Below are 57,671 nucleotides of genomic sequence, written 5' to 3' on the forward strand. Positions count from 1 at the left end.
GTGACGTTGCCGCCCTTGTCGATCCGCAGGAAGAAGAAGGGCACGCCCTGCGCCCCCTCGCGTTGCAGGGTAGTTGCACGGTGGCAGGCCTGCTCGAAGCTGACGCCGAAGCGGGTGGCGATGTGGTCGAGGTCGTATTTCGTCGCCCGCGCCTCGGCCAGGAAGGCGGCATAGGGCATCAGCACGGCGGCGGCGAAATAGTTCGCCAGCTCGACCCGCAGCCGCGCCACCCCGCGCGGATCGGCGATGCCCGAGCGGCCGACCAGCAGGTCCAGAAGCTCGCGCTGTTCGAGAAGGCCGCACATGTGGACCAGCTGGAAGGTGCGGTTGGTGTGGTCCAGCGCCTCGGACAGCAGGATCTCGCGCCGGGCCTCGTCGTACTGGCGCAGCGTGCCGGGCAGGTCCTCGACCCGTGCCAGCCTGACCGAGATGCCAAGCCCCTCGCGCAGGCGATGCTTCAGCGAGGTGTAGATCTCGTCGCGCTCGACCGGGGCGGGCCAGAAACGTTCGGCGGCCTCCTCCAACTCGCGGAAATGGTTGCGGTGGCGGCGGAAGACGGTGTGGACGGCGGCCTCGGGGCTGGCGGCGATGGTGCCGCCGTCGCCCTCGTTCCGGGCGAGAAGCTGGTCGTTCGCTGCCTGCCAGGACCGATGGAGACGCAGGAAGGCCGCCGCGAGATCGGGCGCATGGACCAGCGCCGCGCGCAGTTGCGGCAGGTCGGGGCGGGTGTCGAAGATCGGGTCCAGAAGGGCCGCGCGCAGGTCGGCAAGCTGGCTGGCGCCGTCCTCGTCCATGATCTCGCGCCAGTCGACGCCATAGGATTCGAAGAGGCGCAGCAGAACCTGGACCGAGACCGATCTTTCGTTGTTTTCCAGCAGGTTGACGTATGAGGCGCTGATCCCCAGCTTGCGCGCCATGCCGCCCTGGGTCTCACCGCGCTCCAGCCGCAAGCGGCGGAGATGGGGGCCGATGAAGGTTTTCCGCATACCGTCGCACACATCCCGCTTTTGTATGATTTACAATATTACAAAATTGTCAGGTTGTAAATTCTCGCGTTCACAGCGAAACCCGCTTTGACTTTCAAGAACTTCGCCAAGGTGACAGCTTTCCTTCAACCGAGGGAGGACGCTATGCGCACAGGTATCAACACGCTTTTCATTCCAGGCCCGACCAATGTGCCCGAGGTCGTGCGGCGCGCGATGAACGTGCCGATGGAGGACCAGCGCGGGCCGGAATTCGGCGCCTTCGTCCTGGGGATCCTGGCCGATCTGAAGAAGGTCTACCAGACCGAGACCGGGCGCGTGATCCTGTATCCGGGCTCCGGCACCGGCGCCTGGGAGGCGGCGATCACCAACACGCTGAACCCCGGCGACAAGGTGCTGATGGCGCGGCACGGGCATTTCTCGACCCTCTGGGCCGAGATGGCCACCAAGCTGGGGCTGGATGTGGAGCTGGTCGACCTCGCCTGGGGCGCCGCGACCCCGGTGAACGAGTTCGCCCGCCGCCTGGCCGCCGACCGTCAGGGCAAGATCAAGGCGGTTTTCGTCACCCATAACGAGACCGCGACCGGCGTGACCAGCGATGTGGCCGCGGTGCGCAAGGTGCTGGACGACAGCTTCCATGACGCGCTGCTCTTCGTCGACGGCGTGTCCTCGATCGGCTCGGTCGAGTTCAAGATGGATGCCTGGGGCGTCGACCTTGCGGTGACCGGCAGCCAGAAGGGGCTGATGTGCCCGGCGGGATTCGGCGTGCTGGCGGTGTCGCAGAAGGCGCTGGCGGCCTCGGCCCAGGCGACCTCGAAGCGGGCGTTCTTCGACCTGAAGGACTATGACATGCTCGCCGACACCGGCTATTTCCCCTACACCCCTCCGGCGCAACTTCTGCACGGGATGCGCGCGGCGCTGGACCGGATCCTGGCCGAGGGGCTGGAGAACGTCTTTGCCCGCCATGCGCGCCTGGCCGAGGGCATCCGCCGCGGCGTCGCGGCCTGGGGGCTGGAAACCTGCGCCGAGCATCAATCGATCGCCTCGAACACCGTCACCGCGATCCGCGTGCCGGAAGGCGTGGACGCGCGCGACGTGATCCGCATCGGCTTCGAACGCTACAACACCTCGTTCGGCTCGGGCCTGGCGCGGCTGGGGGGCAAGGTCTTCCGCATCGGCCACCTCGGCGACCTGAACGAGGCGATGTGCCTGACCGCGCTCTCGGTCGCCGAGATGGCGCTGGCCGAGGCGGGCGCGGCGGTGGAGTTCGGATCGGGCGTCGCGGCGGCGCAGGCCTGGTACGCACAAGGGCGAGCGGTTCGCACGAACCGGATCGCGGCAGAATAAAAGGGAAGGAAATCAACAAAATGAGCCACACTCTTCACCCGCTGCGCCGGCAGCGGCTTCAAAGGTCCGAACTTGCGGTTCCCTCGTCGAACCCGACGATGATCGAAAAGGCCGCCGAGAGCGCCGCCGATTACGTCTTCCTGGATCTGGAGGATGCGGTCGCGCCCCCGGAAAAGGAACAGGCCCGCAAGAACTGCATCCAGGCGCTGAACGACATCGACTGGGCGGCCAAGGGCAAGACGGTCAGCGTGCGGATCAACGGCCTCGACACGCATTACATGTACCGCGACGTGGTCGATGTGATGGAGCAGGCGGGCGACAAGCTTCACACGATCCTGGTGCCCAAGGTGGGCGTGCCGGCCGATCTCTACATGGTCGAGGCGATGGTCAACCAGATCGAGATGGCCAGGGGCTACCGCTCGAAGGTGATGCTGGAGGCGCTGATCGAGACGGCGCTCGGCATGGCCAATGTCGAGGCGATCGCCCAGTCGGCGACGCTGCCCGGCAGCAGGCTCGAGGCGATGCACTTCGGGGTGGCGGATTTCGCGGCCTCGATGCGGGCGCGGACGGTGAACATCGGCGGGCTGAACCCGGATTATCCCGGCGACCAGTGGCACGCGGCCATCGCCCGGATGACGACGGCCTGCCGCGCCTACGGGCTCCGCGCCATCGACGGCCCGTTCGGCGATTTCTCGGACCCCGAGGGCTACAAGGCCGGCGCCCGCCGCGCCGCCGCCCTGGGCTGCGAGGGGAAATGGGCGATCCATCCCAGCCAGGTCGACCTCGCGAACGAGGTCTTCAGCCCGACCGAGGCCGAGGTGACCAAGGCGCGCCGGATCATCGCCGAACTGAAGGCCGCCGAGGCGGCTGGCAAGGGCGCCGCAAGCCTGGACGGCAAGATGATCGACGCCGCCAGCGAGCGGATGGCGAAGAACGTCCTGGTGATCGCCGAGGCCATCGCCGCTGAATAGCGTGGTGGGCAATTTGCCCACCCCACAAAGGCTTACGGGAGAAAGCTCATGGACATTCACGAATATCAGGCCAAGGAAATCCTTGCCAGCTTCGGCGTGCCGGTTCCGCGCGGCGGGCTGGCCTACAGCCCCGAACAGGCGGGCTACCGCGCCCGCGAGCTGGGCGGCAATGCCTGGGTGGTCAAGGCGCAGGTCCACTCCGGCGGCCGGGGCGCTGCGGGCGGGGTCAAGCTGTGCCGCGACGAGCATGAGGTGGCGAGCTTCGCCTCCAGCCTGTTCGGCCGGCAACTCGTCACCAAGCAGACCGATGCCAACGGCAAGGGCGTCTACCGGCTGTGGATCGAGGCCGCCTCGGACATTGCGCAGGAGATCTACCTGGGCTTCGTCCTGGACCGGAAGTCCGAGCGCATCATGATCGTCGCCTCGGCCCAGGGCGGGATGGAGATCGAGGATCTGGCCGAGACCGATCCCGAAAGCCTGCGCCGGATGACGATCGACCCGGCCGTCGGCCTGACCGAGTTCCAGGCCCGCGAGCTTGCCTTCCAGCTGGGCCTGAAGGGCGGGCAGATCGCGCAGATGGTCTCGATCCTGCGGGCCTGTTACCGCGCCTATCGCGACCTCGACGCAGTCATGGTCGAGATCAACCCGCTGGTCATCACCGGCTCGGGCGACCTGGTGGCGCTGGATGCAAAAATGTCCTTCGACACCAATGCCTTGTTCCGCCGTCCTCAGGTGGCCGAACTGCGCGACCGCAGCCAGGAAGACCCGCGTGAATCGACTGCTGGCGACCATGGCCTGTCCTATGTCGGCCTGACCGGCGACATCGGCTGCATCATCAACGGCGCCGGCCTGGCCATGGCGACGATGGACATGATCAAGCTTGCGGGCGGCGAGCCGGCGAACTTCCTGGACATCGGCGGCGGCGCCTCGCCCGAGCGCGTGGTCAAGGCCTTCCAGACCGTTCTGGCCGACCGCAACGTGGGCGTGGTCCTGGTCAACATCTTCGCCGGCATCAACCGCTGCGACTGGGTGGCCGAGGGCGTGGTCACCGCCTATCGCCAGCTTGGCCTGACGATCCCGGTCGTCGTGCGCCTTGCCGGCACCAATGTCGAGGAAGGGCGGCGGATCATTGACCAGTCCGGCCTGCCGCTGATCTCGGCCGACACCCTTGCCGAGGCGGCCGCCGCGGCCGTCGCGTCCCGCCCCCGCCAAGCCGCCTGAAGGAGGAAACCATGGCCATTCTCATCACCGAAAAGACCAAGGTCATCGTCCAGGGCATGACCGGCCGCATCGGCGCCTTCCACACCGCCGACATGATCAAGCACGGCACCAATGTCGTGGGCGGCGTGACGCCGGGGCGCGGCGGCGACAGCCACATGGACCGGCCGCTCTTCAACACCGTCCGCGAAGCCGTCGAGGCGACCGGCGCCGAGGCGAGCCTGGTCTTCGTCCCGCCGCCCTTCGCGGCCGATGCGATCATGGAGGCGGCCGACGCCGGAATCCGCACCGCGGTCTGCGTCACCGACGGCATCCCGAGCCAGGACATGATGCGGGTCAAGCGCTTCCTGCGCCGCTATCCCGAGATGCGGAAGATGCGGCTGATCGGCCCGAACTGCGCCGGCGTCATCTCGCCTGGCAAGGGCTTCATGGGGATCATGCCGCCGCATATCTACATGCCGGGCCGGGTCGGGATCGTCGGACGCTCGGGCACGCTGGGATACGAGGCGGCGAGCCAGCTGAAATCGCTGGGGATCGGCGTCTCGACCAGCGTCGGCATCGGCGGCGATCCGATCAACGGCTCCAGCTTCAAGGACATCCTGCATCTCTTTGAAAACGATCCGGAAACCGATGCCGTGATGATGATCGGCGAGATCGGTGGCCCGCAAGAGGCCGAGGCCGCAGCCTATGCGCAGGAGTACATGAAGAAGCCGGTCGTCGCCTATATCGCCGGTCTTTCGGCGCCGAAGGGGCGCAAGATGGGCCATGCGGGCGCGATCATCTCGGCCTTCGGGGAATCGGCGCAGGAGAAGGTCGACATCCTCACCGCCGCCGGGATCACCGTCGCCCCGAACCCCAGCGCCATGGGCGAGACGATGGCGCGCGTGCTTTCCGTGCAGAAGGCCGCGTAAGGAACGCAGGGCAAGCCCCGGATCCCGCGCAAGGATCCGGGGTCAGCCGATGCAGCGGGCCAGCGCACAGAAGGCTTCAAGGCCGATTTCCTCGGCCCTCGCGGTGGGTGGAATGCCCACCGCTTCCAGTTTCGCCTCGATCCCCGGTCCCAGCGCCTTGAGACTGGAGCGCAACATCTTGCGGCGCTGGTTGAAGGCCATGGCGGTAATGCGCTGCAACACCGCGAAATCGCAGGGAAAACGTGGGGCGGGCAGGGCGGTCAGCTGCACCACGGCGGAATGGACCTTGGGCGCAGGCGTGAAGGCTTCGGGCGGCAGCGTCATCACGATCCGCGCATCACAGCGCCATTGGGCCAGCAGCGCCAGCCGCCCGTAATGCCCGGTGCGCGGCCTGGCAACGATCCGCTCCGCGACCTCCTTCTGGAACATCAGCGTCAGCGAGGACCAGATCGGCGGCCAGGCGGGGGGCGAAAGCCAGCGGATCAGCAGTTCCGTCCCGACATTGTAGGGCAGGTTGGCCACGATCTTGACCGGAGGCGCCAGATGCGCGGCCAGATCCAGCTCCAGCGCATCGCCATGCAGCACCTCCAGCCGCCCCGGATAGGCCGCCGCGATCTCCTCCAGCGCGGGCAGGGCGCGGGCGTCCTTCTCCACCGCCACCACCCGGCGCGCGCCCTCGGCCAGGAGGCCCCGGGTCAGGCCGCCGGGGCCGGGGCCGACCTCCAGCACGTCGCAGCCCGTCAGGTCCCCCGCCGACCGGGCGATCTTGGCGGTCAGGTTGAGGTCCAGCAGGAAGTTCTGCCCAAGCTGCTTCTTCGCCACCAGCTCATGCGCCCGGATCACCTCGCGCAGGGGTGGCAGGCCGTCGATCGTTCCCATCTGTCCTGCCCCGGTCCTTCCTTTTGGCCGAAATACTCCACGGGGGTCCGGGGGTGTGAAACCCCCGGTCCGACGCCTAAATCCCGCGCGCCGCCGCCATCTCTCGCGCCATCCGCAGTGCCGCGATCAGGCTGGAGGGGTCCGCCACCCCGCGCCCGGCGATGTCGAAGGCGGTGCCATGATCCGGCGAGGTTCGGACGAAGGGCAGGCCCAGCGTGACGTTCACCCCGCCCGCGAAGTCGATGGTCTTGATCGGGATCAGCGCCTGGTCGTGATAGGCGCAGACCGCCACGTCGTAGCCCGCCCGCGCGGCGGCATGGAACATCGTGTCGGCGGGCAGGGGGCCGCGGATGGCCATGCCCTCGACGGCAAGCCGCGCCACCAGCGGGGCCATCCAGTCCAGCTCCTCCCGCCCCATCGCGCCGCCTTCGCCGGCATGGGGGTTCAGCCCGGCCACCGCGATCCGCGGCCGGGCAAGGCCGAAGTCCCGGACCAGGCCCGCGCCGGTGATCCGGATCGTCTCCTCCAGCAGCGCGGGGGTCAGGCTGCGCGGCACCTCGGCCAGCGGGATGTGGATCGTCGCCGGGACCACGCGCAGGCCGGGACAGGCCAGCATCATCACCACCCGTTCCACTCCCGCCAGATGGGCCAGGAATTCGGTATGGCCGGGGAAGGCGAAGCCCGCACCGTCCTTCAGCGCCTTCTTGTGGATCGGCGCGGTGCAGATCGCCCCGGCCTTGCCCGCCTGCACCAGCCGCACCGCGCGTTCGATCGCCGCGACCACAGCCCTGGCGTTGGCCGGGTCCGGTTGGCCGGGCGGCGCAGCGGCGGGAAAATCGTGGCGCAGGACGGCGAGCGGGCCGTCAGCAGGAGCCTCGCCCTCCCTCAACTCGCGCCAGTCCGTACCGGCGGGCAGGTGGCGGGGGTCGCCAAGCCAGAGGAACCTCTCGCCTCGGGCCCAGGCCTTCGCGGCGATCTCCGGGCCGATGCCGGAGGGATCGCCGCAGGTCAGGACGGTGGGCGCGCTCACGGTTCGCGGATGAAGGCGGCGGCGCGCAGTTCTTCCAGATAGCCCTCGGCCAGGCCTTCCAGCTTCTGGTTCGTCACCGCCTCGCGGACCCGGTCGCGGCTGATCGGTTCCTCGCGGGTGACCTCGCGGCTGCACAGCATGATCAGGCGGCGATAGCCATTCCGGGCCAGCGCGACCGAGCTTTCGCCGGGATCGAGGCGGGCAAGCTCCAGCCCGACATCGCCCGGAACCTCGCTGGCGGGCTCTTTGGTGATCGTCAGCCGGTCCGCCGGCAGGCCCTTGGCAAGGGCGTTCAGGTCGTTGCACTCGTCCGAATTGGCGCGGATGCGGGCCACTTCCTCGGCGCTGTCCGGGATCAGGAAATCCGCCCATTCCACGGTGACGGCGACCGGCTCGGCGCTCTGGTCGACCGCGACCTCGCGCAGCTGGAACAGCACCACCGCGCCGGGGACCGCGACCGGGTCCGAAACCTCGCCCGGACCAAGCGCCAGCACCGCCGCGCCGATCGCGCCGGGCAGGTTGGCGAGCGGCATCCAGTCCAGCCGCCCACCGTTCGCCGCCGTGGGCGAGGCGGAGTGTTGCCGCGCGGCAGCCGCGAAGGCGCCCTCGCCGGTGATCGTGTCCGAAAGCCGGTTCGCCAGCGCCATCGCGTCGGCCTCGCTGCCCGGCTGGGCGGGGATCACCAGTTCCGAGACCAGGACCCGCAGCGCCTTGCGCCGGGTCTCGGTCTCGAGTGCGCGGTCGATGTCGTTCTCGCTGACCGGGACACGGCCGGCAAAGCGGGCGCGCACCGCCTTGCGCCAGAGCAGGCCCGAGCTCACGAAGTCGCGGAAGGTCTCGGCCGAGAGGCCGGCCTTGGCCAGTTCGCCGACCAGCGCCTCGGCGGTCAGGTTGGCGCGCGAGGCGAATTCCTCCATCCCCTGGCGGACTTCCTCCTCGGAGACGGTCAGGTCCAGACGCTCGGCCTCGGTCTGGCGCAGACGATCCTCGATCAGGGCCTTCAGCGCCTCGTCCTCGGGATTGCCGGGGGCGCGCAGGAGTTGCAGGAACATGGCCCGCTGCGAGATCTCGTATTCGGTGATCACGCGGTCGTTTACATAAAGCCGGGGCGCGAAAAGGTCTTGCGCCAGAGCGGGGCCAGCCAGGGCCACCGTGCAGGCAAGCGCCACCGCCTGCCGTTTCAGAACCGAAAATGCCATCGCCTCAGCCGTTCTTCCTGTTCCCTCGCGGGTCTCTGCCCGCCGCCCTGCCGTTCCGGTCACTTCCGGCACGTCCGCGCCGGTCCCCCGGTCACGCCGCTGCCGAACCCGACCAGATCCAGCGACAGGGAGAAATCCGTCGTCGGCGACACACTAGTGGATGACGTGAAGCGACGCGAGAGGGAAACGTCGAAGCGCACGCACTCGTTCAGGAACTCCAGCCCCATGCCGGCCACGGTGCCCTGGTCGGCGACGAAGTCGTAGCGGCCGGAAAGCTTGGCGGTCCAGTTCGGGTTCAGCTTGCGGCGCGCGTCGAAGGTGATTTCCTGCGTGGGATCGGGGCGGTTCTCGGTCGTGTCGGCCACCGCCCAGATCAGCGACGAGGCAAGCGCCGTCTTCTCGCCGCTGTAGGCAACCCGCGCCTCGCCCTTGGTGAGGTCGAAGTCGTCGTCGAAGACGGTGCGCGCGGTCAGGGCGATCCCGTCGGCGAGGTCGAAGTTGACGGCCGCCAGCCAGTCCGAACGGCGCCCGTCCAGGCCCGAACCCGGACCGAACTGGCCCAGATCGGCCTCGCGGAAGACGCGGCCCAGGGTCACGCCCATCGACCAGCCTGCGGGGTCGTGCCGGGTCCAGCTGATCCCGAGGTTGGCGCGCGGCCCGCGTTCCACCGCATCCGCGCCGGGAAAGCGGTCCAGCGCGAAAAGACTGCCCTCGTCGAATTCGACCAGCACCGAATCCTCGTTCGGCAGGCTTTCCGCGTCCGAGGAGGCCCAGATGAACTGCGCCACCGGCTCGATCACATGGGTGGCACCCGAGGCACCGGCCTTGACCCAGGGCCAGCGAAACTCCACCCCGGCGTTGCCATGGGTGCGGGTGGTGCCCCCGTAGAGGTTGTCCTGCGCGATCGAGTAGCTGTCGGCCGAAGCCTCGCCCAGGATGGTGGCCTCGATCCCGAGGGGCAGGATGAAGCTTTTCCGCCAGTCGATCCGGGCCGAGATCCGGCCCAGGTCGCGGCCGTCGGCGATGTCGTCGCTGTCCGACCCGTCCAGGGGATCGGTCGAACTGCGCCAGTGGTTGTGGGTCTGCAGCCGCAGGCCGCCCTCGCCGCCCAGCGCCCCCAGCGAGAAGCGGCGATGGAAGGTCAGGTCCGCCACCAGCGAGGGGATCGTGGTGTTGTCCTCGTCGTCGCGCAGCGTCTGGAAGCTGATGATCCGGGCCGAGATATGTTCGTTCCGGCGGGTGCGGCTGGCCTCGATCCGGCTGTCGAGCCGGTCGGTGTCGCTGATGCCGTAGTCCAGAAGATAGGCCGGGTCGGTGACGGTCTGGCCCTTGATCGTCAGGCCGAAGTTCAACGGCAGGCGGAACGCGCCGTCCACGAAGAGATAGCCGCGCGGGTCGCCCGGGATCAGCTGGTCGCTGGTGATCGCGCCGTTCAGCTCGATCCAGCCGGTGGAGAAGGCCTGACGGTAGCGCAACTCCAGCGTCTGGCTGTCGCGGGCGGTGATGTAGGGCGTCAGGGTCAGGTCCGACGCGGGGTTCAGCGCGATGAAATACGGCAGCTTGATCCCGGTCCCGAGGTCCGAGGTGGTGCGGATCGACGGCATCAGGAAGCCGGTCGCGCGGTCGAGGCTGGGGTCGGGCATCCGCAGTCGGGGAATGTAGAAGACCGGCACTCCGGCCAGGCGGAACTGGGCGTTGTCGAAATAGATCTGCCGGGCGATCTCGTCATGCGTGACGCGGCGGGCGCGGATCTCCCACAGGGGCGTCGGATCGCCGGCGCAGACCTTGCAGGACGAGGCCGCCACCGTATCAAGCTGCGTATAGCGGCCGGAGACGCGGGTCATGGTATTGGCCGCCAGCTGCAGCTGCCGGTTCAGCACCAGCCGCGCGCTGGTCAGGATGCCTTCGGCCATGTCCGCGGCAAGATCGGCCTGCGAGGCCAGGATGATCACCTCGCCCGAGTCCTCGGTCAGGACGATGGGGCCGGTGATCTCCAGCCGGTCGGTCGCCTGGTCGAAGGTGATGCGCGCGGCCTTCAGGCGGCGGCCCTGGTAGAAGACCTCGACATTGCCGGAGGCGATCAGCCGGGTGTCGCCGGTGATCTGGAGGCTGTCCGAGACCAGCGTCGCCCGGTCCTGCGCGCGGGCGGGCAGGGCGATGGCCAGGGCCAGGCAGAGGGCCAGCAGGATGCGCGCCATGTCAGCCGTCCTCCAGGTGCAGAAGCAGGCCGAGCGAGAGCATCACCGCCGCGACCGGGGGGCTCCAGGCGGCGAGCGTGATCGGAATCTGGCCGCTGTCGCCCAGGGCCTGCGCGAAGTTGCGCAAGAAGAAGATGCCGAAGCCCGCCAGCATCGCCATCAGGACCATCCGGCCGGTGCCGCCGAAGCGGACATGGCGCATGGTGAAGCCGGCGGCGACCAGGACCATCGCCGCCATCAGGAGCGGCTGGGCCAGCTCCATCTGGAACCACAGCCGGTAGGACCGGGCCGAGAAGCCCGCACCCTCCAGATCGGCGATATAGCCCGGCAAGTCCCAGAAGGCGATGGCCGAGGGGGTGCCGAAACTGTCGCGGATCCGCTCGGCCGTCAGGTCCGAGGGCAGGACGACCGGCCCTTCGTCGCGGCTGGCCGCAAGCTCGGGATTGGGCTGGGTGAGGTCCCATGTCTTGGCCCCCGAAAGCTCCCAGGCGCCCTCGGTCAGCCGCGCGCTCTCGGATTCGATCCGGCGGGCGGGCAGGCCTGCCGCGTCGAACGAAAGGAAGGTCACGCCGAACAGCTGGGTTCCGTCCGGGTTGGCGCGGGCGGCCTGGATCACCGTCTGCCCGTCCTCGCCCCCCTGCCGCAGCCAGAGCCCGGAATCCGAGACCGACAGCACCGAGTCGCCGCCTCGCGACAGCGCCGCCCGGCGCTGGTCATAGGCCTTGGAGGTGGCGGCGACGAGCGGGTTGAACAGCGCCACCACCAGCGCCCCAAGCAGGATCGAGACCACCAGCGGCGTGACCAGAAAGCGCAGGCCCGAGCGCCCCGCCGCCCGCACCACCACCAGCTCGGACGACCGCGCCAGGCCCAGGAACATCGCGATCGCGGCCATGATCATGATCAGGGGCAGGATCCGGTACAGCGTCTCGGGGACGTTCAGCAGCGACAGCAGCGCCGCCTGGCCAAGCCCGACCCCGGCGTCCGAGAAGCGGCGCAACTGCTCGATCATGTCGATCAGCATCAGGATGCCGAAGAAGATCAGGAAGACCCGCCCGACCATGCCCGCGAAGCGCCGCGCGATATATAGGCTCAGCGTCATGCCGGGGCTCCCCGCCGCAACCGGCGCGGCTGCTGGCCCCACCACAGCAGCCCCCAGGCCAGCGCCATCCCGCCAAGCGGCGCCGCGTAAAGCGCCGGCCATACCGCCGCGGATTGCAGCGCAAGGCTGCCCGCCCAGGTCCAGGCGAGCTGCAGCCCGATGATCAACCCCACCGCCAGCGCCATCTGCCGCCAGAGCCCGAAGCGCGAGAACCCGCCGAGCATCAGCGCGGCAAAGCCCAGAAGCGGCGCGGCGATGGCCAGAAGCGGTCCGGCAAGGCGGGAATGGCCCTCCTCCAGCATCTCGGCCGGGGTCACGTTTACCGACTGCGCCAGCTCGGGGTCCGCCGCCAGAAGGGTCGGGGTCGAGAGCGTGTCGGTCGCGATCTTGCCCACCGCATCCAGGTTGACCAGTCCGGCAAGGTCCAGCGTGAAATCGGCGAAGCGCGTGACCGACAGCCGCCCGCTCGCCCGGTCCAGCGTCTGGGTCGCGCCTTCGACCATCACCAGCTTCGACGCCGCCTCGCCCCGGACGAGAAAGGCCTTGCGCGCGGTATGGACCACCCGCTCGCCACGCGCGCGCTCGTCCGAGAGAAACAGGTCCAGGAGTTCGCCGGTCGGGGTGATCTCGCGGATGTAGAGCGCCAGTCCCGCGCCGGGATGCATGAACTGGCCCGCGTTCAGGAAGCGGGCGGTGACGTTCTGCGAGATCTCGGCGCTGCGGTCCGAGAGCAGGCGCTGGCTGGCGGGCACCAGCACGTTGGTCAGGACCAGCTGCATCGCCATGACGCAGAATCCGAAATAGAGCACCGGCCGCGCCAGCCGGAAGGCGGAAAAGCCGGTGGCCTGCATCACCACAAGCTCGCTTTCCTGCATCAGCCGGTTGACGGCATAGACCGTCGCGGCAAAGGCCGCCACCGGCAGCACCAGGCGCACGGCATTGGGCAGGGTCAGAAGCGAGAACTCGAGGAACACCAGCGCCGACTGGCCATCGCCGATCAGCTGGTCGAACAGGCCCACCGCCCGGTTGACCCAGTAGACGGCCACCAGAACCAGCGCGAAGAAGCCGAACAGCTGAAGCAGCTGCGACAGCAGGTATCTGTCGAATCTGGACACGCGTCCGCCGGCCCCCACAAGATCTTGCGATGACCCTAACGGAATTCGCGGACGGCGAAAACTGCTATCTGGCCAATCGCCCGGCCCGGATGTAGCGTCCCGGCGAAGGCTTGCCCAGTGCGGCAAACCACCCGAGAACGCGAGAGAACGATGCCCCAGCCCCTGCCGATCCAGTTTCTTGCCGCCGATCTTGACGCCCTGGCCACCACGTCCGGCCGCATCGCCGTGCTGGCCGAACCCGGCCAGCCGCCCTCGGCCGCCTTCCGCAAGCTCGACCGGCTGACGCGCGGGGCGCTGGCGCGGGCCGCCGCCTCCGATGCCTTCGGCAAGCTGAAGCCGGGCGAGGCGATGGAACTGGCCTGGCCCGCGGGCCTGCAGGCCGAGGCGGTGCAGATCCTGCGCCTGCCGAAGCGCGCCGATGTGGCTCAGGCCCGCAAGGCGGGTGCGACGGTCGGGCGGTCGCATGGCGCGTCCCCGACGCTGGTCCTGGCCGAAGGCCATTCCCGTGCGGCCGAGATCGCCTTCGGTCTCGCGCTGCGGGCCTATGATTTCGACACCCACAAGACCGGCGAGAAGAAGGCGAGGGGCGCGGTGACCGTCGCCGTCGCCAACCCCGAAGCCGTGGCCCGCGCCGCCGCGCCGATGGCGGCGGTGGCCGAGGGCGTGTTCTTTACCCGCGACCTGGTGAATGAACCGGCGAACGTGCTGACCACCTCAGACTTCGCCGCCCGCCTGGCCGGGATGCAGGAGCTTGGCCTGCAGGTCGAGATCCTGGAGGAGGAGGAGCTGCGCCGCCTGGGCATGGGCGCGCTGCTCGGCGTGGGGCAGGGGTCGGAAAGCCCCTCGAAGGTCGTGGTGATGCAGTGGCAGGGCGGCGGGGACGAGGCCCCCTTCGCGCTGATCGGCAAGGGCGTGGTCTTCGACACCGGCGGCATCTCGATCAAGCCCGCCGCCGGGATGGAGGACATGACCATGGACATGGGCGGCGCGGGCACCGTAGCCGGGGTCATGCGGACGCTGGCGCTGCGCAAGGCCAGGGCCAATGTCGTGGGGCTGGTCGGTCTGGTCGAGAACATGCCCGACGGCCGCGCCCAGCGCCCCGGCGACGTGGTGAAGTCGATGAAGGGCGACACGATCGAGGTCATCAACACCGACGCCGAGGGGCGGCTGGTGCTGGCCGATGTGCTCTGGTACGCACAGGACCGCTTCAAGCCGACCGGCATGATCAACCTCGCCACGCTGACCGGCGCGATCATCATCGCGCTGGGGCATGAGAACACCGGCGTCTTCTCCAACGACGACGCCCTCTGCAACGCCTTCCTCGCCGCCGCCAAGGCGGAGGGCGAGGGCGCCTGGCGGATGCCGATGGGCGAGGCCTATGACCAGAAGCTGAAGTCCCGCGTGGCCGACATGATGAACGTCGGCGGCCGCGACGGCGGCGCGATCACCGCCGCGCAGTTCCTGGCCCGCTTCGTCAAGCCGGAGGTCCCCTGGTGCCACCTCGACATCGCGGGGACCGCGCTTCTGAAGGCGGACACCACCCTGGCGCCGAAAGGGGCGACCGGCTGGGGCGTCATGGCGCTGGACCGGCTGATCCGCGACAGGTTCGAGAAGTGATGCTCCTCCCTCGCTTCGCGTCGGTCCTCGCGGGCGGGCGCAACCGGCGAAGAGCGGTCAAAGACAAGCGATGAGCGGACCCGGAAGGCCACGGACATGGGCACGGTGATGTTCTACCATCTGACCCGTTCGACCCCCGCCGATACCCTGGCGGTGAACGCGGCCAGGGCGCTCGGGCAGGGTTGGCGGGTGATGGTGCGCGGTACCGACCGCGAGGCGCTCGACCGGCTGGACGCCGCGCTCTGGCTGAAGGGGGGCGACGGCAGCTTCCTGCCGCACGGGCTGGAGGGCGGGCCGCAGGATGCCGACCAGCCGGTGCTTCTGGGGCTCGGCCCGCCGGTGAACGGGGCGCGGGTGCTGGCGCTGGTCGACGGGGCGGAAGCAACCGACGCCGAGATCGCGGCGATGGAGCGGGTCTGGATCCTGTTCGACGGCAACGACCAGCTCCGGCTGCAGGCCGCGCGGCAGCAATGGCGCGCGGTCACCGGCGCCGGTCATGCCGCGCAATACTGGTCCGAGGACTCGGGGCGCTGGGAGAAGAAATCCGAAAGCCCGGCCCGCCCGTCCTGACCGGCCGCCTTCTTCTTTGACAGCAGGAGCCGCCGGTGGCACCACGGCCAAAGCGGTTTGAATTCCCGCCCCCGCCCGCCCCCCCGTTGAAAGTGACCATATCTTGACCAAAGCCCTGCTTGACCCCCGCCCGGCGCAGCCTAGCCTTGGCGGGCCGGACAAGACCGTGAGCCAAGCGTGACCCCGAACCTTCTGCAGGCCGATGTCCTGCGCCATCTGACCTTCACCCAGGGCAAGGACGCCCCCCATGCCAGCCTGCAGGACTGGCGGCTGGCGCTCAGCCATGCGATCCGCGACCGCATCGTGGTCCCCTGGTTCGCCGCGACCCGGCGCACCTGGGCCGACGACCGCAAGCGCGTCTGCTATCTGTCGATGGAATACCTGATCGGCCGGGTGCTCGAGGATGCGATGATCAACCTCGGCCTCTACGACGTCGCGGTCGAGGCGATGGCGGGGCTCGGGCTCGACCTGCGCGCGCTGATCGACGACGAGCCCGACGCGGCGCTGGGGAACGGCGGGCTGGGGCGGCTTGCCGCCTGTTTCATGGAATCGATGGCGACGCTGGGCTGCCCGGCCTATGGCTATGGCATCCGCTACGAGAACGGCCTCTTCCGCCAGCATTTCGAGCATGGCCGCCAGGTCGAGACCGCCGAGGACTGGCTGGCCCATGTCGATCCCTGGGAATTCACCCGCCCGGAAAGCGCCTATACCGTGGGCTTCAAGGGCCAGGTCGAGATCCGCGACGGCCGCGAGGTCTGGTTTCCCGAGGAAACGGTGACGGCCGAGGCGCATGACACCCCGGTCGTCGGCTGGCAGGGGAAATGGGCCAATACGCTGCGGCTCTGGGCGGCGAAGGGGACGGCGGATTTCGACCTCGCGCGGTTCAACCGGGGCGACTATGCCGCCGCAGCCGAGCCCGAGACCCTGGCCCGCACGCTGAGCCGGGTGCTTTATCCCGACGACACCACGCATCAGGGCAAGGAGTTGCGCCTGAAGCAGGAATTCTTCCTGACCTCGGCCGCGCTGCAGGACATCCTGCGCCGCTACCTTGCCAATCACGGCGACCTCGGCGCCCTGCCGGCCCATGTCGCAATCCAGATGAACGACACCCATCCCGCGATCGCGGGGCCAGAGCTGATCCGGCTTCTGTCGGATGTCCACGGCCTGCCCTTCGACAGGGCACTGGAGATCGCGCGGGGGTGCCTCGGCTTCACCAACCACACGCTCCTGCCCGAGGCGCTGGAGAAATGGACGATGTCCACCTTCGGCACGATCCTGCCGCGCCATCTGCAGATCGTCGAGCGGATCGACAGCTGGCACCGCCGCAACTGGCCGGGCCGGCCGCATTATCTGGGCATCCTGAAGCACGGCGAGGTGCGGATGGGCGAGCTCGCCTTCATCATGAGCCACAAGGTCAATGGCGTCTCGGCGCTGCATTCGCAGTTGGTCAAGACCACGCTCTTTCCCGAACTGGATGCGATGCATCCGGGCCGGATCGTCAACCAGACCAACGGCGTGACGCCCCGGCGCTGGCTGCGGATGGCGAACCGCCCGCTTGCCGGGCTGATCACCCGCACCCTCGGCGAGGGCTGGGAGGCGGACCTCGACCGCCTGCGCGGGCTGGAGCCGCATGTCGAGGACGCGGGTTTCCGCGCCGACTTTGCCGCGGCCAAGCACGAGAACAAGGTCGCGCTGGCGAACTGGATCGGGCGCGAGACCGGCCTGGCGCTGGACCCGCACGCGATCTTCGACGTCCAGATCAAGCGCATCCACGAATACAAGCGCCAGCTTCTGAACATCCTGCAGACCGTCGCCCACTGGCACGCGATCCGCGCCAACCCCGAGGCCGGCTGGGTCCCGCGCGTGAAGATCTTCGGCGGCAAGGCGGCTCCCGGATATGCGGTCGCCAAGGAAATCATCCGCCTGATCAATGACGTGGCCGAGGTCCTTAACGCGGATCCGGTGACGAACGGGCTGCTGCGGGTGATCTACCCGCCGAACTACAACGTCACCATGGCCGAGAGGCTGATTCCCGCCGCCGACCTTTCGGAACAGATCTCGACCGCGGGGAAAGAGGCCTCGGGCACCGGCAACATGAAGTTCATGATGAACGGCGCGGTGACCATCGGCACGCTGGACGGCGCGAATGTCGAGATCCTGCACGAGGTCGGGGCCGGGAACTTCTTCCTGTTCGGCCTGACCGCCGACGAGGTCGCCCGCCGGCGCGAGGATCCCGAACATGCCCGCAAGGCGATCCAGGCGAGCCAGCCCTTGCTGGACGTGCTGCAGATGATCGCCGAGGGCCGCTTCTCTCCCGCCGAGCCGGAGCGGTACCATGGGCTGGTCCACCGCGTCTGGCACCACGACTATTTCCTCGTCGCCTCGGATTTCGCGGCCTATCACGCGATGCAGGCCGAGGTGGATCGCGCCTATGCCGATCCGGCGCGCTGGTGGAAGATGGCGGCATTGAACACGGCCCGCAGCGGTTTCTTCTCCTCGGACCGAACGATCCGTGGCTACATGGACGAGATCTGGCAGACGACATCCGCGCTCTGAGGCGCTTGCAGGAGGGGGGCATGGCCGGAACGACACTGGAGCGGGGCGCAGCCGAGGCGATCGCCGGAGGACGGCACGGCGATCCCTTCGCGGTGCTCGGGCCGCACAAGGTGGCGAAGGGCTGGGAGGTCCGAGCCTTCGTGCCGGGGGCGGAGCGGCTCTGGCTCCTGACCGGACATTCAACCGCCGAGGCCGCGCCCTATCCCGGCGTTCCGGGGCTTTTCACCCAGCCGATGCCCTGGCGGGACAGCTACAGGTTCCGCGCGGAAGGCCATGGCAACACATGGGAATTCGACGATCCCTATCGCTTCGGCCCGGTGCTGGGCGAGATGGACGAACATTTCCTGGGCGAAGGCACGCACCGCCGCCTCTGGCAGGCGCTCGGCGCGCATCCGATGACGCATGAGGGCGCGGCCGGCGTCCATTTCGCGGTCTGGGCCCCGAATGCGGAACGGGTCTCGGTGGTGGGCGACTTCAACCTCTGGGACGGGCGCCGCAATCCGATGCGCCGGCGGGGTGCGACGGGGGTGTGGGAGATCTTCCTGCCCGGCCTGCACCAGGGCACGGTCTACAAGTACGAGATCCGGGGGCAGGACGGGACGGTCTTGCCGCTCAAGGCCGATCCGGTTGGCTTCGGCTCTGAACATCCGCCCGCAAATGCAAGCGTCGTAAGGGAAATCCGGGGCGATTGGCAGGACGCGGACTGGATGGCTGCGCGGGCCGCGAGACAGGCCATCGACGCGCCGATCTCGGTCTATGAGGTGCATCTCGGGTCATGGCGGCGCGCGCCCGGCAACCGGATGCTGAGCTATCTGGAACTGGCCGGGCAGCTGGTGGACTACGCCGCCGACATGGGCTTCACCCATATCGAATGCCTGCCGATCAGCGAATATCCGTTCGACGGGTCCTGGGGTTACCAGCCGGTCGGCCTCTTCGCCCCCACGATCCGCCACGGCACGCCCGAGGAGCTTCGCGCCTTCGTCGATGCCGCCCACCGCCGCGGGCTGGGGGTCATCCTCGACTGGGTGCCCGCGCATTTTCCGACCGATGCGCATGGTCTTGGCCGCTTCGACGGCAGCGCGCTTTACGAACACGAGGACCCGCGCGAGGGGTTCCATCAGGACTGGAACACCCTGATCTACAATTACGGCCGGGTGGAGGTGAAGAACTACCTGGTCTCCAACGCCCTCTACTGGCTGGAGGAATATCACATCGACGGCCTTCGCGTGGATGCCGTCGCCTCGATGCTCTACCGCGACTACAGCCGCGAGCCGGGCGAATGGGTCCCGAACCGGGATGGCGGGCGCGAGAATTACGAGGCGATCGAGGTCCTGCGGCAGATGAACGCCACCGCCTATGGCGAATGTCCCGGCATCATGACCGTGGCCGAGGAATCCACCGCATTTCCCGGCGTCTCGCGGCCGGTGGACTGGGGCGGCCTCGGCTTCGGGTTCAAGTGGAACATGGGCTGGATGAACGACACGCTCGGCTACATGCAGAAGGACCCGCTCTATCGCCGCTACCACCATGGCCAGATGACCTTCGGCCTGGTCTATGCCTGGTCGGAAAACTACATCCTGCCGATCAGCCATGACGAGGTGGTGCATGGCAAGGGATCCATGCTGGCCAAGATGCCGGGCACACCTTGGGAAAAATTCGCCAACCTGCGCGCCTTTTATGGTTTCATGTGGGCGCATCCGGGCAAGAAGCTTCTGTTCATGGGCCAGGAATTCGCGCAAGGGGCCGAGTGGAACCACCAGCACAGCCTGGACTGGCACCAGCTTGCCCTGGCCGAGCATCGCGGCGTGCAGGCGCTGGTGCGCGACCTGAACCGGCTCTACCGCGAGATCCCGGCGCTGCATGTGAACGACTGCCGGCCCGAGGGCTTCGACTGGCTCGAAGGCCATGATGCCGAGGCCGGGGTCTTCGCCTGGGTCCGGCGGGGCCGGGCAGGGGACAGGCCGGTGGTCGCCGTGGTCAACATGACGCCGGTCCAGCGCAGCTACCGGCTGGGCCTGCCCGAACCGGGCCACTGGCGCGAGATCCTGAACACCGATGCCGCGGCCTATGGCGGCGGCAACCGCGGCAACCTTGGCGGAATCGACACCGAGCGGGTGCCATGGCACGGCCGGACCCAGTCGGCCCAGCTGGTGCTGCCGCCGCTGTCCGCGATCTATCTGCAGCAGGATTGACGATTGCCGGGCAAGCCGCCCGAGGGGAGGACGAGAATGCACCCAAGACCGAACCAGCGCCTTTCATCCCAGGCCATGGCCTTCGTCCTGGCCGGGGGGCGTGGCAGCCGCCTGAAGGAGTTGACCGACCGGCGCGCGAAACCGGCGGTCTATTTCGGCGGCAAGACCCGGATCATCGACTTCGCGCTGTCGAACGCGCTGAACTCGGGCATCCGCAAGATGGCGATCGCGACGCAGTACAAGGCCCATTCCCTCATCCGCCATGTCCAGCGCGGCTGGGGCTTCTTCCGGGCCGAGCGGAACGAATACCTGGACATCCTCCCCGCCTCGCAGCGGATGGACGAGGTCAACTGGTACCGCGGCACCGCCGATGCCGTGGCGCAGAACATCGACATCATCGACAGCTACGGGGTGAAATACGTCGTCATCCTGGCCGGCGACCACATCTACAAGATGGATTACGAGGTGATGCTGCGCCAGCATGTCGAGGCCGGGGCGGATGTGACCATCGGCTGCCTGACCGTGCCGCGCGCCGAGGCCACGGCCTTCGGGGTGATGCATGTCGACAAGGCGATGCGGATCACCGATTTCCTGGAAAAGCCGAAGGACCCGCCCGCGATTCCCGGCGACCCCGACCATTCGCTCGCCAGCATGGGGATCTACGTCTTCGACTGGGCCTTCCTGCGCGACCTGTTGCGGCGGGACATGGGGGACGACGATTCCAGCCACGATTTCGGCTTCGACCTGATCCCCCGCATCGTGCGGGAGGGAAAGGCCGTCGCGCACCGCTTTGCCGACAGCTGCGTGACCTCGGGCCTCGAGACCGAGCCCTACTGGCGCGACGTCGGCACGATCGACGCCTTCTGGCAGGCGAATATCGACCTGACCGACTTCGTGCCGAAGCTGGACATCTACGACCGGAGCTGGCCGATCTGGACCTATGCCGAGATCGTGCCGCCGGCGAAGTTCATCCATGACGAGGACGGCAGGCGCGGGATGGCAGTCTCGTCGCTGGTCGCGGGCGACTGCATCGTCTCGGGGTCCGAGGTGCGCAATTCGCTGCTGTTCACCGGGGTCCGGACGCACAGCTTCTCCAGCCTCGAACATGTGGTGGCGCTGCCGCAGGTCACCGTCAACCGCAAGGCTCAGTTGAAGAATTGCGTCATCGACCGGGGCGTGACGATCCCCGAGGGGCTGGTCATCGGCGAGGATCCGGCAGAGGATGCGAGGTGGTTCCGCCGCTCGGACGGGGGGATCGTGCTGATCACGCAGGACATGCTTGACGCCAGGGCGCGGGCATTGTCCTGACGGCGCGCGGGGTGGACGGCGCCGGGGGACTTCGCGCCCCCCGGACCCCCTGCGGGATGTTTGGGCCAGGATGAAACGGGGGCTGGTGAATGGGCGGGCGGGTGCTTTCGGTGGCGTCGGAATGTGTGCCGCTGGTCAAGACCGGCGGGCTGGCCGATGTGGTGGGCGCGCTGCCGGAGGCGCTTGCGGCCAAAGGCTGGGAGATGCGGGTGCTCCTGCCCGCCTATCGCAGCCTGCGGGCAGAGGCCGAGGGCTGGCCGGTGGTCTGGGAGGAGGGCGATCTCTGGGGCGGGCAGGGACGGGTCCTCGCCGGCGAGGTGGGGGGGAAGTCGGTCCTCCTCCTCGATGCGCCGCATCTTTATGACCGCGAGGGCGGGCCCTATGCCGGGCCGCAGGGCGAGTTTCCCGACAATGCGATCCGCTTCGCCGCGCTGAGCTGGATCGCCGCCCGCATCGCGCGCGAGGGGCTGGCGGGCTGGAAGCCCGACATGCTGCACGCCCATGACTGGCAGGCGGGGCTGGCCCCGGCCTATCTCGCCTACTACGGCGCGGGTGGAGTGAAGTCGGTCATGACCATCCACAACATCGCCTTCCAGGGCTGGGCGCCGGGCCACATGCTGGGGATCCTGCGCCTGCCCGCCCATGCCTTCCACCCCGAGGCGCTGGAATACTACGGCGGCATCTCCAGCCTGAAGGCCGGGCTGATGACCGCCGACTGGATCACCACCGTCTCGCCCAGCTATGCGGCCGAGTTGATGCGGCCCGAGTTCGGCATGGGGCTGGAAGGGGTGATGGCGGCGCGCGGGCGGGTGGTCTCGGGCATCCTGAACGGGGTGGACACGACGATCTGGAACCCCGCGCGCGAGGAGCCGGGCTTCGGCCCGAAGACCATGGCCGGCAAGGCCGCCGCCCGCGCGCGGCTGTGCCAGGAATTCGGGCTGGAGGTTCCCGGCCCGCTGGCCATCGTCATCAGCCGGCTGACCGACCAGAAGGGCATCGACCTTCTTCCCGCGGTGATCCCCGATTTCATACTCGGCGGCGGCGGGCTGATCGTCCTCGGCTCGGGCGAGCCGGGGATGGAGGCGGCGATGCGCAACCTTGCCGCGCGCTTTCCCGGACGGGTCGCCGTCCGCATCGGCTATGACGAGGCGCTGAGCCACCGCCTGTTCTCGGGCGCCGACGCCGTCCTCGTCCCCAGCCGGTTCGAGCCCTGCGGCCTGACCCAGATGTATGGCCTGCGCTATGGCACGCTGCCGGTGGTTTCGCTGGTGGGGGGGCTGGCGGATACGGTGATCGGGGCCAGCCCGGCGACGCTGGCGGCCGGGGCGGCGACGGGGGTGACCTTCCACCCGGTCGATGCCATGGCCTTCGGCCAGGCGCTGGAGCGGCTGCAGGCGCTGTACCGCCAGCCGAAGCTCTGGGCGAAGCTGCGCGCCAATGCCATGGCGCATCCCGTCGGCTGGGAGGCGAGCGCGGCCGCCTATGCCGGGCTTTACGAAAGGCTGGCCGGGTGACGCCGCAGACCGCCCCGCCGCCCGCCTGGCTGTCCGGCCATGCGCTCGGCCCCGGTCGCCCTTGGCCGATGGGGGCCAGCCTCACCGGCGACGGGGTGAACTTCGCGGTCTTTTCCGCCAATGCCGAGCGGATCGAGCTTTGCCTCTTTACCCATGACGGCCGCAAGGAGCTGTGCCGCCTGCCGATCGTCGAGCGGGAAGGGGACATCTGGCACATCCATGTCGGCGGGCTGACCCCCGGCGCGGTCTATGGCTTTCGCGCCCATGGCCCCTATGCGCCGGAACAGGGCCACCGCTTCAACCCGCACAAGCTGCTGCTGGACCCTTACGCCCGCGCGCTGGAAGGGCGGCTGAAATGGTCCGACGCGCTGATGGGCTACCGGATCGGCAGCCCGCGCGGCGACCTCAGCTATGACAGCCGCGACAGCGCCTTCGCCGTGCCGAAGGCGGTGGTGGTGGACCCGTCCTTCAGCTGGGGCAACGACCAGCCCCCGCGCATCCCGCGCACCGATACGGTGATCTACGAGGCGCATGTCAAGTCGATGACCGAGCTGCACCCGGGCGTCGACAGGGGCCTGCGCGGCACCTATCTGGGCCTCGCCTCCGATCCGGTGATCGAGCATCTGCACCGCCTCGGCGTCACCGCGATCGAGCTGCTGCCGGTCCATGCCTTCGTCGACGACCGCTTCCTGGTCGCGCGGGGCCTTCGCAACCACTGGGGCTACAACACCCTGGGATTCTTCGCCCCCGAGCCCCGCTACATGTCGAAAGGCGCGCTGTGGGAGTTCCAGACCATGGTCCGCCGCTTTCACGCCGCGGGGATCGAGGTGATCCTGGATGTCGTCTACAACCACAGCGCCGAGGGCGACGAATGGGGGCCGACGCTCTCGTTCCGGGGCCTCGACAACGCGAGCTACTACCGGCTTGGCGACGGCGGGCGGCATTATGTCAACGACACCGGCACCGGCAACACGCTGAACCTGACCCATCCCATGGTCCTGCGCATGGTGATGGATTCCTTGCGCTACTGGGTCGAGGAGGTCCATGTCGACGGCTTCCGCTTCGATCTCGCCACCGTCCTGGGGCGCGAGGCGCAGGGTTTCGACCCGAACGGCGGCTTCTTCGACGCGATCCGGCAGGACCCGGTCCTTTCCCGGGTCAAGCTGATCGCCGAGCCCTGGGACATCGGTCCGGGCGGCTATCAGCTGGGGGCCTATCCGCATCCGTTCCACGAATGGAACGACCGCTTCCGCGACGGGGTGCGCCGCTTCTGGAAGGGGGATGCCGGCCTCACGCCTGACCTCTCGGCCCGGATCCTCGGCAGCGCCGAGCGTTTCGACCATTCCGGCCGCGCCGCCTCGTCCTCGGTCAATTTCGTGACCAGCCATGACGGCTTCACGCTCGAGGATCTGGTCAGCTACACGGTCCGGCGCAATTTCGCCAATGGCGAGGAGAACCGCGACGGCCACCACGAGAGCCATTCGGACAACCTCGGCGTCGAGGGACCGACGAAGGATCCCAGGGTGCTGGCCGCCCGCGCCCTGCGCAAGCGCAACCTCTTGGCCACGCTGATGTTTTCGCAAGGGGTGCCGATGCTCCTGGCGGGCGACGAGATCGGCCACAGCCAGGGCGGCAACAACAACGCCTACGCCCAGGACAACGAGACCAGCTGGCTCGACTGGGCCCGCGCCGACCAGGCGCTGACGGATTTCGTCGCCCGCCTTGTCGCCCTGCGCCGCGCCCTGCCGATCCTGCGCCAGCGCCGCTTCCTGCATGCCCGCAAGCGCCAGTGCGACGGCCTGCCGGATGTGATCTGGCACCACCCCGATGGCCGCGCGCCGCAGTCCGGGGACTGGCACGATCCCGCCTTCCGCTGCCTCTGCGTCGAACTGCGGATGCAGGCCGAAGGGGGCGACCCGAAACCGGATGCCGTCTTCGCCGTTTTCAACACGGGGACCGCCGCCGCGCTGCGGCTGCCCCGGACCGTCCCGGCCTGGGAGCTTCTGCTCGACACCACCCGGCCGGAATTCCTGCCCGACGGCACCGCCTCGACGCTGCGCGAGGTGCCGGCCCAGTCCGTCCTGCTCTTCCGGTCGCTGACCGGCACATCGAAGGGAGACCCGCCATGAGCCAGATCACCACGGTGCCGACCGCCCCGATCCAGGGGCAGAAGCCGGGGACCAGCGGGCTGCGCAAGAAGACGGCGGTCTTCATGGGGCGGCACTATCTGGAGAATTTCGTCCAGTCTATCTTCGACGTGGTGGAGTGCCAGGGCAAGACCTTCGTCCTGGGCGGCGACGGGCGCTATTTCAACGACCGCGCGGCGCAGGTGATCCTGCGGATGGCGGCGGCGAACGGGGCGGCGCGGATGATCGTGGGGCAGGGGGCGATCCTGTCGACTCCCGCCGCCAGCCACCTGATCCGGCTGAACCGGACCGATGGCGGGATCATCATGTCGGCCTCGCACAACCCCGGCGGCCCGGACGAGGATTTCGGGGTCAAGTTCAACATGCCGAACGGCGGCCCCGCGCCCGAGGCGGTGACCGAGGCGATGTATCGCCGGACGCTGGAACTGGCCGAATACCGGGTGCTCGAGGCGCAGGACGTCGACCTCTCGCGCCCCGGCCGGCACCGGCTGGGCGGGATGGTGGTCGATGTGGTCGACCCGGTGGCCGATTACGCCGCGCTCATGGAAGGGCTGTTCGACTTCGCCGCGATCCGGGCGCTGTTCGCGGGCGGTTTCCGGATGCGGATGGATTCCATGTGCGCCGTGACCGGCCCCTATGCGGTGGAGATCATGGAGAACCGGCTGGGGGCGGCGAAGGGGACCTGCGTGAACGCGACCCCGCTGCCGGATTTCGGCGGGATGCATCCCGATCCGAACCCGACCTGGGCCCGCGCCCTGATGGAGGAGATGTTCTCCCCCGACGCCCCCGATTTCGGCGCGGCCTCGGACGGCGACGGGGACCGGAACATGGTGGTCGGGCGCGGGATCTATGTCTCGCCCTCCGACAGCCTGGCGGTGCTGGCCGCGAACGTGCATCTGGCGCCGGGCTATGCCGGGGGGCTGAAGGGGGTGGCGCGGTCGATGCCGACCTCGGCCGCCGCCGACCGGGTGGCGGCGGCGCTGGGGATCCCGGCCTATGAGACGCCGACGGGGTGGAAGTTCTTCGGCAACCTCCTTGACGCGGGGAAGGCGACGATCTGCGGCGAGGAGAGCTTCGGGACCGGCTCGGACCATGTCCGCGAGAAGGACGGACTCTGGGCGGTGCTCATGTGGTTGAACATCCTGGCCGCGCGGGGGCAGCCGGTGGCAGCGATCCTGCGCGAGCATTGGCAGCGGTTCGGCCGGAACTACTACAGCCGCCACGATTTCGAGGCGATCGAGCCCGCGCGGGCCGAGGCGCTGATGGCGGCCTTGCGCGCCTCGCTTCCCGGCCTGCCGGGGCGGGTGGTGGAGGGGCTGGAGATCGCGGAGGCCGACGACTTCGCCTATACCGACCCGGTGGACGGCAGCGTGAGCGAGCGGCAGGGGGTCCGGGTCATGTTCCGGGACGGCAGCCGAATCGTGTACCGGCTGTCCGGCACCGGGACCGAAGGCGCGACGCTGCGGGTCTATCTGGAACGCTACGCCCCCGGTCCGGAGGGGCTGGCTCTGGACCCGCAGGAGGCGCTGGCCCCGGTGATCCGGGCGGCACACGGGCTGGCGGGGATCGCGGCCCATACCGGACGGGAAAACCCGGATGTGGTGACCTGAGAAGCAGGGCTGCCACGCGTGGACAGGTTTCGAACCCCAGCAATATCAATGGCCTGGACGTCGCCATTAACGATCTGGCAAGGATCGGGATGGCCAGCGATCCCGCCCGCGCGAGGGCTGCCCTGGTGTGGTTGCGCGGTGCGCGATCCGGCGGCACTCCGCCGAGCGGAAGCGGCCGGATGGCGTTTTCCGCAGCGCTGGGGTCGATGTCGACGCGGTCATCATCGAAGAGCAGTCGAGAGATGAGACTTTCCGGCCCCGACGAAATGCACCGATTGATGTCGGATTTCGGTGCGCCGCTACTGGCGGCTGACGAAAAAGGCCAGGATGCCGTCTGTGAGGGCCGGCCCCCGCGTCATTCACCAAATATCGCCTGTTCCAATAGTTCCGCGTTGCGAGGCGCGCTGGTATATTTCCCTGTTGCAACCGAAAAGAAAGTCCCATTCTGCCGGACCGGCTGCTCATCCCGGCGATGAAAGCCGCTGTCAGGTCTGTCAATGTCGCGCAGCCCATCGGCAAGAATGATTCCTGCCTTGATCAGCACGGCGTCGGGACGTCCCATGCCCGGAATGATACGGGAAAACCCCTCCAGATTGTCCCGCCAGATCCGCTCCATGGTTTTGCTTTGGATATTCCCGTCGCAAACCTCTCGCCATTCGCGGGGAATCGCCTGTGATGCGGCCATCCCTTTCAGACTGGCCGGGTACCATGACAGGAAGGCATAATCCCGCCCCGGATGCGTGACGATGCTGCCAAAGGCGCCATGAACGATCAGAAACGACCCCAGCCTGTCGATCATCGGATTGCGCCGGACCAGAAGGCTGTATTTCAGACGCTGGCTTTCAGAAGGGAAATCGTCGATTCCGGCCTGACGATCCAACCGGGCGCGATCTTCCCAAAGGCAATTCACCACCATTGACGCCTTCAGATCATGCGACGCCCCCGCCTCGTCTTTGCAGGCGATGGCCCAACGACCGCCGGATTCGTCCTTGACCCCGCTGACGCAGATGCCAAGGCCAAGCGTGATCCGAGGCTCGGCCCTGATCGCAGCCGTCAATATCCGGTGCAGGGCGGGTTGATCGACACAGGCTTCGACCGTTTCGAAATTCGCCATGATGTCTGCAGGCGACACATCGGCGGGAATTGCGGCGCGGCGGGCGACATGGGTCGGCCTTTGACCCAGATAGGAAAGGCGATCATCGCGCAACCCCTCGAGAACCGCCCGTTCGACCTGATGGAAATGGTCTTCCAACTGGTCGGCCGACAGATGCGACTCATGATGCACGAGATAACGCGAGCATGTGGAAGATAGCGACGCCCAATCCGGCCTTTGCCTCGAAAGCCGTTCAACAACCGGGGCAAAGTGCAGCGCATCGGCGGCCATCCGGGCGCTGGTCGAAAAACTGCGATCCATCGCATAGATCAGCCCAAGATGGACCCTGCCTTCATAATTCAGGCTTGCCCCGGTCATCATTTCGCGGCGGCGGTCAATCAGGGTGACCTTATGCCCCCTTTGGGCCAGCATCAGCGCCGCCAAGACTCCCTGCACCCCGGCCCCAAGAACAACCGCGCTCACATTTTTCCCCACATATGCCCCGGCAAGGGGTGGCTGCGCAACGCCTCTGCCTTGGCATCCGGGGCCGGTTGATAGCGGAACCGGGCCGCCTGGGGCCGGAGTGCCGCAACCGCATTGGCCGCGTTCAAAGCAAGGTCACGGCTTGCGTATTCGATCAGTTCGCCCGAAGGCAAAAGCGCCTTGGCATAATCGGTCATCAAATCCGCAACATCGGTAAATGCCTTTGGGCTTTTGACCCAGCTGCGGTGGGTGCTTTCCGGGTAATATCGCTTGGTCAGAACAACCGCCGGCACATACCGGAAAGCCCCCGCCAGGCCAAGCGCAAAAAGCCAAGCCCGTTCGGAATGCATCAATCCGGGTGTGGCGCGAAACCTGAGCGCGTTCTGCTTGGCAAGCGCCGACCGGACCAGCCCCTTGAATGATCCCGGAAATCGCCCTGTCCAGAACATTGGCAGAATATCTTCCAACACCCAGCGTGACGTGCTGCTACCTTCGGCCAGATTCAATTCGTCACGGTCGGCTATCCGCTGGCCATCAAGTCCGATTGCGATGGTCTGACCAAAGGCGACAGCCGCGCCGGGGTCCTGCATCAGCACGGCAACAAGGGCCTCGACTCCGGCCTTGTCGATGGAATCGTCGTGGGGTAATATTCGCAGAAATCGCCCCTGCGCCGCCGAGATCAAGCCCGCGATGTTTTCGACCCAATTCGCATTGTCATCGGAGAGAAGCACCCTGACATTCGCCCTGTTTGCAAACATCCGTAGAAGGCGCTTACAATAGTCCTTGTCCCCGTTTCGGTCCGACAGGATGATTTCATCCCGGGGATCGACCAAGGCTTCGATATTCGCAACGATGACGTCATGAAACCGGGCGGATTTATAAAGCGGGATTAAGTGGCTTACACGCATTTCCAAGGCCCCATAGTTCGCCTCTCTATTCGGCGCGTCTTCGTCGAGGATGGCGCGTCGTATCCGCGGGATTCTTCGTAGCCGTTTATGCAGTCTGCCTGATCACGCAGAAACGGTAGGTCTTTCAGATGGTCATTATGAGATCGCATTACCTGACTCCGGCAGATCGGCCCATGTGCGAGATTGCGCGGCAGGGGCGAACCAGCCGTATCCTTCCTCGCAGAAACCGATCAGTGCACGCTGACCGGGGCGGGTTCCCGGCGGCATTTCCATCTTGAGTTCCAGCGTTCCCCCTGGCTCAATCGCGTGCGGCAGCCATACGCTTTGATCCGGCAGCCGCAAAGGACGCTCACAGGTCTCGGGATCCACCAGATGCAGGGTCACAGCCAGGCCCGTGACCTTGCCCGGCCCCCAACGAACCCGGCCCGGGTTGCCAATCCGGACATGTATCGCGCGATTGCCGGGCAGCAAGTTCACGGCAAGTTCGACAGTCCTGAGCGCGGCAGGCACAAGCGGTGCTGGGTCGGTCGTCACGCGGTCGATCTCTTTGCCGATTTCGGCGGCGAGATGGGCGATCTGATTGCCCGAGAAGAACTCGCCATGTGCCCCCGGGATTTCCCTGCTTTCGATAGCGGGCGTGTAACGCGACCAGGCCTGCGTGGGCCGCCTGAAATGGAAGACCGGGTTGTGCCTGCGGCTGTCCTTGCCAAAGAGGGCCAGAATGCGTCCGGCATACGGATAGGGCTGCACCTTTTCCATGAAGATGAGAGACCCCACGGCAATGCCGCCTTGCCACAGGCAATTCGCGAGATGTTGGGAAATTCGGCCTGCCTGGCAATTGCCACCGACCACGACCAGCGGGGGAAGGCCATAAGCCTCCAGGCTGCGCAGACAGGTTTCCGCGACAAATCTCTCGATGGCGGGATCGACGTTGCCGGGCGGCAAGATGCCGTTCAGGGAACGAAAGGCAAGCAGGGGTTGATCAGGCCCCAGTTCCCGGGCGAGGGCATCGGCCTCGCCATAATAGTTGAAGCACCAGATCAGCCATGGCCGGTTGCCCCTGCCGTTGTAGATCTTGACCAATCCATCGGAATCTATGGTTTCCCCCGTCGCTTGCGCCATAAGCGCAGACAGCTTTTCCAGAAGATCCTGTCGCCGGCTCTGTTCCTCTTGCGGCGCGGGGGCGATTGGACGCGCTTCACGCCAAAGGCGTTCCGGTGTGGTTTCGGCCGAGAACAGCCCGCGCAACGACAATCGGAACTGGCGCGCGACCTGCAACTCGATTTCAAGGAGGGTCAGAGAGTCAGCGCCCAGCCTGGCGAGCGTTTCCCGCGGATCTACCTGGGTCTTCAGCGCGTCGTCCCAGATTGCCAGATAGGACGGGGGCAAACCGACCTCGCCAGACGAAGGAGCCTGTTCAGCCGCCAGCGCATGCAGGCGCGCATTGTCCACCTTGAAGTTCCCGAGCCGGGGAAGCTTGCCAAGGACCAGGACACGGTCGGGGACAAGATGAGGCGGCAGGTTTGCTGCCATGGCCGCCCTGAGCTGATCCTCGGCCAAAGGCTGCCGCTCTGTCGCCTCGACGAAGCCAAAGGTGCGGACGCGCTCGCCGTCGGTTTCAACCACCAGCGCGGCTTCGGCCACACCGGGCAGGCGACGCAAGGCGGCCTCGATATCGACCGGGTCAAAGCGGTAGCCGCGCACCTTGATCTGGCGGTCGGCACGGCCGCAGAAATCGAGCAGGCCATCCGGGCGCAAACGGCCGAGATCCCCGGGACGGAAACGCCTCTGGTCTGGATGGTCGGTGCAGGAGGGAAACGCCTGGGCGGTCAGTTCGGGGTCGTTCCAATACCCACGTGCCATAAAGGCGCTTGTGACCTCGATCTGACCGACCTTCCCGGGTGCGACTTCGGCGCCATCGTCGCCGATCAGCCGCATGTCGCGATCTGCGATGGCATGGCCCACCGGAACAAGCGGGGTATCGGGCAGCCAGTTTTCCGGAATGCTCCAGTGCCGGTAGAGCGTCGCACATTCTGTCGAGCCGATCCCGGTATAGATTCGGCAACCTGGCGACAGGGATCGCCGCAGATCGGCCAGATCCTGTGCCAGAAACCTGTCGCCCGCCGTATAGACCACTCGCGCAAAAGGGGCGATCCGTGAGCCGGCCGACCGCATGAGCCCCCGCAGAACCGGCGGCATGGCGTGAAGGATGGTGACCTGCCGCCGGGACAGGTCGGACAGGACCTTTGCCAGCCCTTCGCCGCGCAGGTCCGCCATGCTGAGCGAAGCGCCATTCAACAAGGCTCCATAGATGTCGCGCAAGGCGCCATTCACGCTGGGCGAGTAGAGCAGACTCGATCGGTCGGCAGGGGTGATTGAGATCGCCTGCGAATACTGAAGGACATCATGCATGAGGCCGCGCTGATCCTGCCAGACGCATTTGGGCGCCCCGGTCGACCCGGATGTCAGCAGTATGTAGGCCGGGTCATTCGCACCGCCGATCAGGGGAGGGTCCGCCAGCACCGGCAGGGCAACGGCCGACAGTCCGTATGTCCCGGCGGAAAGGCCGGCCAGCGCGTCCTCCGTCCTGCCGATGACCAGGCGGGCGCCGCAGTGGTCGATGGCACGGCGAAGGGGGGCGAGCGGAAAGCCGGGATCCAACGGCAGATAGGGCCGCCCGGTCGCCAGGGCGCCCAGCATTGCCGCCACCACATCGCGACCGGGAGCGAGGAATAGGGCCACGGGCTCGCCCCGCGGGACCTTGTGCGCGATGACGGCGGCGTATCGGCGCGCCAGCCGGTCCAAGTCCTGATAGGTCATCACGCCGCGATCATCCACAAGCGCGGCCGATTGCGGACAGGTGGCGACCACATCGGAGAACCGTGTGTATAGACCGCGTTCGAGGTGGTCGCGGTCAAGCGGCGGCAGGCTGGTCATGATCAAGGATCTACCGGGCAACGGGCCGCGGCCAGGGCGGCGTGGATGTTCTGGTCCGGCGTGTCGGGTCGCAATACGCAGCCGGCGCCGAGGGTGAATATCCGTCCCCGCATCTGTTCGCGCAGCGTCCGTGTCGCGGTGATGATTTCGGATACCGTTGCTGTGGCCAGCCAATCTGGACGCGGCCCCGCCGATAAGGAAAGGTCAGGCGCCTTGAGAGCCTCTGACCACAGGACCGGGTTGTCGTCCGGAGAAAAATGCAAGATCGCTTCGGGGAAGGCGTGGGCAAGCGCGGGGGGATGGTCATGGCCATGCAGATGAACAAAGTTCAACGCTCCGGGGCCGGTTTCGGCGAGGCACGCCAGATCGTCGGGCAGACCGAGGCGCCAGTAGTCGCCTTCAGGGTCTTCGCCAGCGCCGGCATGCTGGATGGCCAGGAAGATCCCATCGACACCCGCCTCTCGAAAATCATGGATCAGCCGCTTTGTGCGCGCGCATAGCGCGCTCAGGCCAATGGCGACGGCCTCGGGGTGCTCTTGCAGATGGTGGCGCCAAACCCCGCGGCTCAGGGTCCGTGCCTGGAAGAGCGGATCGAATATCGACTGTAGCACCGGAACCTCGGGCGAGACCCGCGCCCTGATCGCGCGCGCCGCCTGGAGATGTTCCGAGACATGCCGCGCGTTCCGGGACGTTTCCGCAAGGCGGAGCCAGTGTTCCGGCTGTGTGATCGCAGGCGCGCCGAAGACCCGGCGGCCCAGGCTGTCGCCGGCCCAAGCATCTTCCTGGCCCAGGTCGCGCAGCTGAAAGCTCGAGGCCGGCGTTATCTTGACAAGATCAGAGCGGAAATCCTGCTGGAACTTGCAGGTCGCCGCGACAAGCGTCTCTGCCCGCTGGTCCGCCACCGGATGATGCCGCCAATAGGCGACCGGAACGGGGACGTCCATCCTGCCCGATCCGAACCCCGCGACGATGTCCAGAAAATGAGAAACGGCTGCCATGCCCTCAGCCCGAAGGTCGATCACTTGTGGCAAGGCGCGTGTCGTTTCCACGGGGGCGCCGCTCCACGAGGGAAAGGCAATCCAGGCCCGTCACGGTGCCCCACGGGATGACCTGCTGAGCGATGACTTCGAACCCGTGCCGGTTCGCCATCTCGGCGAGGCGCGCCGCCGACATGGAGGCGCGTCCGTGCGGCCGGTCGTGCATGGCAACCGTGTCGTCGAACAGAAAATTGGAATGGTGAAGGAGAGCCAGCCCCCCGTCGCGCAGCACCTGGGCCGTTTCTGCCAGGAAGGTGTCGAGGTTCGTCTCGGGCATCTGGACGAGGCAGTCATAGCTGAACAGGCTGTCCACTGTCCCCTCGTCGCACTCCGGCAGGTACTTTTCGTTTGCCGTGCGGCAGGTGACGTTTGCGACGGATTCCAGCCGGGCCCGCGCATTTGCAGACACATCCGCAGTTGCGGCGATGGCGACGACTTCATGTGCAAGTTCCGCGGCCCGGCCCGCGTGCGCGCCGTCGCCGGCGAAGAACGCCACCATCCGACCCGGGTCGAGTTTGTCGAACAATGGTCTGAAGCTCCAGGGGCGCTGCCAGAAGATGTGGCTCCAGTCCTGCGGGACAGCGGACTGATCCAGGTCGGAGGCGGGGTCGTTGGCCGGATCGCGCAGGGCCACCTCGTCAGGAAGCAGCCTTCGGGCCAAGGTGCAAACCGAGTCCACCAGATCCGGCACAGGTCTAGCCCGGTTCTTCAGCTGGACGGCAACATCCCTGATGACACAGGCGTCGTCGTATTCGATCACCGGATCGAGAAACAGGAAGTGGTTATACGCCCGCGCCACCAAAGTGCCAGTGTCATCGGTCATGTTGAAGGCGATGCCGGTATCCGCCATCGCCGCACGCAGTTCATCCCGAAGATCATCAACGCCATCGAGAAGAAACTGCTCGATCCTGCTTTCCAGAACAGCCCCGGGCAGGGGCGTTTCGGGAACGGGAGCGTCACGGAAGTCGATGCCAAAGCTGTCGTGCAGCCAGTCGATTTCGGCACGCGAACAGAAGGAGGCGGCAAGTTCGTCGGGCAGCCTGAACTTTGGTCCGGGTATCGCGGATTGCAGCCAGACATACAGACGGATCCAGCCCTTCGCCAATCCGGGATGGCCCACGAGCACAGGCAGCCTCACGCGGAGCAGATTGAGCAGCCGGATAGAATCCAGCGAACCTGCGGGATTCTCCTGGGTGCCAAGATCCACATGCTCGAGGCCGAACTCGGCCGCGAAATCGGCGACAACCGAGCCTTGCGGAAATCGGCTCAGGTCATAGGCCTTGAGCTTGAACGCGTCGCTGCCAAATATGGTCTGAAAGGCTTTGAAGTTGTCGCGATATTTAACCGCTCGCTGAAGCCGCGTACCTCTACCTTTCACACATTGCTGGATGATAGCGCTGGCGAAGGACATCGGGTCACGGACATAGCCAATGACCCGAAGAGAGCCGGACGCGGCAGAAAGGCGCTCCCATAATGCCTGGATGCCTGCGCCGTCGAAACTAGACAGCACCTCTCCGGAAAGGATCAGGCGCTTGCGTTCCATTGCAAGTTCGCTTTCCAGCAGCAGGCTATAATGCGCGCGCGCCGTCTCCTCTTCGCTGGCCGTCTGCCCCAGGAAATTAACCCTACGATTCGCCTCCTGCCCCCTCCCGTCGCCGAAGATCGCGTCGAGGGCGATGGAATGGTTGCAATCGCCAAGCCGAGCGTATCGAGTGCCATTGCGATCATAGTTCGCCAATGCCGTCTGGATCGCGGTCGATCCGGTTTTTGGCATGCCGATGTGCAGGATGATCTCCCGATCGCGCTGGTTCCAAGTCACGCCGTCACTCCTTCCCGCTCGGACGACAGCTCGAAGGGCCTCGGGCTATCCGGCCGCAGGCTTCCGAGAATATCGCCTCGTATTCCCTGACAAGGTGGTCCATGCTGAAAGCATGCGTGGAACGGACCGCGCATGTCCGAGCTGCGGCAAGACGTGCCTCGTCGGACAGAAGCGCGATCAGCTTCTCACATATTGCATCCGTCATTTCCGCCGGTCGAAGCCGGTGGGAAACGAGTTGATCATCCCCGCCGCCACCGGCTGCGATCATCCTTGGGATGGCTCCGATGTCCGTCGCCAATACGGGAATCCCGGCGGCAAAACATTCCAGCAGGAACAGGGGAAAGCTTTCCCCCGCGAAGGTGCTGGGCAAGACGCCCAGGTCAAAAGCATGCAGCATGCGCCGGGGCTCCTCGATGAAGCCGAGGTGGTAAACCCAGGGCATCGAGCGGATCAGGGGGGAAAGCCGTGCCACTTCCGGCCCGTCGCCAATCAGAACGATGACAATGTTGCGGGCGCTTGCTTCGCGCGCCTTGCGAACCGCTTCGATCGCAGTTTCCCATCCCTTTTCCGAAATGGCCCGAGACGCGATGACCAGCGCGAATGCATCTAGCGGAAGGCCCAGTTCGCGGCGAAGCGCATCTCTATCCTGAAGATGGGAATTGCATTCCGGCAGCGCATTGAAGATGGGTCTGACCTGGGCGTCCCTTAGGCCCAGCGAGGCAAGCGGGTTCAGGTTCTTTTCGTCGAGATAAAGCCAGTTGGTGACATTCCTGCTCAAATACGCGCCGTGGGCGGGTATCTTGTCCGCCACGCTTTCGTATCCACCGTGCAGACTCGCGATCAGCGGCAGGTCGAGTTCGTGACCACCGGCCGCCAGCCGCAAGTCCAGGCTGACGTTGTGCGAGTTCAGGACATCAAACCGGAAGGCGCGGAAGAAACCAGCCGGATCGCCCTGGATTTCACGCCAGCTAACAACCGGGATATCCTTGCGCAATTCCGTCCGGATCGAAGGCGCGCCGATGCGGATCTGATCTTCGACGACCAGATAGGTCACATAGTGGCCTCTTGCCCGCAGGGCGTTTGCCAGCTGAAGCGGAACCTTCTCGCCCCCGCCGGGCTTGAAACTGTCCGCGCCGATGCAGATCCGCAGGGGCTGGTTCTTCAGCTTGGCCAAGGGCGCGATCTCGTCCCTGAACAGCATGAGACGTTCTGGCGAAAAGAAGCTGGACAACCGCTGACAATGCGCCTCGATGGCAGTCTGGCCCAGACCATATTCCGCGGCGATGTCCGAAAGAACCTTGCGATGTTCCGCCAGATGGGTTTCGCCGAAAAGGGATGACCTTGACCGTCCCGTCTCACGAATCCGGAACTGCGACCGCGCAAGCCGCCGATAGGCAAACTGCCCGCCACGAAGCACCATGGCGTAGAAATACCAGTCTCCGGCAAACCGATAGCTGGTCAGCCTGTCGCGTTCCGCCTGCGTCAAGACGGGTTTGCGGAAGACCGCCCCGGCCGCATTCGCGATCAGATTGCGCGAGACGAAGTCGTGCTCGAACAGGCGCGCCGCGGGTAGGGTGGCCGAGCGGTCGCGCGTCAGGTGGTCAAGTCCCTGCCAGTAGTGTTCAAGATCGTCGCGCGACCTGCCGTCGGGTCCGATCGCCTCGATACGGCCACAGGCCAGCATGACATCCTCGCGCTGGAAGACGGGCAGCAGATTGGCAAGGAACCCGGAGTCCGCACAATCGTCGGTTTCAGCGATCCAGATCAGGTCGTGGCTGGCAGCGTCGATCCCTTTCAGCCACTGGCCGAACACGGAGCCGCTGTTCCTCTCGCCCGCGATGATCCGATAGGGGATATTGCCGCCTTGAAGGATTTCCGCCGCGATCTTGAGGCTGTCGTCATCCGACCCATCGTCGAGAAAGACGATCTCGTCCGGGGGACGGCTCTGGTTCAGGACCGAAGCCAGGCGGAGGGGCAGATAGGTCTCGTGGTTGTAGCAGGGCAGAACCGCGGTGACGCGCAGGTCCGCCGGTCGCTGGTGCAGCACGCGCGAAACCGTGTTCAGATAGGCCGCACCGAAATGGACATCCGGCTCGAGATACGCACCCTCCGCCCATTCGTTCCAGGCATTGATGCACAGCAGCGGTTCGCCCGCCACAGGATGCGCATTGGCCTCTCGGACGGCCCATTCCAGCCATTGCCGGAACTTTTCGGGGGTCGAGCCTGCGACGGCCGTCCCATGCCCCGGACGCCGGGCCTCGTTGTCCCATGACGGAAACACCGATCGGATCAACGGCAGTTCGTCACGCGTGTTGTGAATCGCCGCTTCGGTCACATCGTCGTAATCGTAGACCGCGCCGGCATGACGGTCGTCCAGAAGATCGAGTTCGGAGGTGACGTCTTGGGCCGTTGCAAAGATCCCATGTGGCGGAAACTCTATGGCGCCGTCCAGCCCAAAGACCGCCGGATCCTTTTCCCCAAAGGCACGCGCCATGAATATCAGCGGCGCTTCCCCATGACGCAGTTCGAAGAGGTCGCGCCATCGTGCCACCCGGTTCAGGCAATCCGGCACATGGCCGGGCCGATAGATGAACCACAGCGGCCGGCCGCCGAGGCGGATATACCGCTCATCCCGGAAATGACGGGCAAGATCGTCGATCAGGGCCTCGTCGTCTTCCGTCCGGTAACTCTGTTGCAGCAGGACGTCACGTTCCGCGCCATCCCAGGTGCGGGTCCAGTTTTCATTCGCCCACATCAATGCGAAGGGCATGGCAAGGGTGGGATCGGCCAGAAACCGTTCCATCGGCGTTTCCAGAACCCGCCTGCCGTCGAACCAGTAGTGATAGAAACAGAAACCGTGGATCCCGGCATCGCGCGCCAGTTCGATTTGCCGACGCATGACACCGCTTTCCGCAAGGTCATAGAAGCCGAGATCCCGAGGCAGACGCGGTTGCAGGTGACCTGGAAAGCGCGGCATCCCCCGCGCGACATTGCGCCATTCGGTAAAGCCACGCCCCCAGAAGCGGTCATTTTCCGCAATCGCGTGGTACTGGGGCAGATAATAGGCCAGCACCTTGGCGCGTGGCGGGGCGTCTCCGGCATCGACCGGGTCGAATTCCTCGAAATATGCCCCGGGTCGTGTGGATGCGGCCTGCTCTGTCAGGATGCGCCCCGCCATCTTGACCGGGGCGGCTGTCGGAGCGCCGGACTCGCGCCAGGGCAAGCCTAGGATCTCGGTGCCGCCACAGCGGGGCAGCGCGAGAAGCGAGCACCCGGCTCGCCGGCCCGCACGCCTCTCATGGCTTCTGGAGGCGATCGCGGAAAACTCTTCGGGCCGCGGCGCATCGGAGGCGAACAGCGCGATGTCCAGTTGCTGGTCCGCAAACCATCCCGCAGCCGCCGCGCGGATTTCGGTCAGTTCCCCGTGGTCTATGCAAAAAGCCTCGGCCCGCAGGTACTCCAGCGCACCATGCTTGCGGTAAAGCGTATCTCGCGCCGCAATGCTGAGCGCGGTCCGCCTTTCATCGGAATAACTCCGGGACCGGCCATGCTGCACAAAGACATCGGTGCAGACCCCGGTCCTGTATCCCGCAGCCGTCAGCCGGAAACACAAATCCTGAGTCTCGCCATAGCCTTGGCGGAAGTTCTCCAGATCAAAACCGCCCACCTCATCGTAAGCGTTGCGTGCGATCATGAAGCAGAACCCGTGCACAAGGGGCAGATCGACAAACCCGTGATCCGCGTGATTTTGCAGAAACCGATTTACTGCGCGGAGATCAGTGCCGGCGGGCAGGATATTGGTCGCGTATAATCCCCGCGCGTTTGTGACCCGTCCGAGGCTTTGCCATGCCGCCGCATTCGACAGCGGACCCGTCAATGCGACACCGGAGCGATGTTCGAACGGATGAGACAGCGCCGCGAGCCAGCCTTCGTCGACCACGGTGTCGCTGTTCAAAACCACGACCCGCCCGGCAGTCGAATGCTGGAATCCCAGCGCGGCAGCCCCGGTGAACCCCAGATTCTCTGGCGTGCGGAGGTAGCGCACCAGCCCGTCCTGTTGAGAGGCCAGCCAGCCCGCTGTCTCGGGCCCGGAGCAATCATCCACCAGCCAGACCCGCCCCAGATTCCCTGTCGCCGTCCGTCGCACGGACGCCAGACAGGCCTGCACATCGTCCAATGCGTCATGTACAGGCAGAACGATGTCCACCGTCGCCCCGGAAATCCCTTTGCGGCAGCCGCCTGGCGGATCCTGCACGGGCCGCGCAGCACGCCAGCCCCCCGCCATCATTCCTCCGGCCCTTATCGCCCGCCGGAAGGCCAGAACGGCATCTTGATCCGCCGGAGCGGCGGCGCAAAGCGCAGCCAGGGATTGCAGGTAGACGGCATGGGCCGCCGTGGCATCAGCCATGATGCAAATCGCGGCTGATACTTTTCGTCAGATCCCGCACAGCCTGTTCAGCATTGGTGAAGATCGCAAGCCCGGTCGCCGTGAATCTGGCATGCGCGCGAACTACATCCGCGCCTTTTTGAAAGTTCGCGATGTCCTCGTCCCGCAACCGCCGGGCTTCTTGTCGAATGTCGTCGCCGAGCGTCGCGCTGGTGGCCACACGATGCATCGTCAACGCCATGCGGGCCGAGACATAGGCGGCATGATAGATCCCGTCCATCGGGCGTGGATCACGTCGGAGCGGCGAGGGGTAGCGGTCGGCTTCCGGGTTGAGAACCAGAGGTTCGTCCGTCGTGAAGCCGAAAAGCAACAGGTGGCTGGCCTCATGCACCAGAACCTCTGCAACCGCGAGCGGTGTCCGATGAAAGGCCGGGTTCAGGATCAGCATCCCCCAGAGCTGATAGTGGCTGCCCCCATCGAAATGCTCGGTTGCCGATTGTGAACCCGTCGCGACCAGCACCTGTTTGACCAGTACAGAGACCTCCGCCGCCATTTCCGGCCAGCACCTGTCAAGAAAGCCCAGCCCGTCGGCCAGCCTGGTGCGGAACGCCGCGAAGATGGCGGGATCAACCGCATTGAAAAGCGAGGCCACCGAGCCGAAACGGTCGACTGCCATGTCCTGAAGCAGCGTTTTCGAAGTGTCGGACCAGCGGGTCAGGAAGTGTCGGTCGGCGGCCGTATCCACCGCAAAACCGGAAAGTACGGTACGAACGGTATCAACATCTTCGGCCAGCGTCGCGGTGGCGAGCTGATAGTGCCGCGCGTAATCTGATGGCGAGGGGTCGTAGCCCTGTTCCAGCGCAGCGATGAACCCGGCAAGTTCCTTCACTTCGGGAAAGTCCTGCGGATCGAAGCAATCGATCAGAACACCAAGGCTTTCGCCAAGCTGCGTCCGCATGCGGTCGTCAAGAAGCCGGGCGCGTTGCGCGGAAGGCTCGATGGAGTAGCTGGGCATTCGGGCCTCCGTCACGGGTTCCGGGCAAGCATTTCGCGAACGGAAAGCGTGGGCACGGGCATCGCCTTGCCTTCCTTAAGCTTGGCGAAGGAAGCGCGCAGACGCTGCTCGATATTCTTGTAGACCGGCTCCATGCGACCCAGGTGTTTCTTCGGCACGTTCGACGGCACGGCCATGGTCATGGCGGCATTCGCCTCGAAAAACACGAAGGATCTGTCGGAACGGACCCCAAGGTCGGCCCCCCAGAAATTCAGGGGACAGCGCCTGATCATCTCGCCGCAGATGGCACGCAGCTCCATCCAGTTGTGAAAGTCGCGCATTCTTTCGAGCAACTGGTCGATCGACCTTGTGACCCCGGCGCCGGATGACGGGCTTGTCGCGCCGCCGCTGCCGATTTGCCAGCCGCCAGATACGCCGTATTCGCGCAATGAAATGGTGTCGTCGACAAAGCAGACCCGGATCTTGACATAACGCCCGCGCTCGTCCTTGAAATCCACGAACTGGGTCATGAAGAATATTCGGCCAAGGCTCGGGAATTGCTCAAGCGGGTCCCAGTCTGCGGCAGAGCTCACTTTGACGAGACCAATGCCGGTCTGGGAAGATACGGGTCGAACCAGAACCGGGTAGGTGAATCCCTCGCGCTCGAACACTTCCCTGAAAGCATCGGTATGAGCTACGGCAAAGCGCGCGACACGGGGCACTTCAAGCCCCTCGATACCGCCGAAGACCTTCGGCGCAAGATCACGCCGGGTCAGGGCGACAGCACGTGGGTGGTTCCAGATCGGGCATTTCTCGCCGAGGATCGCGTCAAGCTGGGCAAGACTGTCGCGATATTCGTCTATATCCGCCAAAGTATTCACGATCCAGCGGTCCGCAAAAGAGGCTGCGAAATCACGATCCGCAAACCAGTATTCGTCCGCGTCGATTGCCAGATCCGACAATACCGGCGCCGGGAGGACGGAGCGATTCGACCATCGAATGCGAGGCGATCCATCGTTCCCCAAGAACACATCCAATTTCGCCGAATCGGGTATGCCCTTCCAGATCAATCCATCTTCGAGCAACGTCTAATTCCCATCGCATGCCCTGCATTCCGCAGGGCATGCGAAATTCGAACCTATTATCAAGAATGGACCTCAGCAGGCGCCGCCACCCTTGACGCCGATTTTATCAGCCACCGCAGCGCCGCTTTCAAGCTTGAAGCCAAGGAGCTTGGATGTGTCCGGTTTTTTGATCATGTTGCAGGTTCCTCTTTTTATCCCCTCAGTTAAATTTACCGCCACCGATGGAGTCAAAAGCGCATAAGGGTACTGGCAATATCTTTCGTTGGGCAGGGTTGCCTTCATTCGCCTTCGGAAAAGAGGCCGCAAACATGACCGGCGGCTTGCCATGACATGTCATATGCCCGTGCGGCGGCGCGGCGGATCAGGGGACCTTGAGCATTGCGAAGGCCAATCCCGTGAAACTGTCGTTCCTTTACACCCAGCCATTGCCGGTGAGGCTCAGGCCTCCAGCTCGGCGTCCCAGTAGAGGTAGTCCATCCAGCTGACGTGCAGGTGGTTCGGCGGGAAGCGGCGGCCGTGGGCCTGCATCTCCTCGGCGGTGGGGGTCCGAGGGGGGCGGCGGAGGTGGAGGCCGGACTGGCGCAGCGTCCGGGAGCCCTTGCGCAGGTTGCACGGAGAGCAGGCGGCGACGACATTCTCCCAGCTGGTGATGCCGCCGCGTGAGCGCGGGACGACATGGTCGAAGGTGAGATCGCCCCGCGCGCCGCAGTACTGGCAGCAGAATTCGTCCCGCAGGAAAAGATTGAAGCGCGTGAAGGCCACGCGCTTCTGGGGTTTGACGTATTCCTTGAGGACGACGACCGAGGGTATCCTGAACTCGTGCCGCTGGCTTCGCACCACATGGTCGTATTCGGCGACGATCTGCACCCGCTCCAGCACGGCGGCCTTGATCGCCTCTTGCCAGGGCCAGAGGCTGAGCGGGTAGTAACTGAGCGGGCGGTAATCGGCGTTCAGCACCAAAGCGGGGTAATGCTTCAGCGCCGCGGGATCGCGCACGAACTGGGTTCTGAAATCGCCGTCCATTCCGTCAAAGACTCCACGCTTTGCCCGCTGACCCGGAGGTCATGTGGGGGGCGGGGGAGTCCGCCCCGGTGCGGGAACTATATCTGGCGTTCTTGCCATGGCAACCCCCCAGCTAGTGACGGTGCCGTGAAGTTTTCCGAGATTCCTGATGCCAGAGTTCCATGACCCCGGCATGACAACGCGCAAGACCGGAAGAAGAGCTTGCCGGATGGGCAAGAGAAACATACCATCTGGTCTGATATGGAGGTACAGGCATGGCCGGTCTTCCGACGATCACCGGATTCCGCCGCTCGCCCGATGGGGGCAGGGGGCTGGCACGCGACCTGCGGGTCCGCTGGGCGCTGGAGGAGGCCGGGCAGTCCTATGCGGTGGAACTGCTGGACTTCGCCGAGTTGAAGTCGCACCGGCATCTGGCGCGGAATCCCTTCGGACAGATCCCGACCTATGCGTCGGAGGGGCTGGTGCTGTTCGAATCCGGGGCGATCCTCTGGCATCTGGGGCAGGAGCATCCGGTTCTGCTTCCGGCCGAGTCCAAGGCACGGGCGCGGGCGGTGATGTGGATGTTCGCCGCCCTGAACACGGTCGAGCCGCCGATCTTCGAGTCCAGCCTGGCGCGGGTGCTGGAACGCGACAGGCCCTGGTTCGCCGAGCGGCAGGAGATGCTGGAGGGACGCGTCCGCGGCGTGCTGGGGCGGCTTGCCGACCGGCTGGGGCAGGGGGAGTGGCTGGAGGCGAGGTTCTCGGCCGGCGACCTGCTGATGGTCAGCGTGCTGCGTCGGCTGGGCGGGACCGGGATCATCGAGGATTGGCCGAACCTCGCCGGCTACGTCGCGCGGGGCGAGGCGCGTCCGGCCTTCCAGCGCGCGCTGGCGGCGCAGCGGACCGAGGCGGAGGCGGTGCGCGCCCGAGGGTAGCCCCCGGGCGCGGTAAGAGGCGTCAGGCCAGCGCGGCGGCGACGGCGCGGCCGGTCAGCACTTTCACCAGGTTGGCGCGATAGGCCTGGGTTCCGTGCAGGTCGTGGATCATCGTGCCGCTTTCCATCGCGAGACCCTTGATCGCGGCGGGAGAGAAGTCGGCCGATAGCGCGGCCTCGGCATCCTTCCAGCGGAAGACGCCGTCTTGCGACGCCCCGGTGACCGCCACCCGCACGCCGCCTGCGTATTTCGCGACGAAGACGCCGGTCAGGGCAAAGCGGCTGGCGGGCTGGTCGAACTTCACATAGGCCGCCTTTTCCGGGATCGGGAAGACGATCGAGGTGATGATCTCGCCATCATGCAGTGCGGTGGAGAACAGGCCCTGGAAGTAGTCGTCGGCCGCGATCTTCCGGGTGTTGGTGACCACGGTCGCGCCCGAGGCGAGGACCGCCGAGGGATAGCAGGCAGCCGGGTCGTTGTTGGCGAGGCTGCCGCCGATGGTGCCCCGGTTCCTGACCGCCGGATCGCCGATGCCCCCGGCAAGGGCGGCGAGCGCCGGATAATGCGCCTTGGCCTCGCGCGCGACCACCGCATGCGGCGTGGCCGCGCCGATGTGCAGGCCCCCGTCGCCAAGGCAGACGCCCTGCATCTCGGGGATGGCGGTCAGGCTGACCAGGGTGGCGGGCGCGGCAAGGCGCTGCTTCATCGTCGGGATCAGGGTCTGACCGCCCGAGAGCGCCTGCGCGCCCTCGTGGGAGAGCGCCTGCGCCGCATCGGCGATGGTCGAGGGTTTGACGAAGTCGAAGTTGTGCATGGGGTCCCTCCCTCAGCCGTGCATCGCCTGCCAGACCCGCGAGGGGCTGACCGGCATGTCGATATGGGTGACGTTGGTGAAGCCGCCGCGATGCAGCGCGTCAAGCACCGCGTTGACGACCGCCGGGGGCGAGCCGATGGCCCCGGCCTCGCCGCAGCCTTTCACGCCCAGGGGGTTGTGCGTGCAGGGCGTGGCGCAACTGTGATCGACGCTGTAGAACGGCACGTCGTCGGCGCGGGGCATGGCGTAGTCCATGAAGGACCCCGACAGAAGCTGCCCGTTTTCGTCGAAGACGCAATGCTCCAGCATGGCCTGGCCGATGCCCTGCGCAAGGCCGCCGTGGACCTGGCCCTCGACGATCATCGGGTTCACCACATTGCCGAAGTCGTCGGCGGCGGTAAAGGCCAGGATCTCGACCTTGCCGGTTTCGGGGTCCACCTCCAGCTCGCAGCCATAGGCGCCGGCGGGGTAGGTGAAGTTCGAGGGATCGTAGAAGGCGGTTTCCTCGAGCCCCGGCTCGATGCTTTCCAGCGGGTAGTTGTGGGGAACGTAGGCGGCGAGCGTGATGTCGACCCAGGTCTTTTCCTTGTCGGTCCCGGCGACGGTGAATTTGCCGTCCTTGAGTTCGATGTCGGCCTCGGACGCTTCCATCAGGTGGGCCGCGATCTTCTTGGCCTTGTTGATGATCTTGTTGGTGGCCTTGACCATGGCCGAGCCGCCGACCGCAAGGCTGCGCGAGCCGTAGGTGCCCATGCCCATCGGCGTGTTCGAGGTGTCGCCGTGCACGATCTCCACCTGGCTGGCGTCGATGCCGATCATGTCGCTGATCACCTGGGCGAAGGTGGTCTCGTGCCCCTGGCCATGGCTATGGCTGCCGGTGAAGACGGTGATCGAGCCGGTGGCGTTCACCCGGACGGTCGCCGATTCATAAAGACCGGCGCGGGCGCCGAGCTGGCCCACCAGGTTCGAGGGCGCGATGCCGCAGGCCTCGATGTAATGCGCGAGGCCGAAGCCGCGCAGCTTGCCGCGGGCCTTCGATTCCGCCGCGCGGGCCTCGAAGCCGGCGTAGTCGGAAAGCTCCAGCAGCTTGTCGAGCGTCGCGTCGTAGTTGCCGGTGTCGTAGACCACGGCGACCGGGGTCTGGTAGGGATACTGGTCCGGCTTGATGAAGTTCTTCCGCCGCAACTCCACCGGCGACACGCCCAGTTCGCGCGCGGCCTTGTCGATCACCCGTTCCAGCTGGAAGGTCGCCTCGGGCCGGCCCGCGCCGCGATAGGCGTCGACGGGGACGGTGTTGGTGAAGACCGCCTTGACGTTGGTGTAGACCAGCGGCGTCTTGTAGTTCCCGGCCAGAAGCGTGCCGTGCAGCCAGGTCGGGATGCAGGGCGCGAAGGTCGAGAGATAGGCGCCCATATTGGCGTAGGTCTCGCAGCGCAGCGCCATGAAATTGTTGTCGGCGTCGAGCGCAAGCTGGATCCGGGTCTGGTGGTCGCGGCCCTGCGCGTCCGAGATGAAGGCCTCGGACCGGGAGGAGGTCCATTTGACCGGACGCTTCAGGATCTGGGCGGCCTTGGTGACGAAGGCCTCCTCGGCGTAGTGGTAGATCTTCGAGCCGAAGCCGCCGCCCACGTCAGGGGCGACCACGCGCAGCTTGTGCTCGGGGATCGACAGCACGAAGGCCCCCATCAGCAGGCGGATCACATGCGGGTTCTGGCTGGTCGTGTACAGCGTGTGCTGGCCCGAGTGATCCTCGTAATCGCCGACGGCGACGCGGGGCTCCATCGGGTTGGCGATCAGCCGGTTGTTCACCAGGTCGAGCGTGGTGACATGGGCGGCCTTCTTGAAGGCCTCGTCCACGGCGGCGCGGTTCTCCTCGACGAAGCCCCAGTCGTAGCAGAGGTTCGAGCCGATCTCGTCATGCACCAGGGGCCCGCCCTGGACCGCGGCCTTCATGTCCATGACGGCGGGCAGTTCGTCGATGTCGATCTCCACCGCCTCGGCCGCGTCGCGGGCCTGGTCCAGCGTCTCGGCCACCACCACCGCGATCGGATCGCCGACATGGCGGACCTTGCCTTCGGCCAGCACGGGGTGCTTCGGTTCCAGCATCACCGAGCCGTCGCGGCTGGTCACCTGCCAGCCGGTCGGGATGCCGCCGACGCCGGCGAAATCGGCCGAGGTGAACACCTTGACCACGCCGGGCATGGCTTCCGCGTCGCGGGTGTCGATCTTGCGGATCGTGCCGTGGGCGACCTGGCTGCGGATGAAATGGGCGTGGAGCTGGCCCCGGATGTTGATGTCGTCGGTATATCTGCCCTTTCCGGTCAGGAACCGCACGTCTTCGCGCCGCTTGGTGCTGGCGCCGATGCCTCCGTCCTTCGGCATGTCGTCCTCCCTGATTCTGTTATTCGGCTGCGATCTTGGTGACGTCCTGCCCGCTGGCCGCCAGCACCGCCTTGACGATGTTGTGGTACCCCGTGCAGCGGCAGATGTTGCCTTCGAGATGGTAGCGGACCTCGGCCTCGGTCGGCTTGGGGTTCTCGGCCAGAAGGGCGGCCGAGGACATCACCATGCCTGGCGTGCAATAGCCGCATTGCAGGCCATGATGGTCCTGGAAGGCCTGTTGCAGCGTCGAGAGCGAGCCGTCGGCATTGGCCATCCCCTCGATCGTGCGCACGTCGGCCCCGGCCACGTCCTGGGCAAAGACGGTGCAGCTTTTCACCGCCTGGCCGTCGACATGCACCACGCAGGCGCCGCACTGGCTGGTGTCGCAGCCGACATGGGTGCCGGTCAGACCCAGCCCCTCGCGCAGGTAGTTCACCAGAAGGGTCCGCCCCTCTGCCTCGGCCGAGACGGCGCGGCCGTTCACGGTCATGCTGACTTTGGTCATTCCTCTCCTCCCTTGGATTTCCTGGGTTGGGGGCCTCAGCCCCCGGTCAGACGCTTGAACCAGCCCTTCTTCGGGGCCTCTTCCGCCTCGTCCGCGGGCGGGGGCTCATCCGGGCCCTCGACCGCGTCCTGGAAGCGGGTGAAGAATTCATCGGCCAGCTTGCGGGCGAAGCCGTCGATGATCCGGCTGCCAAGCTGGGCGATCTTGCCGCCGACCGAGGCATCGACGGAGTAAGTCAGCCGGGTGCCGTCCCCGGCCGGCTCCAGCACCATGTCGGCGCCCCCCTTGGCGAAGCCCGCGACGCCGCCCTTGCCCTCGCCCGAGATGCGCAGGGACCGGCCTTCCACGATGTCGGACAACTGAACCACGCCGGTGAAGGTGGCGCTCACCGGCCCCACCTTCTGCTTGACTACGGCCTGATATCCTTCGGCCACGCTGCCAGAGAGGCTTTCGCAGCCGGGAATGCAGGCGCGCAGCACCTCGGGGTCGAGGATCGCGCGCCAGACCATGTCGGGCGGCGCGGCAATTTCGCGCGTGTCGGACATCTGCATCGGTTTGATTCCCCCCGGCCTTTTTCACGAGACTATGCCAAAGCGCGCATAATCCATCAGGAATTTCGCGCCTCGCCCGGTCAATTTTCTCCGGACCCGCGCAAAGGGCCGCCGACGGATGCAGCCGGGACTTGCGGCAAGGCGCGGCCGTCTTTAACGCTTTGCGGCAAAAACCCAGCGGAGCCCCCATGTCCTTCAGCCGCCGACAGATCCTTGTCCTTGCCGCCGGAGCAGCACTTGCCGCCTGCGGCCGCAAGCCCGAGCCCGAAGTCTCGCGCGCGCCGATGCAGCCCGGCGCCACGCCCGAGATGAAGGCCCTGGTGCGGAAATACGCCCATGTGCACGAGATTCCCGAAGAGCTTCTGCACCGGGTGATCCGGCGCGAAAGCGGTTACAATCCGGCGGCGCGCAACGGGCCCTACTACGGGCTGATGCAGATCATGCCGCAGACGGCGCAGACCATGGGTTATCGCGGCGCGCCCGAGGGTCTTCTGGATGCCGAGACCAATCTGAAATATGCCGGGCGCTATCTGCGCGGGGCCTGGCTGGTGGCGGATGGCAACCAGGACGCTGCCGTGGGCTGGTATGCTCGCGGCTATTACTACGAGGCCAAGCGCAAGGGCCTGCTGGAGGAGACCGGCCTTAGGGCCTGATACGGCAATGCTGGACATGGGCGGGCGCAGGCGGTAGAACGCGCCCGTTAGCGCTAACAGCGCATAAGAGGGAGTTGCCCATGGTCTCGCGTGTGATTCCGGTGGATGTGTTCGATCTGGTGATCTTCGGCGGCACCGGGGATCTGGCGCGGCGCAAGGTGCTGCCAGGGCTTTACCGGCGCTTCCTCGCGGGGCAGATGCCCGAGGACAGCCGGATCATCGGCGCGGCACGGGGCGAGCTGACCGATGCCGAATGGCGCGCGCAGGTGGCCGGGGCCATCGCGGAATTCGTCCCGAAGGAGAAGCAGGACAAGACGGCGATCGCGGGCTTCCTGGAGCGGCTGACCTATGTCCCGATCGACGCCAGGGGGACGACCGGCTGGGAGCGGCTGAAGGAGTTGATGCGCGAGAACGTGGTCCGGGCCTTCTACTTCTCGGTCGCGCCGGGCCTGTTCGGCGATATCGCGCAGCGGCTGTCGGACCACGGGATCGCCGATGCCTGGAGCCGGATCGTGGTGGAAAAGCCCTTCGGCCGCGACCTGACCAGCGCCCGCGCGCTGAACGAGGTGCTGGCGCGGCATTTCACCGAGGCGCAGATCTACCGGATCGACCATTACCTCGGGAAGGAGACGGTGCAGAACCTGATGGCGGTGCGCTTCGCCAACATCCTGTTCGAGCCCCTGTGGAAGGCGGAATACATCGACCATGTGCAGATCACAGTGGCCGAGACCGTGGGCGTGGACGGGCGCGGGGCCTATTACGACAAGTCGGGCGCCATGCGGGACATGGTGCAGAACCACCTGATGCAGCTTCTGTGCCTGATCGCGATGGAGCCGCCCTGGCACTTCGACCCCGATGCGGTGCGCGACGAGAAGCTGAAGGTGATCCGGGCGCTGAAGCCGGTGCTGGCCCAGGACATCGTGCGCGGCCAGTATGCGGCGGGGGGCGGCGAGCCGGGCTATGCCGAACACGCCGAGAATTCCGCCAGCCGGACGGAAAGCTATGTCGCGCTGAAGGTCGCGATCTCGAACTGGCGCTGGCAGGGGGTGCCCTTCTACCTGCGCACCGGCAAGCGGCTGCGGGCGCGCGCCAGCGAGATCGCCGTTACCTTCAAGCAGCCGCCGCATGCGATCTTCGACGATGCGAAGGGCTGGCACGAGAACGTGCTGGTCATCCGGCTGCAACCGGACGAGGGGATGCACCTGTGGGTGATGATCAAGGAGCCGGGGCCGGGGGGGATGCGGCTGATGCAGGTGCCGCTGGACATGTCCTTCGCCGACGCGCTGGCCGAGGTGTCCGAGGATGTGCCGGACGCCTATGAACGGCTGATCATGGATGTGATCCGGGGCAACCAGACGCTGTTCATGCGCGGCGACGAGGTCGAGGCCGCCTGGGCCTGGACCGATCCGATCATCGAGGGCTGGGAATCGCGTGACGACCGGCCGCAGCTTTACGATCCCGGATCCTCGGGGCCGGAAGATGCGTTGATGCTGATGCACCGCGACGGGCGTCGCTGGCGGGAGATACGCTGATGCAGCTGGAGACCTATCCGGACCGCGAGATGCTGATGCTGGGGCTGGCGAATGTGCTCGCCGGGCAGCTGGCGGATTTCCTGCGCCGCGACGGCCAGGCCACGCTGGCGGTTCCGGGGGGCACGACGCCGGGGCCGGTGTTCGACACGCTTTCAGGGGTGGACCTCGACTGGGCGAATGTCGCGGTGCTGCCGACCGACGAACGCTGGGTGCCCGAAACCAGCGACAGGTCGAACACGCGGCTGGTGCGCGAACGGCTCATCCGCGGCCGGGCGGCGCAGGCGCGGCTGATCCCGCTTTACGCCCCGGCCGAGACGCCCGAGGAGATGCTGCCCGCGCTGGAGGACGGGATCCGGCCGCATCTGCCGATCTCGGTCCTGCTTCTGGGCATGGGGACGGACATGCATGTGGCAAGCCTGTTCCCCGGCGCCGACCGGCTGGACGAGGCGCTGGCGGCGAATGCGCCGCTTCTGCTGCCGATGCGGGCCGAGGCGGCCGGCGAGCCGCGCGTGACGCTGACCGCGCCGGTGCTGAAAGGGGCGTTCAACATCCATCTCCTGATCACCGGCGGCGAGAAGCGCGAGGCGCTGGAGCGGGCGCAGTCGCTGACCCCGCAGGAGGCGCCGGTGCGCGCCGTCCTGGACGCCGCGACCGTGCATTGGGCGGAGTGAGTCATGGACAAATGGGCGGAACTGCACCGGCTGCGCGGAGTGAACAAGGACCGGCATATCCTTGATCTCTTTGACGGATCCCGTGCCGGGGATTTCACTGTCGAGGCGGAGGGGATGCGCCTCGACTATGCCAAGACCAATATCGACGCCCAGACCCGCGCCGCGCTGGTCCGGCTGGCCGAGGAGTCGGGCGTGGCGGAAAAGCGCGCGGCGATGTTTTCCGGCGAGAAGATCAACGACACCGAGGGCCGCGCCGTCCTGCATGTGGCGCTTCGGGCGGGCGAGGGCGCGGTGATCCGGGTGGATGGCCAGGACGTGCTGCCCGATGTGCGCCGCATCCGTGCCGCCTGCGCCGCCTTCGCGCGCCAGGTGCGCGAGGGGGTGTTCACGGGGCAGGGCGGCCGGATCACCGATGTGGTGAACATCGGGATCGGCGGCTCGGACCTCGGGCCGGCGATGGCCTATCTGGCGCTGCAACCCTGTGCCGACGGGCCGCGCTGCCATTTCGTCTCGAACGTCGATGGCGCACATGTCCATGACACGCTGCGGGGGCTGAACCCCGAGACGACGCTGGTGATCGTCGCCTCGAAGACCTTCACCACGATCGAGACCATGACCAATGCCGACACGGCACGGCGCTGGATGGCGGAGAAGGTCGCCAACCCCGCCGCGCAGTTCGCGGCCGTCAGCACGGCCGGGGACAAGACCGCCGCCTATGGCATTGACCCAGAGCGGGTTTTCGGCTTCGAGGATTGGGTCGGCGGGCGCTACTCGGTCTGGGGGCCGATCGGTCTGAGCCTGATGATCGCCATCGGTCCCGAGCGGTTCGACGACTTCCTGGCCGGTGGGCGGGCGATGGACGCGCATTTCATGGGCGCGCCCTTCGCGCGGAACATGCCGGTGCTGCTGGCTTTGGTCGGGATCTGGCACAACCAGATCTGCGGCCATGCGACGCGGGCGGTCCTGCCCTATGATCAAAGGCTTGCGCGGCTTCCCGCCTATCTGCAGCAGCTGGAGATGGAGAGCAACGGCAAGCGCGTCGCGGTGGATGGCAGCGACCTTGCCACCCAGTCCGGCCCGGTGGTCTGGGGCGAGCCGGGGACGAACGGCCAGCACGCCTTTTACCAGCTGATCCACCAGGGCACCCGGGTGGTCCCTTGCGAGTTCCTGGTGGCGCGGCGGGGACATGAGCCGGATCTGGCGCACCAGCATCTCCTCCTGGTCGCGAACTGCCTGGCGCAGGCCGAGGCGCTCTTGCGCGGCCGGTCGCTGGAAGAGGCGCGGGCGATCATGGCGAAGAAGGGGCTGGCCGGGGCCGAGCTGGAGCGTCAGGCGCGGCACCGCGTGTTTCCGGGCAACCGGCCCTCCACCGTGCTGGCCTATGACCAGCTGACCCCCTTCACCCTGGGCCAGATCATCGCGCTTTACGAGCACCGGGTGTTCGTCGAAGGGGTGATCCTGGGGATCAACTCCTTCGACCAGTGGGGGGTGGAACTGGGCAAGGAACTGGCGCTGGCCCTGCAGCCGCTGCTGGAGGGCAAGGCGGGGACGGAGGGCAAGGACGGCTCGACCGCGGCGCTGGTCGGGTTCCTGCGCGGCTGAGGTCAGCCGGTGGACCCCATGTCGTCGTCGCCGTCATGGCCGCCGGCATAGTCCGGGCCATTGCCGCTGGCGGTCAGATCGGTGCCGTCGACGCCGTATTTCGCCCGCGCCCAGGCCAGCGCCTTGGCGCGGTTGAACAGGATCGTGCGGGTCAGCCCATCCTGGCCCACGCGATGGACATGGGTCTCGCCATTGTGCTTGACGATCAGGACGGGGACATAGGCACCGTCGATCAGCTGGTTCGTCCGCTTCACCGTCAGCGCCGAGGCGCCATAGGCGGTGGAGAGGATAAGGACGCCGACGAGGAAACTGCGGGCCAGGAGCGGGTTCATCTGCAAGCCTCGGAAAATCAAGGGTTCCGGGGGCAGGGCGCCCCCTTGCCTCCCTGCTAGCGCGGGGGCGGAGGGGGCGCATACTCCAATCGGGTGAAGGGTCGGGAATCCCCGACCGATCGGGACCGATTGCTTCAGCGCGCCGTTACTTCAGCGCGGCGGTCACGATGACCTCGACCTTGTAGTCGGGGGTGGCAAGCTTCGCCTCGCCGGTGGCGCGGGCCGGGGTGTGGCCCTGCGGCACCCAGGCGTCCCAGACCGCGTTCATCTCGGCGAAGGTCGAGATGTCGGCCAGCCAGATCTGCGCCGAGAGGATGCGGGTCTTGTCCGTCCCGGCGGCGGCGAGGATGCGATCGACCTCGGCCAGGCACTGGCGGGTCTGCTCGGCCACCGATGCGCCGGGTTGGCCGACCTGGCCGGCAAGCCAGAGGATGCCGTTACATGCCACGCCTTCGGACATGCGGGGGCCGGTGCCGTAGCGGGTGATGTCGTTGTTCATGAAATGCTCCGTTGCTGGTCGTTAGCGGATTAGCCGGTCGGGGGCGCGAACGGAAGTCAGTTCACGCGGCGGCAGTGGAACTGGTCGCCCGAGGCGGCCGAGACCCAGGTCAGGCCGGTGTCGGTGACGAGGGCAAGGAAGATGCGCGTGCCGCCCTGGATGTAGAGGGTGTAACTGTCGCCCTCGCGCGTGACGGCGCGGATCGGGTAGGTTTTCGAGCCGTTGAAATAACTGGTGTTGGTGAAGCGGAAGGTCGCGCCGCCGCAGTCCCAGCTGCCGGTGAAAGGATAGGGCGGCGCGGGCGCGGGTTCTCTGGCGCAGGCCGCGAGGAGGGGCAGGAGGAGAGGGGCAAGCCGCATCGTCGGGCCTTTCAGGGGGGCTTCCGGGAATGGGTAGCAAGGCCCCTGGGCAGCGGCAAGCCATGCGGTCTTGCATTGCGCCCCCCATCGGCGCAAAGAGGGGCCGTTTCATTCCGTCGGAGCAGGACCATGACCCATCGCATCGCCATCCTCGGGGCCTCGGGCTATACGGGGGCGGAGCTTGTCCGCCTGATCGCGACGCATCCCTCGATGCGGATCGTCGCGCTCTCGGCGGACCGCAAGGCGGGGATGAGCATGGCCGAAGTCTTTCCCTTCCTGCGGCACCTCGACCTGCCGAGGCTGGTGAAGATCGACGAGATCGATTTTTCCAATGTCGACCTGTGCTTCTGCGCGCTTCCTCATGCGACGACGCAGGAGGTGGTGGCGAAGCTGCCGCGCGGGTTGAGGATCGTCGACCTGTCGGCCGACTTTCGGCTGCGCGACCCGGCGGAATATGAAAAGTGGTATGGCCAGCCCCATGCGGCGGTGGAGGTCCAAAAGGAGGCGGTCTATGGCCTCACCGAGTTCTACCGCGACGAGATCCGGGCGGCGCGGCTGGTCGCGGGCACGGGCTGCAACGCGGCGACCGGGCAGTTTGCGCTGCGGCCATTGATCGCGGCAGGGGTGATCGACCTGGAGGATATCCTGATCGACCTGAAGGCTGGGGTCTCGGGCGCGGGGCGGAGCCTGAAGGAGAACCTGCTTCACGCGGAATTGTCCGGGGGAACGCATACCTATTCGGCCGGTGGCAAGCACCGGCATCTGGGCGAGTTCGACCAGGAATTCTCCAGGATCGCCGGGCGGCCGGTCCGGGTGCAGTTCACGCCGCATCTTCTGCCGATGAACCGGGGCATCCTGGCCACGGTCTATCTGAAGGGCGATGCGAAGACCGTTCATCAGGTGCTTGAAAAGGCTTATGAAAGCGAGCCCTTCCTGCAAGTCCTGCCCTTCGGCGCGTTGCCCTCGACCCGCGACATCGCGGGGAGCAATTTCTGCCATCTCGGGGTGATCGGCGACCGGATTCCGGGGCGCGCGGTTGTCGTCGCGGTGCTGGACAACCTGACCAAGGGCTCGTCGGGTCAGGCGATCCAGAACGCGAACCTGATGCTGGGCCTGCCCGAGACCGAAGGGCTGATGCTGGCGCCGGTCTTTCCGTGAGGGCTCGTCGTTCGACTGCGTCTCCTCCTCGCCGGGATAGAGCGAGGAGTGGCGCAGCCCATCGACGAGCGGGGGCTTGATTAGGGTCAAGGCGCGCCCAAGTGAGGGCGTGTAAGCAGGGGCCGTGCAAAGGGGTGCAGGCATGAGCAGGGAATTCCGCGGCTTGAAGGGGCTGAAGAAGCAGCGCCGGATCCAGATCGTCGCGCTGGCGGCGGTGGCGCTGATCGGCGCGACCGGGCTGGTCGGCTATGCGATGCAGGACGGGATCAACTTCTTCCGCTCGCCCACCCAGGTGATGGAGGAGCCCCCGCGCGAGGGCGAGACCTTCCGCATCGGCGGGCTGGTGGAGGAGGGATCGCTGAAGCGCGGCGAGGGCACCGAGGTCGCCTTCGCGGTGACGGATACCAATGCGACCGTGCCGGTGCGCTATACCGGGATCCTGCCCGACCTCTTTGCCGAGGGGCAGGGCGTCGTCGCCCTGGGCAAGATGGAGGGCGAGACCTTCGTCGCGACCGAAGTGCTGGCCAAGCATGACGAGACCTACATGCCGAAGGAAGTGGTCGACGCGCTGAAGGAGCAGGGGGTCTACGTCGATCCCGCGGAGCAGCCCGAAAGCTGACCAGCGCGCGGCGGGGCAGGGCGGCGTTAACGCCCTGCGGGCAGGCTTCCCCCGGAAAAGGGGGTGCCCATGCCGAATGTCCGCCAGATTGCCGAGGAAATCGTCGCCCGCGAGGGCGGTTTCGTGGACGACCCCGATGATCCGGGCGGGGCCACGAACCATGGTGTCACGCTTCCTACGCTGCGGCGGCTGGGGATCGACGTGAACCGGGACAGCCGGATCGACCTGGCCGACGTGCGCGCCCTCACACGCGCGCAGGCGGTGGAGATCTATCTGGAGCATTACCACAAACGCCCCGGCATCGCGACCCTGCCCGAGGCGCTGCAGGCCAGCGTCTTCGACATGCAGGTGAACGCGGGCGCGAATGCGGTGCAGATCCTGCAGCGGCTTCTGACCGACATGGGCTTTCCCTGCGATCCGGATGGCCAGATCGGACCGCAGACCATCCGTGCGGCGCAGATGGCGCAGGACGCCGCGCCCTCGCATCTTGTCGATGCCTACGGGATCGCGCGGCGGAACTATTATTACGCGCTGGCGGACAAGCGGCCGGCGAGCCGGAAATATGCCCGCAGCCGCGACGGCGGAAAGGGCGGCTGGATCAAGCGGGCCGAGGAGTTCATCTCGCCGCGCTATCACCTGACCGCGGCGCAGCATGCGGCACGGGTGGCGGCATGGGAGTGATCGGCAAGCTGATCGGCGGGCCGGGGGCGGTCACCGCGCTGGGAGAGGCGGCGAAGGGGGTGGCCGAGGTTTTCGTGCCCTCGTCCACCCGGAGGATGGAACTCTCGGCCGAGGCGCAGATGGCCGCGCTGCGGCAGCTGGGCGAGGAATACCAGCATCCCGCACTCAGCTGGTTCGACCGGATGGTGAACGGGCTGAACCGGCTGCCGCGTCCCTGCCTGGCCTTCGGGACGCTGGGGCTCTTCGCCTATGCGATGGTCGACCCGGAGGCATTCGCGAAGCGGATGGTCGGGCTCAACGCGGTGCCGGAGCCCTTGTGGTGGCTGCTGGGCGCGATCGTCGCCTTCTATTTCGGCGCGCGGGAGACGTATTATTTCCGGACGCGGGGAGTGGTGTCGCCCTTTGCCGGCCGGGGTTCGGGCGAGGAGAATGCGGCGCTGGAGGACTGGCGGCGGGAGTGATCCCGCGCCTATCCTTGACCTCTGGCATGGCCTCTGGCATGGCCTTGCGGATCAGAGGATGTGATCAAATGAACCTGTTCGCCGATATCCGTGAGCTTGTGGTGGCCGAGTTGCAGGCGCTGATGGCCGAGGGCGCGCTGCCCGCAGGGCTGGACCTCGCCGCCGTCGCGGTCGAGCCGCCACGCGATGCGGGGCATGGCGACATGGCCACCAATGCGGCGATGGTGCTGGCGAAACCGGCGGGGATGCCGCCCCGCGCGATCGCCGATGCGCTGGCCGCGCGGCTGATGGAAGATCCGCGCCTGGCCGGGGCCGATGTGGCCGGGCCGGGGTTCCTGAACCTGCGGCTGGAGCCGGCGGCCTGGCAGGGGCTGGTGCGCGAGGTGCTGGAGCGCGGGACGGACTATGGCCGCTCGGACCTCGGGCAGGGGCGCAAGGTCAACGTGGAGTTCGTCAGCGCCAACCCGACCGGGCCGATGCATGTGGCGCATGCGCGCGGCGCGGTGGTGGGCGACGCGCTGGCCGCGCTGCTGGGCTTTGCGGGCTGGGCCGTGACGCGGGAATACTACATCAACGATGGCGGCGGGCAGGTGGATGTGCTGGCCCGCTCGGCCTATGAACGCTACCGCGAGGCGCATGGCCTGTCGCCCGAGATCGCCGAGGGGCTTTATCCCGGCGACTACCTGATCCCGGTAGGCGAGGCGCTGAAGGCGAAATACGGCGACAGTCTTCTGAACAAACCGGAAAGCGAATGGCTGGCGGATGTGCGCCTGTTCGCGACCGACATGATGATGGCGGTCATCCGCGACGACCTGAAGGCGCTGGGGGTGACGATGGACGTCTATTCCAGCGAGAAGGCGCTCTATGGTACCGGGCAGATCGAGGCGGCGATCGAACGCCTTCGCGGCCTCGGCCTGATCTACGACGGCGTGCTGGAGCCGCCGAAGGGCAAGACGCCCGAGGACTGGGAGCCGCGCGAGCAGACGCTGTTCCGCTCGACCTCGTTCGGGGATGACGTGGACCGGCCGGTGAAGAAGTCGGACGGCTCCTGGACCTATTTCGCGCCCGACATCGCCTATCACTACAACAAGGTGCAGCGCGGTTTCGACGAGTTGATCAACATCTTCGGCGCCGATCATTCGGGCTATGTCAAGCGACTGAAGGCGGTGGTTTCGGCGCTGTCGGAGAACCGGGTGAGCCTGGACATCAAGCTGATCCAGCTGGTCAAGCTTCTGAAAGGCGGCCAGATCGTCAAGATGTCGAAGCGGGCAGGGACCTTCGTCACCCTGCGCGACCTGATCGACGAGGTGGGGCCGGATGTGGTGCGCTTCGTCATGCTGACGCGCAAGAACGACGTGGCGCTGGATTTCGACTTCGACAAGGTGACGGAGCAGTCGAAGGACAATCCGGTCTTCTACGTGCAATATGCCAATGCGCGGGTGAACTCGATCCTGCGCAAGGCGCGCGACGCGGGGCTGGAGGTGGGCGATGCCACGCTGTCCGCCGCGCATCTGGGCCACCTGGGGCATGAGGCGGAGCTTCAGGTCATCCGCAAGCTTGGCGAATGGCCGCGCCTGGTGGAAATCGCCGCCAGGGGGCACGAGCCGCACCGGGTGGCCTTCTACCTCTATGAACTGGCCTCGGACTTCCACGGGCTGTGGAACAAGGGCAACGATGACGACAGCTTGCGGTTCATCCAGGGGGATAC

The 57,671-nt window shown here is 66.6% G+C and carries 46 protein-coding genes (2 of these 46 running past the window's edge); 22 read left to right on the forward strand and 24 right to left on the reverse strand.

All coding sequences use genetic code 11. The features are described from left to right. On the reverse strand, positions 1 to 986 hold the 5' portion of the coding sequence (locus tag I7S92_RS00560; RefSeq protein ID WP_197641525.1) for a helix-turn-helix domain-containing protein. 406 nt of this gene lie to the left of the window's left edge; only the first 986 of its 1,392 coding nucleotides appear in the window; it begins with the start codon at positions 984 to 986; the stop codon falls past the left edge of the window. Between the two features lie 144 nt (positions 987 to 1,130). Here I7S92_RS00560 and I7S92_RS00565 point away from each other — a divergent pair, with 144 nt between their 5' ends. Genes I7S92_RS00565 through sucD form a run of 4 tightly spaced genes read left to right on the forward strand, consistent with a single transcriptional unit; the run spans position 1,131 to position 5,430 of the window. Continuing rightward, the gene (locus I7S92_RS00565) at positions 1,131 to 2,330 is read left to right on the forward strand and encodes a pyridoxal-phosphate-dependent aminotransferase family protein (RefSeq protein ID WP_197641526.1); all 1,200 of its coding nucleotides are present in this window, start codon (positions 1,131 to 1,133) and stop codon (positions 2,328 to 2,330) included. Between the two features lie 20 nt (positions 2,331 to 2,350). After that, positions 2,351 to 3,301 (forward strand): HpcH/HpaI aldolase/citrate lyase family protein, encoded by a 951-nt coding sequence (locus tag I7S92_RS00570; RefSeq protein WP_197641527.1) that lies wholly within the window; start codon positions 2,351 to 2,353, stop codon positions 3,299 to 3,301. A gap of 48 nt (positions 3,302 to 3,349) precedes the next feature. Continuing rightward, entirely contained in the window at positions 3,350 to 4,522 is a 1,173-nt protein-coding gene (locus I7S92_RS00575) for a malate--CoA ligase subunit beta (RefSeq protein ID WP_197641528.1), read from the forward strand. 11 nt (positions 4,523 to 4,533) lie between these two features. Then, positions 4,534 to 5,430, forward strand: coding sequence for a succinate--CoA ligase subunit alpha (sucD, locus tag I7S92_RS00580; protein ID WP_197641529.1), 897 nt, complete (start codon positions 4,534 to 4,536; stop codon positions 5,428 to 5,430). A gap of 42 nt (positions 5,431 to 5,472) precedes the next feature. Here sucD and rsmA read toward each other — a convergent pair whose 3' ends face one another. The 6 genes from rsmA to lptF form a co-directional block, all read right to left on the reverse strand. Then, positions 5,473 to 6,309: a 16S rRNA (adenine(1518)-N(6)/adenine(1519)-N(6))-dimethyltransferase RsmA gene (rsmA, locus tag I7S92_RS00585; RefSeq protein ID WP_197641530.1), complete on the reverse strand. Its 837-nt coding sequence runs from the start codon at positions 6,307 to 6,309 to the stop codon at positions 5,473 to 5,475. A 76-nt stretch (positions 6,310 to 6,385) separates the two neighbouring features. Continuing rightward, on the reverse strand, positions 6,386 to 7,339 hold the full coding sequence (gene pdxA / locus I7S92_RS00590; RefSeq protein ID WP_197641531.1) for a 4-hydroxythreonine-4-phosphate dehydrogenase PdxA: 954 nt from the start codon (positions 7,337 to 7,339) through the stop codon (positions 6,386 to 6,388). After that, a complete protein-coding gene (locus I7S92_RS00595) occupies positions 7,336 to 8,538 on the reverse strand; it encodes a peptidylprolyl isomerase (RefSeq protein ID WP_197641532.1) in 1,203 nt (400 codons plus the stop codon). Before I7S92_RS00595 ends, pdxA begins: the two co-directional genes overlap by 4 nt. 59 nt (positions 8,539 to 8,597) lie before the next feature. After that, positions 8,598 to 10,736, reverse strand: coding sequence for an LPS-assembly protein LptD (locus I7S92_RS00600; RefSeq protein ID WP_197641533.1), 2,139 nt, complete (start codon positions 10,734 to 10,736; stop codon positions 8,598 to 8,600). 1 nt (position 10,737) lies between these two features. Further along, positions 10,738 to 11,835, reverse strand: a complete 1,098-nt coding sequence (gene lptG, locus I7S92_RS00605) for an LPS export ABC transporter permease LptG (RefSeq protein WP_197641534.1) — start codon at positions 11,833 to 11,835, stop codon at positions 10,738 to 10,740. Further along, complete coding sequence (gene lptF, locus I7S92_RS00610; RefSeq protein ID WP_197641535.1) at positions 11,832 to 12,950, reverse strand: LPS export ABC transporter permease LptF; 1,119 nt, start codon at positions 12,948 to 12,950, stop codon at positions 11,832 to 11,834. Before lptF ends, lptG begins: the two co-directional genes overlap by 4 nt. A 150-nt stretch (positions 12,951 to 13,100) precedes the next feature. Between lptF and I7S92_RS00615 the strand changes: the two genes are divergently transcribed. The 8 genes from I7S92_RS00615 to I7S92_RS00650 all read left to right on the forward strand — a co-directional run bounded on the left by I7S92_RS00615 (position 13,101) and on the right by I7S92_RS00650 (position 26,464). Next, positions 13,101 to 14,567 (forward strand): leucyl aminopeptidase, encoded by a 1,467-nt coding sequence (locus tag I7S92_RS00615; protein WP_197641536.1) that lies wholly within the window; start codon positions 13,101 to 13,103, stop codon positions 14,565 to 14,567. Between the two features lie 108 nt (positions 14,568 to 14,675). Then, positions 14,676 to 15,137 (forward strand): DNA polymerase III subunit chi, encoded by a 462-nt coding sequence (locus tag I7S92_RS00620; protein ID WP_242069997.1) that lies wholly within the window; start codon positions 14,676 to 14,678, stop codon positions 15,135 to 15,137. A gap of 177 nt (positions 15,138 to 15,314) precedes the next feature. Further along, positions 15,315 to 17,693, forward strand: coding sequence for a glycogen/starch/alpha-glucan phosphorylase (locus I7S92_RS00625; protein ID WP_197641538.1), 2,379 nt, complete (start codon positions 15,315 to 15,317; stop codon positions 17,691 to 17,693). A gap of 20 nt (positions 17,694 to 17,713) precedes the next feature. Next, positions 17,714 to 19,885 (forward strand): 1,4-alpha-glucan branching protein GlgB, encoded by a 2,172-nt coding sequence (glgB, locus tag I7S92_RS00630; protein ID WP_197641539.1) that lies wholly within the window; start codon positions 17,714 to 17,716, stop codon positions 19,883 to 19,885. A 36-nt stretch (positions 19,886 to 19,921) separates the two neighbouring features. Then, complete coding sequence (gene glgC, locus I7S92_RS00635; protein WP_197641540.1) at positions 19,922 to 21,193, forward strand: glucose-1-phosphate adenylyltransferase; 1,272 nt, start codon at positions 19,922 to 19,924, stop codon at positions 21,191 to 21,193. An 89-nt stretch (positions 21,194 to 21,282) separates the two neighbouring features. Next, positions 21,283 to 22,707 carry a glycogen synthase GlgA gene (glgA, locus tag I7S92_RS00640; RefSeq protein ID WP_197641541.1) on the forward strand — a complete coding sequence of 475 codons (1,425 nt, stop codon included), beginning with the start codon at positions 21,283 to 21,285 and terminating at the stop codon, positions 22,705 to 22,707. Next, positions 22,704 to 24,836, forward strand: a complete 2,133-nt coding sequence (glgX, locus tag I7S92_RS00645; RefSeq protein ID WP_354001287.1) for a glycogen debranching protein GlgX — start codon at positions 22,704 to 22,706, stop codon at positions 24,834 to 24,836. The genes glgA and glgX overlap by 4 nt, the downstream gene beginning before the upstream one ends. Further along, positions 24,833 to 26,464, forward strand: coding sequence for an alpha-D-glucose phosphate-specific phosphoglucomutase (locus I7S92_RS00650; RefSeq protein WP_197641542.1), 1,632 nt, complete (start codon positions 24,833 to 24,835; stop codon positions 26,462 to 26,464). The genes glgX and I7S92_RS00650 overlap by 4 nt, the downstream gene beginning before the upstream one ends. Positions 26,465 to 26,819: 355 nt before the next feature. Here the strand turns inward: I7S92_RS00650 and I7S92_RS00655 are convergent, their stop codons facing one another. From I7S92_RS00655 to I7S92_RS00700, 10 genes are all read right to left on the reverse strand, one after another. Then, positions 26,820 to 28,052, reverse strand: coding sequence for an FAD-dependent oxidoreductase (locus tag I7S92_RS00655; RefSeq protein WP_354001288.1), 1,233 nt, complete (start codon positions 28,050 to 28,052; stop codon positions 26,820 to 26,822). Next, a complete protein-coding gene (locus I7S92_RS00660; RefSeq protein WP_197641544.1) occupies positions 28,037 to 28,948 on the reverse strand; it encodes a glycosyltransferase in 912 nt (303 codons plus the stop codon). Before I7S92_RS00660 ends, I7S92_RS00655 begins: the two co-directional genes overlap by 16 nt. Positions 28,949 to 29,083: 135 nt before the next feature. Then, entirely contained in the window at positions 29,084 to 31,885 is a 2,802-nt protein-coding gene (locus tag I7S92_RS00665; RefSeq protein WP_197641545.1) for an AMP-binding protein, read from the reverse strand. 2 nt (positions 31,886 to 31,887) lie between these two features. Then, positions 31,888 to 32,883, reverse strand: a complete 996-nt coding sequence (locus tag I7S92_RS00670; protein WP_197641546.1) for a uroporphyrinogen decarboxylase/cobalamine-independent methonine synthase family protein — start codon at positions 32,881 to 32,883, stop codon at positions 31,888 to 31,890. Between the two features lie 4 nt (positions 32,884 to 32,887). Continuing rightward, the gene (locus I7S92_RS23420) at positions 32,888 to 34,741 is read right to left on the reverse strand and encodes a class I SAM-dependent methyltransferase (RefSeq protein WP_197641547.1); all 1,854 of its coding nucleotides are present in this window, start codon (positions 34,739 to 34,741) and stop codon (positions 32,888 to 32,890) included. Between the two features lie 4 nt (positions 34,742 to 34,745). Then, a complete protein-coding gene (locus tag I7S92_RS00680) occupies positions 34,746 to 39,149 on the reverse strand; it encodes a glycoside hydrolase family 99-like domain-containing protein (protein ID WP_197641548.1) in 4,404 nt (1,467 codons plus the stop codon). Beyond that, positions 39,142 to 40,143 carry an aKG-HExxH-type peptide beta-hydroxylase gene (locus tag I7S92_RS00685; RefSeq protein WP_197641549.1) on the reverse strand — a complete coding sequence of 334 codons (1,002 nt, stop codon included), beginning with the start codon at positions 40,141 to 40,143 and terminating at the stop codon, positions 39,142 to 39,144. Before I7S92_RS00685 ends, I7S92_RS00680 begins: the two co-directional genes overlap by 8 nt. Positions 40,144 to 40,154: 11 nt before the next feature. Beyond that, positions 40,155 to 41,207: an ATP-grasp domain-containing protein gene (locus I7S92_RS00690; RefSeq protein ID WP_197641550.1), complete on the reverse strand. Its 1,053-nt coding sequence runs from the start codon at positions 41,205 to 41,207 to the stop codon at positions 40,155 to 40,157. A 72-nt stretch (positions 41,208 to 41,279) separates the two neighbouring features. Next, a complete protein-coding gene (locus tag I7S92_RS00695) occupies positions 41,280 to 41,489 on the reverse strand; it encodes a hypothetical protein (protein WP_197641551.1) in 210 nt (69 codons plus the stop codon). Positions 41,490 to 41,645: 156 nt separating this feature from the next. Next, entirely contained in the window at positions 41,646 to 42,230 is a 585-nt protein-coding gene (locus tag I7S92_RS00700; RefSeq protein ID WP_197641552.1) for an HNH endonuclease, read from the reverse strand. A 254-nt stretch (positions 42,231 to 42,484) separates the two neighbouring features. On the opposite strand from I7S92_RS00700, the gene I7S92_RS00705 reads away from it, so the two are divergent. Continuing rightward, entirely contained in the window at positions 42,485 to 43,144 is a 660-nt protein-coding gene (locus I7S92_RS00705; protein ID WP_197641553.1) for a glutathione S-transferase family protein, read from the forward strand. Between the two features lie 22 nt (positions 43,145 to 43,166). On the opposite strand, the gene I7S92_RS00710 is transcribed toward I7S92_RS00705, so the two are convergent. From I7S92_RS00710 to I7S92_RS00725, 4 genes are read right to left on the reverse strand one after another with little or no spacing between them, the layout of a single operon-like run. Continuing rightward, positions 43,167 to 43,958 (reverse strand): FAD binding domain-containing protein, encoded by a 792-nt coding sequence (locus tag I7S92_RS00710; protein ID WP_197641554.1) that lies wholly within the window; start codon positions 43,956 to 43,958, stop codon positions 43,167 to 43,169. Positions 43,959 to 43,970: 12 nt separating this feature from the next. Beyond that, positions 43,971 to 46,340, reverse strand: a complete 2,370-nt coding sequence (locus I7S92_RS00715; protein ID WP_197641555.1) for a xanthine dehydrogenase family protein molybdopterin-binding subunit — start codon at positions 46,338 to 46,340, stop codon at positions 43,971 to 43,973. A 19-nt stretch (positions 46,341 to 46,359) separates the two neighbouring features. Beyond that, positions 46,360 to 46,845: a (2Fe-2S)-binding protein gene (locus I7S92_RS00720; protein ID WP_197641556.1), complete on the reverse strand. Its 486-nt coding sequence runs from the start codon at positions 46,843 to 46,845 to the stop codon at positions 46,360 to 46,362. 35 nt (positions 46,846 to 46,880) lie between these two features. Continuing rightward, entirely contained in the window at positions 46,881 to 47,396 is a 516-nt protein-coding gene (locus I7S92_RS00725; RefSeq protein ID WP_197641557.1) for an SRPBCC family protein, read from the reverse strand. A 188-nt stretch (positions 47,397 to 47,584) separates the two neighbouring features. On the opposite strand from I7S92_RS00725, the gene I7S92_RS00730 reads away from it, so the two are divergent. The 4 genes from I7S92_RS00730 (at position 47,585) to pgi (ending at position 51,854) form a co-directional block, all read left to right on the forward strand. Next, positions 47,585 to 48,049, forward strand: a complete 465-nt coding sequence (locus tag I7S92_RS00730; protein WP_197641558.1) for a lytic transglycosylase domain-containing protein — start codon at positions 47,585 to 47,587, stop codon at positions 48,047 to 48,049. Positions 48,050 to 48,129: 80 nt separating this feature from the next. Beyond that, positions 48,130 to 49,581, forward strand: a complete 1,452-nt coding sequence (gene zwf, locus I7S92_RS00735; protein WP_197641559.1) for a glucose-6-phosphate dehydrogenase — start codon at positions 48,130 to 48,132, stop codon at positions 49,579 to 49,581. Then, complete coding sequence (pgl, locus tag I7S92_RS00740) at positions 49,581 to 50,252, forward strand: 6-phosphogluconolactonase (RefSeq protein WP_197641560.1); 672 nt, start codon at positions 49,581 to 49,583, stop codon at positions 50,250 to 50,252. Before zwf ends, pgl begins: the two co-directional genes overlap by 1 nt. A gap of 3 nt (positions 50,253 to 50,255) precedes the next feature. Then, positions 50,256 to 51,854: a glucose-6-phosphate isomerase gene (pgi, locus tag I7S92_RS00745; protein WP_197641561.1), complete on the forward strand. Its 1,599-nt coding sequence runs from the start codon at positions 50,256 to 50,258 to the stop codon at positions 51,852 to 51,854. Positions 51,855 to 51,856: 2 nt separating this feature from the next. Here pgi and I7S92_RS00750 read toward each other — a convergent pair whose 3' ends face one another. From I7S92_RS00750 to I7S92_RS00760, 3 genes are all read right to left on the reverse strand, one after another. After that, entirely contained in the window at positions 51,857 to 52,186 is a 330-nt protein-coding gene (locus I7S92_RS00750; protein ID WP_197641562.1) for a hypothetical protein, read from the reverse strand. Positions 52,187 to 52,331: 145 nt separating this feature from the next. After that, a complete protein-coding gene (locus tag I7S92_RS00755; protein ID WP_197641563.1) occupies positions 52,332 to 52,685 on the reverse strand; it encodes a RidA family protein in 354 nt (117 codons plus the stop codon). 56 nt (positions 52,686 to 52,741) lie between these two features. Then, the gene (locus I7S92_RS00760; protein ID WP_197641564.1) at positions 52,742 to 53,044 is read right to left on the reverse strand and encodes a hypothetical protein; all 303 of its coding nucleotides are present in this window, start codon (positions 53,042 to 53,044) and stop codon (positions 52,742 to 52,744) included. A 129-nt stretch (positions 53,045 to 53,173) separates the two neighbouring features. On the opposite strand from I7S92_RS00760, the gene argC reads away from it, so the two are divergent. From argC to argS, 5 genes are all read left to right on the forward strand, one after another. Continuing rightward, positions 53,174 to 54,202, forward strand: coding sequence for an N-acetyl-gamma-glutamyl-phosphate reductase (gene argC, locus I7S92_RS00765; RefSeq protein WP_197641565.1), 1,029 nt, complete (start codon positions 53,174 to 53,176; stop codon positions 54,200 to 54,202). A gap of 163 nt (positions 54,203 to 54,365) precedes the next feature. Further along, positions 54,366 to 54,821 (forward strand): cytochrome c maturation protein CcmE, encoded by a 456-nt coding sequence (gene ccmE, locus I7S92_RS00770; protein WP_197641780.1) that lies wholly within the window; start codon positions 54,366 to 54,368, stop codon positions 54,819 to 54,821. A 69-nt stretch (positions 54,822 to 54,890) separates the two neighbouring features. Then, on the forward strand, positions 54,891 to 55,502 hold the full coding sequence (locus I7S92_RS00775; protein WP_197641566.1) for a holin-associated N-acetylmuramidase: 612 nt from the start codon (positions 54,891 to 54,893) through the stop codon (positions 55,500 to 55,502). Continuing rightward, positions 55,493 to 55,963 (forward strand): holin family protein, encoded by a 471-nt coding sequence (locus I7S92_RS00780; protein WP_197641567.1) that lies wholly within the window; start codon positions 55,493 to 55,495, stop codon positions 55,961 to 55,963. Before I7S92_RS00775 ends, I7S92_RS00780 begins: the two co-directional genes overlap by 10 nt. A 68-nt stretch (positions 55,964 to 56,031) precedes the next feature. Continuing rightward, positions 56,032 to 57,671, forward strand: partial view of an arginine--tRNA ligase gene (gene argS, locus I7S92_RS00785; protein ID WP_197641568.1) — the 5' portion only. Its footprint extends 103 nt past the window's final position; 1,640 of the gene's 1,743 nt are visible here — the first part of the coding sequence; its start codon is at positions 56,032 to 56,034; its stop codon lies off the right edge, out of view.

The sequence above is a fragment of the Tabrizicola soli genome, assembly GCF_015999335.1.
Classification (GTDB): Bacteria; Pseudomonadota; Alphaproteobacteria; order Rhodobacterales; family Rhodobacteraceae; genus Tabrizicola; species Tabrizicola soli.

What these genes read in the sequence shown, in the direction of transcription:
- I7S92_RS00565 (WP_197641526.1), top strand. Translation starts at nt 1,131, where the DNA reads ATGCGCACAGGTATCAACACGCTTTTCATTCCAGGCCCGACCAATGTG.
- pgl (WP_197641560.1), top strand. Translation starts at nt 49,581, where the DNA reads ATGCAGCTGGAGACCTATCCGGACCGCGAGATGCTGATGCTGGGGCTG.
- I7S92_RS00570 (WP_197641527.1), top strand. Translation starts at nt 2,351, where the DNA reads ATGAGCCACACTCTTCACCCGCTGCGCCGGCAGCGGCTTCAAAGGTCC.
- I7S92_RS00685 (WP_197641549.1), bottom strand. Translation starts at nt 40,143, where the DNA reads ATGCCCAGCTACTCCATCGAGCCTTCCGCGCAACGCGCCCGGCTTCTT.
- argC (WP_197641565.1), top strand. Translation starts at nt 53,174, where the DNA reads ATGACCCATCGCATCGCCATCCTCGGGGCCTCGGGCTATACGGGGGCG.
- rsmA (WP_197641530.1), bottom strand. Translation starts at nt 6,309, where the DNA reads ATGGGAACGATCGACGGCCTGCCACCCCTGCGCGAGGTGATCCGGGCG.
- I7S92_RS00750 (WP_197641562.1), bottom strand. Translation starts at nt 52,186, where the DNA reads ATGAACCCGCTCCTGGCCCGCAGTTTCCTCGTCGGCGTCCTTATCCTC.
- I7S92_RS00600 (WP_197641533.1), bottom strand. Translation starts at nt 10,736, where the DNA reads ATGGCGCGCATCCTGCTGGCCCTCTGCCTGGCCCTGGCCATCGCCCTG.
- glgC (WP_197641540.1), top strand. Translation starts at nt 19,922, where the DNA reads ATGCACCCAAGACCGAACCAGCGCCTTTCATCCCAGGCCATGGCCTTC.
- glgA (WP_197641541.1), top strand. Translation starts at nt 21,283, where the DNA reads ATGGGCGGGCGGGTGCTTTCGGTGGCGTCGGAATGTGTGCCGCTGGTC.
- I7S92_RS00680 (WP_197641548.1), bottom strand. Translation starts at nt 39,149, where the DNA reads ATGGCTGATGCCACGGCGGCCCATGCCGTCTACCTGCAATCCCTGGCT.
- I7S92_RS00695 (WP_197641551.1), bottom strand. Translation starts at nt 41,489, where the DNA reads ATGAAGGCAACCCTGCCCAACGAAAGATATTGCCAGTACCCTTATGCG.
- I7S92_RS00760 (WP_197641564.1), bottom strand. Translation starts at nt 53,044, where the DNA reads ATGCGGCTTGCCCCTCTCCTCCTGCCCCTCCTCGCGGCCTGCGCCAGA.
- pgi (WP_197641561.1), top strand. Translation starts at nt 50,256, where the DNA reads ATGGACAAATGGGCGGAACTGCACCGGCTGCGCGGAGTGAACAAGGAC.
- I7S92_RS00615 (WP_197641536.1), top strand. Translation starts at nt 13,101, where the DNA reads ATGCCCCAGCCCCTGCCGATCCAGTTTCTTGCCGCCGATCTTGACGCC.
- I7S92_RS00660 (WP_197641544.1), bottom strand. Translation starts at nt 28,948, where the DNA reads ATGCGTGTAAGCCACTTAATCCCGCTTTATAAATCCGCCCGGTTTCAT.
- I7S92_RS00730 (WP_197641558.1), top strand. Translation starts at nt 47,585, where the DNA reads ATGTCCTTCAGCCGCCGACAGATCCTTGTCCTTGCCGCCGGAGCAGCA.
- I7S92_RS00710 (WP_197641554.1), bottom strand. Translation starts at nt 43,958, where the DNA reads ATGCACAACTTCGACTTCGTCAAACCCTCGACCATCGCCGATGCGGCG.
- I7S92_RS00705 (WP_197641553.1), top strand. Translation starts at nt 42,485, where the DNA reads ATGGCCGGTCTTCCGACGATCACCGGATTCCGCCGCTCGCCCGATGGG.
- I7S92_RS00725 (WP_197641557.1), bottom strand. Translation starts at nt 47,396, where the DNA reads ATGCAGATGTCCGACACGCGCGAAATTGCCGCGCCGCCCGACATGGTC.
- I7S92_RS00775 (WP_197641566.1), top strand. Translation starts at nt 54,891, where the DNA reads ATGCCGAATGTCCGCCAGATTGCCGAGGAAATCGTCGCCCGCGAGGGC.
- glgB (WP_197641539.1), top strand. Translation starts at nt 17,714, where the DNA reads ATGGCCGGAACGACACTGGAGCGGGGCGCAGCCGAGGCGATCGCCGGA.
- I7S92_RS00755 (WP_197641563.1), bottom strand. Translation starts at nt 52,685, where the DNA reads ATGAACAACGACATCACCCGCTACGGCACCGGCCCCCGCATGTCCGAA.
- I7S92_RS00720 (WP_197641556.1), bottom strand. Translation starts at nt 46,845, where the DNA reads ATGACCAAAGTCAGCATGACCGTGAACGGCCGCGCCGTCTCGGCCGAG.
- I7S92_RS00715 (WP_197641555.1), bottom strand. Translation starts at nt 46,340, where the DNA reads ATGCCGAAGGACGGAGGCATCGGCGCCAGCACCAAGCGGCGCGAAGAC.
- I7S92_RS00575 (WP_197641528.1), top strand. Translation starts at nt 3,350, where the DNA reads ATGGACATTCACGAATATCAGGCCAAGGAAATCCTTGCCAGCTTCGGC.
- sucD (WP_197641529.1), top strand. Translation starts at nt 4,534, where the DNA reads ATGGCCATTCTCATCACCGAAAAGACCAAGGTCATCGTCCAGGGCATG.
- I7S92_RS00780 (WP_197641567.1), top strand. Translation starts at nt 55,493, where the DNA reads ATGGGAGTGATCGGCAAGCTGATCGGCGGGCCGGGGGCGGTCACCGCG.
- I7S92_RS00700 (WP_197641552.1), bottom strand. Translation starts at nt 42,230, where the DNA reads ATGGACGGCGATTTCAGAACCCAGTTCGTGCGCGATCCCGCGGCGCTG.
- I7S92_RS00650 (WP_197641542.1), top strand. Translation starts at nt 24,833, where the DNA reads ATGAGCCAGATCACCACGGTGCCGACCGCCCCGATCCAGGGGCAGAAG.
- lptG (WP_197641534.1), bottom strand. Translation starts at nt 11,835, where the DNA reads ATGACGCTGAGCCTATATATCGCGCGGCGCTTCGCGGGCATGGTCGGG.
- I7S92_RS00620 (WP_242069997.1), top strand. Translation starts at nt 14,676, where the DNA reads ATGTTCTACCATCTGACCCGTTCGACCCCCGCCGATACCCTGGCGGTG.
- I7S92_RS00595 (WP_197641532.1), bottom strand. Translation starts at nt 8,538, where the DNA reads ATGGCATTTTCGGTTCTGAAACGGCAGGCGGTGGCGCTTGCCTGCACG.
- I7S92_RS00665 (WP_197641545.1), bottom strand. Translation starts at nt 31,885, where the DNA reads ATGACCAGCCTGCCGCCGCTTGACCGCGACCACCTCGAACGCGGTCTA.
- zwf (WP_197641559.1), top strand. Translation starts at nt 48,130, where the DNA reads ATGGTCTCGCGTGTGATTCCGGTGGATGTGTTCGATCTGGTGATCTTC.
- I7S92_RS00670 (WP_197641546.1), bottom strand. Translation starts at nt 32,883, where the DNA reads ATGGCAGCCGTTTCTCATTTTCTGGACATCGTCGCGGGGTTCGGATCG.